Below are 52,760 nucleotides of genomic sequence, written 5' to 3' on the forward strand. Positions count from 1 at the left end.
CGCCAGGACACGGCCCGGCGCGTCGCGGCCGGCGGCGCCGCGCATGCGGCCTCGCCGGACGTGCGCCGCACGCCCTACCTCTCCGAAGAAAAGCGCATCGCCGCGCAACGCATCGCGCACGACCTGCGCGAACGCATCGGCACGCTGCAGCGCCTCGGCCTCGGCTACCTGTCGCTCGAGCGCAGCACGCCGACGCTGTCGCCCGGCGAGCTGCAGCGGCTGCGCCTGGCCACGCAGATCCGCTCCAACCTGTTCGGTGTCGTCTACGTGCTCGACGAGCCGTCGGCCGGCTTGCATCCCGCCGACGGCGAAGCACTGCTCGACGCGCTCGACCAGCTCAAGCGCGCTGGCAACTCGCTGTTCGTCGTCGAGCACGACCTGGAGATGATGCGGCGCGCCGACTGGCTGGTCGACGTCGGCCCCGAGGCCGGCGAGCGCGGCGGCCAGGTGCTGTACAGCGGCCCGCCGGACGGATTGCGCCGGATCGGCGCCTCGCAGACCGCGCGCCACCTGTTCGCCACCGCGCCGGCCTCGCCGCGCCAGCCGCGCCCACCGGCCGGCTGGCTCGAACTGCGCGGCATCACGCGCAACAACCTGAAGGACGTCGACGTGCGCTTTCCGCTCGGCGCCTTCACCGCGGTGAGCGGCGTCTCGGGCTCCGGCAAGTCGAGCCTGGTCAGCCAGGCGCTGGTCGAGCTGGTGGCCGCGCAGCTGGGCCACGAACCCGAGCGCGACGAGGACGACGGCGACGCGCTGCAGGCCGGGGCCGACGCGCCGACCGCCGGCCGGCTGCACGCCGGCATGGACGCGATCAAGCGGCTGGTGCGCGTCGACCAGAAGCCGATCGGCCGCACGCCGCGCTCCAACCTCGCCACCTACACCGGCCTGTTCGACGCGGTGCGCAAGCTGTTCGCGGCGACGCCCGCGGCACGCAGCCGCCGCTACGATGCCGGCCGCTTCTCGTTCAACATCGCCAGGGGCCGCTGCGACACCTGCGAAGGCGAAGGCTTCGTCAGCGTCGAGCTGCTGTTCATGCCCAGCGTCTACGCGCCCTGCCCCACCTGCCACGGCGCGCGCTACAACGAGGCCACGCTGAAGGTGACCTGGAACGGCCGCAGCATCGCCGACGTGCTGCGCCTGACGGTCGACGAGGCCTGCGAGGTGTTCGCCGCCGAACCCGCGGTGGCCAAGCCGCTGGCGTTGCTGCGGGCGATCGGCCTGGGCTACCTGCGCCTGGGCCAGCCGGCCACCGAGCTGTCGGGCGGCGAGGCGCAGCGCATCAAGCTCGCGACCGAACTGCAGCGCATGCAGCGCGGCGACACGCTGTACGTGCTGGACGAACCCACCACCGGCCTGCACCCCGCCGACGTCGACAAGCTGATGGCGCAGTTGCAAGGCCTGGTGGACGCCGGCAACACGGTGATCGTGGTCGAGCACGAGATGCGCGTGGTGGCCGCGAGCGACTGGGTCATCGACGTCGGGCCCGGGGCCGGCGAGCAAGGCGGGCGCATCATCGCGAGCGGCACGCCGCAGGCCGTCGCCGCAGCGGCCGGAAGCCGCACCGCCCCCTACCTCGCGAAGCTGCTCACTCCGGCAGCAGCCGGTATCCCACGCCCGTCTCGGTGAGGATGTGCTTCGGCTGCGCCGAGTCGTCCTCCAGCTTCTGCCGCAGGTTGCCCATGTAGACCCGCAGGTAGTGCGTGCTCTGCGAATGGCTCGGCCCCCACACCGCACGCAGCAGGTGCGGGTGCGTCATCACGCGGCCGGCGTTCTCGATCAGCACGCCCAGCAGCCGGTACTCGATCGGCGTCAGGTGCACCTCGGTGCCGGCCTTGCGCACGATGCGCGCCGCCAGGTCGACGTCGACGTCGCCGAAGCGGAACACCGCATCCGGCGTCGCCCGACCGGCGCGCACGCGGCGCAGGTTGGCGCGCGTGCGCGCCAGCAACTCGGCCACGCCGAAGGGCTTGGTGATGTAGTCGTCGGCACCGGCATCCAGCGCCGCCACCTTCTCGGCCTCCTGCGTGCGCGCCGACAGCACGATGATCGGCACGCCCGACCAGGTGCGCACCTGGCGGATGAAGTCCACGCCGTCGCCGTCGGGCAGGCCGAGGTCGGCGATCACCAGGTCGGGCCGCCGCGTGCCGGCCTCGACCTGGCCCTGCTTCACCGTACCGGCCTCGAACACCTGCCAGCCCTCGGCCTCCAGCGCACTGCGCACGAACTGCAGGATCTCGCGCTCGTCCTCGAGCACCAGGGCGATCGGCGTGGGCATGGACATCAGGGCTCCGTGTGCGGAATGGCGGCCGGCACGTCATCGGCCAGGTCGAGCGCCGGCGGCGTGCCCAGCGGCAGGCTGAACGTGAAGGTGGCGCCGTGCGGCTGCGTGGCGCGCACCCAGATGCGCCCGCGGTGCGCCTCGACGATGGCCCGGCAGATCGCGAGGCCGAGGCCGACGCCGGGGGTCGACGATTCGGCATGGCCGCGCGTGAACTTCTCGAAGATGGCGTCTTCCTGGCCCGCGGGCACACCCGGCCCGTGGTCGCGCACGCTGACCAGCAGCTGCCCATCGGCCGCGCGGGCGAGAAGCTCGACCGGCGCATCCGGCGGCGTGTACTTGCCGGCGTTCTCGAGCAGGTTGACCAGCACCCGCTCGATCAGCACCGCATCGCATTCGACCAGCGCCACGCCGGGTTCGATGCGGATCGCGAGCGGTCGCTGGCCGATCGATCCCTGCGCCGCCTTCACCGCGCCGCCGAGGATCTCCTCGACCGACTGCCATTCGATGCGCAGCCGGATCTCGCCGCTCTGGATGCGCGCCATGTCGAGCAGGTTGGTCACCATGTCAGCCATGCGCATCGACCGGTCGGCCATGCCGGCCGCCATCTCGCGCTGCCGCCCGCTCAGCGGCGGCTGGCTGGCCGCCAGCATCTCGGCCGTGCCGACCAGCGCCGCCAGCGGCGTGCGCAGGTCGTGCGACAGCGCGGCGAGCAGCGAGTTGCGCAGCCGCTCGGATTCCATCTGCACCGTCGCGTTCTGCGCCACCTCGACGTAGTGCACGCGCTCCAGCGCCATCGCGGTCAGCGCGGCGAAGGTCTCCAGCTGCTGGCGCTGTTCGGGGATCAGCAGGAAGCGCGGCTCCTGCGGCTGCACCGCCAGCACGCCGCGCGAACGCATCGTCGCCTTCAGCGGCAGGTACAGCCAGGCGCTGCCGGCCAGCGTGTCGGTGCCCAGGCCGGCGGCCTGGCCGTGGTCCAGCGTCCATTGCGCGGTGCCCAGGTCCAGGCCCGCGGCGTCGCCGGCCGGCGGCTGCAGGCGCTCGTCCAGGCCGAGCACGTAGACCGCCACCTGGGCGCGGAACTCGCGGCCGATCACCGCCTGCGCCACCTCCACCGCGTGCGCGTGCGTCAGCGTGTTCGACAGGTCGCGCGCCGCCTCGAACAGCGCGCGCGAGCGCGCCTCGCGGTGCGTCGCCACGCGCGCCTGGAAGCGCAGGCCGGCCGTCAGCTGGCCGGTGACCAGGCCGACGATCAGCATCACCGCGAAGGTCAGCAGGTATTGCACATCGGAGACGGCAAACGACAGCCGCGGCACGACGAAGAAGAAGTCGAAGGCCGCGACGTTGACGAAGGCCGCCAGCACCGCCGGCCCGCGCCCCAGCCACACGGCGATGCACACCACCGACAGCAGGAACACCATCACGATGTTCGCGAGGTCGAAATACGGCACCAGCAGGTGGGTCAGCACGGTGGTCGCGGCGCAGGCCGCGGCAGCCAGCGCGTAGCGGCGCAGCGGCATGGCGATGCCGTCCTGCGGCTCGGCGGCGGAGCCACGCGCTGCCGGCGCGGCGCGCGCGCGTTGCGCCCGGCCGACCTCGATGCGGTCGACGTCGGGCGCCAGCCGCGCGATCGCATCGCCGAGCCGGCGACGCGGCCACCACGGCGACGCGTCGGCACGCCCCAGCACCAGCTTCGACAGGTTGTTCTCGCGCGCATGCGCCACCAGCGCCTGCGCGACGTCCTGGCCCGACAGCACCGCGCTGCGCGCCCCCAGGTCCTGCGCCAGCTTGACCGCCTGCAGGATGCCGTCGCGCCGCGCCACCGGCAGCCGCTGCAGCGCCGGCGTCTCGACATACACCGCATGCCAGGTCACCGCCAGCTGCTGCGCCAGCCGCGCGGTGCTGCGCACCACGTGCTCGGCCCCCTCGTGCGGGCCGATGCAGCACAGCAGCGCCCCCTCGGTCTTCCACACCTGCGCGATCGCGCGGTCGCTGCGGTAGGCCTGCACGTCGTCCTCGACGCGATCGGCCGTGCGCCGCAGCGCCAGCTCGCGCAGCGCCATCAGGTTGCCCTTGCGGAAGAAGTTCTTCGCCGCCCGCTCGGCCTGCGCCGGCAGGTACACCTTGCCGGCCTGCAGGCGGTCGATCAGCTCGTCGGCCGGCGTGTCGACCATCACCACCTCGTCCGCCCGGTCGAAGAAGGTGTCGGGCAGCGTCTCGTGCACCACGATGCCGGTGATGCCGCCGACCACGTCGTTCAGGCTCTCCAGGTGCTGCACGTTCAGCGTGCTGTAGACGTCGATGCCGGCGGCCAGCAGCTCCTCGACGTCCTGCCAGCGCTTCGGGTGGCGCGAGCCGGCCACGTTGGAATGCGCCAGTTCGTCGACCAGCACCAGCCCGGGCCGGCGCGCGAGCGCGCCGTCGAGGTCGAACTCGGCCAGGCGCCGGCCGCGGTACTCGATCTGCCGGGCCGGCAGCAGCGGCAGGCCTTCGAGCAGCGCCGCGGTCTCGCTGCGGCCGTGCGTCTCGACCACGCCGGCCACGACGTCCACGCCCTCGGCCAGCAGCTTGCGCGCAGCCACCAGCATCGCGTACGTCTTGCCGACGCCGGCCGACGAGCCGAAGTAGATGCGCAGCCGGCCGCGGCCCTCGCGCTGCGCGTCGGCGCGGATCTGCGCCAGCAAGGCGTCGGGGTCGGGGCGCTGGTCGTCAGTCATCGTGAAATGCCATTGTCACCGTCCGAAAGCCTAGGGTCCGGCGCATCAAATCGGTATAGAGATTCGGCGAACCCAGGAACACCCTGCCCGGAATTTAGGCGTTTACTAAACAACGACGGGTTTCTACACTGCGGCGACCGTGGCCTCCACTTCCTCCTCCGCCGCTTCAACCACCGCTGCCGATGGCTGCCGCCGCCTGCACTGGGCGCACGGCGAGGCCGAGTTGCATGCCTTCGGCGGCATGTTGGCGCCGGTGGTGTTCCGTGCCGCAGGCCACGCGGATTTCTCGCCGATGCAGGTGGCGCCCTGGGCCGACGACCCCGCCGCCCATCGCCAATGGCCCGGCCTGCTGGGGCACCTGCGCGGCGAGTGGCCCTGCGTGCCGTTCGGTCGCTGTGACCGGCCGGCTGGCTTGCCGGGCGGCTGGCAGGCGCTCGAGCCGGCCGACGGCTGGGGCCACGGCTACGCGTCCCACCACCGCTGGGAATGGCAGCCGGCCGACCCGCTCGCGCTCGCGCTGCGGATCGACCTGCCGCCGGACCAGCCGGTGCAGCGCCTGACCCGCAGCGTGCGCGCCGTCGCCGATGCGCCTGCGCTGGAGATCGAGCTGCGGATCGACGCCCGCCGGCCCTGCACGCTGCCGGTCGCGCTGCACCCGACGCTGCGGCTCGACCTCGGCCGGATGCAGCTCGACGCTCCGCACGACGGCCCCGCCTTCAGCTACCCGGTGCCGGCCGAGCCCGGCCGCTCGCGGCTCGCGCCGGATGCCCGCTTCGACCACTTGGCCGCCGCGCCGCTGGCCGGGGGCGGCAGCGGCGATTTCACGCGCTACCCGCAGCCGGCCGACGCTGAAGACCTGCTGCAGCTGACCGACCTGCGCGGCCCCGTCACCGCCCGTTTCGACGACGCCGGCTGGGCCCTGGCGCTGGACTGGGACCGCACGCTGCTGCCCGACCTGATGCTGTGGATCAGCCACCGCGGCCGCCTTGCGCCGCCATGGAACGGCCGGCACCTGGCGCTGGGCCTGGAACCGATGAACGGCGCCTGGGACCTGGGCCGCGTCGGCCAGCCGCCGGCCGGCCACCCGCTGGCGCAGCGCCGCGGCCTCGTCCTGGCGCCCGGCCAGCCGGCCGCGATCCGCTACCGGCTGGCCGCGCAGCCGCTGGAGGCCCCGGAGTGAGCAGCGGCGTGACGATCCGCGACATCGCCGAGGCGGCCGGCGTCTCGATCGGCACCGTCTCGCGTGCGCTGAAGAACCAGCGCGGCCTGTCCGACGACACACGGCGCCAGGTGCGCGAGGTCGCGCGCAGCCTGGGCTACGACGCCGGGCGGCTGCGATCGGCCAAGGCACGCCGGCTGGTCTTCATGGTGCACCGCCACCACAGCAGCTTCTCGCAGAACCCGTTCTTCTCGCAGGTGATGCACGGCGTCGAGGAGGCCTGCCGCGAGTTCGGCGTGGTGCCGACGGTGCTCAGCGCCGGCCCGGCCGATCCGGTGCGCCAGCTGCTGCGCCTGCACGAGCCGGACGCACTGATGGCCGCCGGCTATTTCGAGGCCGAGGTGGTGGAGCTGCTGCGCGCGATGGACCTGCCGCTGGCCCTGGTCGACTTCTGGATGCCCGGCTGCCGCGCGGTGAACCCCGACAACGCCCAGGGCGGCTACCTGGCGACGAGCCACCTGCTGCGGCTGGGCTACCGGCGCGTCGCCTACCTGGCCGGATCGCTGGCGCACTTCAGCATCCGCGAGCGCGAGCGCGGCTACCGGCGCGCGCTGTTCGAGGGCGGCGTGCTGGCCGACCCCGACCTGGAGGTGGTCTCGCCGCCGGGCCTGGACACCTCGGCCGGCGCCGAGGCCGCGATGCGCGAACTGCTGAAGCTGCGCCCGCGCCCGGACGCCGTGTTCGCCTACAACGACATGGCGGCGCTGGCCGCGATCCGCGTCTGCCAGGCGGCGGGGCTGCGGGTGCCGCAGGACATCGCCTTCGTCGGCTTCGACGACATCGCCGCCGCCGGCTACGGCGCGGTCGGGCTGACGACGATGCGCGTCGACAAGGAGGCGCTCGGCCGCACCGGCGTCGAGATGGTGATGCAGGGGGACGCGATGCCGCAGGACATCGTGCAGCCGGTCGAGCTGGTGGTGCGCGAAAGCTGCGGCGCGTAACCCAGGGACGATCCCCGGATTGGCATCCGGTCTGCTAAACACGGTTTGTTTCGCTCATTGCGCTGACTCTTGCGCGGGAATCCCCCGTCCGACGGCCGAACCCTGCCACTTATCCTGGAAGGCGTGACCTCGCCGTCACCAACACACAAGCAGGAGACAAACCCATGACCCAACGTCATCTCAAGACCCTGATCGTCGCCGCCTGCGGGCTGGCGCTGAGCAGCCTGGCCGCCGCGCAGCAGAGCGTGGAGGTGCTGCACTGGTGGACCTCGGGCGGCGAGGCCGCCGCGCTGAACGTGCTGAAGGGCAACCTCGAGAAGCAGGGCGTCAAGTGGAACGACATGCCGGTGGCCGGCGGCGGTGGCGAAGCCGCGATGACCGCGGTGCGCGCCCGCGTGACGGCCGGCAACCCGCCCACCGCCGTGCAGCTGCTCGGCTTCGACATCCAGGACTGGGCCAAGCAGGGCGTGCTGGCCGACCTGAACGCCGTCGCCGCGAAGGAGAACTGGGACAAGGTCGTGCCGGGCGCACTGCAGGCCTTCTCCAAGTACGACGGCAAGTGGATCGCCGCGCCGGTGAACGTGCACTCGACCAACTGGGTCTGGGCCAACAAGGCGGTGCTCGACAAGGCCGGCGTCACGACGCTGCCGACCAGCTTCGACGAGTTCATCGCCGCCGCCGAGAAGGTGCAGAAGGCCGGCTTCATCGCCCTCGCCCACGGCGGCCAGCCGTGGCAGGACGCGACGCTGTTCGACAGCGTCGTGCTCACCACCGGCGGCATCGACTTCTACAAGAAGGTGTTCATCCAGAAGGACAAGGCGGCGCTGGGCTCGCCGACCATGCTGAAGGCCTTCGACCGCATGGGCCAGCTGCGCAAGCTGGTCGACAAGGACTTCTCCAACCGCGACTGGAACCTCGCCTCGGCGATGGTGATCAGCGGCAAGGCCGGCTTCCAGATGATGGGCGACTGGGCCAAGGGCGAGTTCGTCAGCGCGAAGAAGAAGCCGGGGGTCGACTTCCTGTGCATGCGCTTCCCGGGCACGCAGGGCATGGTGTCGTTCAACTCCGACCAGTTCGCGATGTTCAAGGTGGGCGCCGACAAGTCGGCCGCGCAGGCCAAGATGGCCAGCGCCGTGATGGACCCGGTGTTCCAGTCGGCCTTCAACGTCGTCAAGGGCTCGGTGCCGGCCCGCACCGACGTGCCCGACACCGCGTTCGACGACTGCGGCAAGAAGGGCATCAAGGACCTGGCCGAAGCCAGCGGCAAGGGCGCGCTGGTGGGCTCGATGGCGCACGGGCACGCGGTGCCGGCCGGCATCAAGAACGCGTTCTACGACGTGATCACGCGCCACTTCAACGGGCAGATCGACAGCAAGACGGCCGTCAAGGAAATGGTCGCCGCCGTCGACAACTGACCTGCTGAATCGCCGATGAGAGCCCCGCTGGTCGCCAAGGCCGTCCTGTCGCCGAGCATCCTGCTGATCGGCGTCTGCGTCTACGGCTACATCGCGTTCACGGCCTGGCTGTCATTCACCGCATCGACGATGGTGCCGGTGATGACGCTGCACGGGCCCGAGGCCTACGTGCGGCTGGTGGGGCTGAACAACTGGGTGCTGTCGGTCAAGAACCTGGGCATCTTCGCGACGCTGTACATCGTCGGCTGCGGCGTGCTGGGCCTGGTGCTGGCGGTGCTGATCGACCAGAAGATCCGCGCCGAGGCGGCCTTCCGGTCGATCTTCCTGTACCCGATGGCCTTGTCCTTCATCGTCACCGGCACCGCGTGGAAGTGGCTGATGGACCCGGGCATCGGGCTGGAGCGCTCGATGCACGCGCTCGGCTGGAGCAGCTTCGCGTTCGGCTGGGTGAAGGACAGCGACCTGGCCATCTACTGCGTCGTCATCGCCGCGGTGTGGCAGACCTCGGGCTTCGTGATGGCGCTGTTCCTGGCCGGGCTGCGCGGCGTCGACACCGAGGTGGTCAACGCCGCGCGGCTGGACGGTGCACGCCCGTGGCGCATCTACCAGCGGGTGATCCTGCCGCAGCTGGGCGCGAGCTTCATCTCGGCCTTCGTGATCCTGGCCCACATGGCGATCAAGTCCTACGACCTGGTGATCGCGCTGACGAACGGCGGCCCCGGGCGGGCCAGCTGGTTGCCGTCGCTCTTCATGTACCAATACACCTTCACGCGCAACGAGATGGCGGTGGGCGCGGCCAGCGCGGTGCTGATGCTGATCGCGATCGGCATCGTCGTGATCCCGCACATCCTGCGCGAGACGCGCCAGGGAGGCACGCATGGCTGAGCGCAGCCTGAAGACCGCCGTGTCGCGTGCCGTGCCGCGCGTCGTGCTGTACGGCGTGCTCGGCTACTTTGCGCTGCTGTTCCTGATGCCGCTGTACGTGATGCTGGTCAATTCGGTCAAGCCGCTGGACGAGATCCGCAGCGGCGACCTGATGGCCTGGCCGCAGGCCTTCACGCTGCAGCCGTGGAACGACGCCTGGAGCCTGGCCCAGATCGGCGTGCAGGCCACCGGCCTGAAGCCGTACTTCGTCAACAGCTTCCTGATGACCGTGCCGGCGGTGCTGGTCTCCACCGGCATCGGCGCCTTCAACGGCTACGTGCTGACGCAGTTCCGCTTCCGCGGCGCGCACGTGGTGTTCGCGGCGCTGATGTTCTCGGTCTTCATCCCGTTCCAGATCGTGCTGATCCCCATGGCGCGCACGCTCGGGCTGCTGCACCTGGCCGGCAGCGTGCCGGGGCTGGTGCTGGTGCACGTGGTGTATGGCATCGGCTTCACCACCCTCTTCTTCCGCAACTACTACGCTGCCTTCCCGCCCGAGCTGGTGCGCTCGGCGCGCATGGACGGGGCACGCTTCTTCCGGCTGTTCTTCCGGTTGCTGCTGCCCAACAGCGTGCCCATCATCGTCGTCTCGATCATCTGGCAGTTCACCAACGTCTGGAACGACTTCCTGTTCGGTGCCTCGTTCAGCGACTACAGCAGCTTCCCGATCACGGTGGCGCTGAACAACCTGGTGAACTCGAGCACCGGCGTGAAGGAATACAACGTGCACTTCGCGGCGGCCTTCATCGCGGGCGCACCGACCTTGCTGGTCTACATCCTCTCCGGTCGCTACTTCGTCCGCGGCCTGATGGCCGGCTCCGTCAAAGGCTGACACCCAACATGGCAGACCTCGCCCTGCGCGGCATCCACAAGCTGTTCGGCAACACCCGCGTGCTGCACGAGATCGACATCCACCTGCCGGACGGCGAGTTCCTGGTGCTGGTCGGGCCCTCGGGTTGCGGCAAGAGCACGCTGATGAACCTGATCGCCGGCCTCGAGGAGCCGAGCGGCGGGCAGATCCTGCTGGGCGGACAGGACATCACCGGCGCCGGCCCGGCCGACCGCAACATCTCGATGGTGTTCCAGTCGTACGCGCTGTACCCGAACATGACCGTGGCGGCCAACATCGCCTTCCCGCTCGAGATGCGCGGCGTGCCGCAGGCCGAGCGCGACAAGACGGTGCAGGAGGTGGCCGCGATGCTGCAGATCGACCACCTGCTGACGCGCCGCCCGCGCCAGCTGTCGGGCGGGCAGCGCCAGCGCGTCGCGATCGGCCGTGCGCTGGCACGGCACCCGCAGCTGTTCCTGTTCGACGAGCCGCTGTCCAACCTGGACGCGAAGCTGCGCGTGGACATGYGTGCCGAGATCAAGCGCCTGCACATGCGCACCGGCGTGACGACGATCTACGTGACGCACGACCAGGTCGAGGCGATGACGCTGGGCTCGCGCATCGCGGTGCTGGACGCCGGGCGCATCCAGCAGCTGGCGACGCCGCTGGACATCTACACCCGGCCGGCCAACCGCTTCGTCGCCGAGTTCATCGGCTCGCCGTCGATCAACATGTTCGATGCGGTGCGCGACGCATCGGGTGCCCTGCGGTTGACCGATGGCACGGCGATCGGCGAGCTGCGCGACGCCCCCACCGGCCCGCTGGTCGTCGGCGTGCGCCCGGAAGACCTGAGCCTGCGCGACGACGGCCAGCTGGCCGGCCGCATCGCGCTGGTCGAGCCGACCGGGCCGGAGACCTATGCGCTGGTCGACGTGGGCCAGCGCGAGATCACGGTGCGCATGAGCGGCCTGCCGAACGTGGCGCCGGGAGCCGCGGTGCGGGTGCACGTGCCGCCGCATGCGCTGCACGTCTTCACGGCCGACGGCAGCAAGCGCCTCAACTGACCCAGGAGGATCAGCCCATGGAAGCCTGGATGAACGATGTGCCCGCCGCGGTGCTCGAATCGCAACGGCACCTGCGCCGCGACGTGAAGGACCTGCCGGGCCGCTTTGCGCGCCTGGACGACGCGCTGCAGGCGGAGGTGAGCGCGATCCGGGCCGAGCAGGCGCAGGGCGGCGCGGTGCCCGAGATCCGCTATGCCGACCTGGCCGCCGGTGCGGTGACGCCGGCGCAGGTGGCGCACATCAAGCGCCGCGGCTGCGTCGTGATCCGCGGCGTGTTCGACCCCGACGTGGTCGGCGCGTGGAACGAAGCCATCGTGCGCTACATCGACGAGGTGCACTACCTGCAGCGCATGCCGCAGAAGGCCGGGCTGGACAAGTACTTCAGCGCGCTCGGCTCGAGCCGGCCGCAGATCTTCAGCCTGTACTGGTCGCGCCCGCAGATGCAGGCGCGGCAGCATCCGGACATGGCCGCCGCGCGCGCCTGGCTGAACCGGCTGTGGACCTTCGAGAAGAACGGCACGCGCTACTTCGACCCGGACCGCCAGTTCAACTACGCCGACCGCATCCGCCGCCGCGAGCCGGGCGATTCGACACTGGGGCTGTCGCCGCACTCCGACGGCGGCTCGGTCGAGCGCTGGTGCGAGCCGAGCTTCCGCCACGTCTACCGCGAGGTGTTCGACGGCGACCCGCTGGCCTTCGATCCGTTCGATGCCGAGGGCCGCACGACCACGCGCGAGATCCCGTCTCCGGCGGTGTGCTCGGCCTTCCGCACCTTCCAGGGCTGGACGGCGCTGACGCGCCAGGGCCCGGGCGATGGCACGCTGAAGCTGGTGCCGATCGCGAAGACCACGCCCTGGATGCTGCTGCGCGCGCTGCAGCCCGACGTGCCCGAGGGCGATCTGTGCGGCGCGCAGCCCGGCCGTGCGCTGGGTGCGTCGCCGCAGTGGCATACGGCCTTGCTGGAAGGGCTGGTGTCGATCCCGCGCGTGGAGCCGGGCGACACGGTGTGGTGGCACTCGGACGTGATCCATGCGGTTGAGGACCAGCATGCCGGCAAGGGCTACAGCAACGTGATCTACATCGGCGCGGCGCCGTGGTGCGACAAGAACGCCGCGTTCGCGCAGCGTCAGGCGGCCGCCTTCACCGAGGGCCGCAGCAGCCCTGACTTTGCGCCCGAGAACTATGAACTGGGCTTCGAGGGCCGCGCGCGGGAGGAGAATCTGAGCCCGCTCGGCCGCATGCAAATGGGGCTGCGGCCCTGGAACTGAGACCTTTCCCTTCCCTTCTCCATGTCTTCTTCGATCCCCACCACGCCCGATTTCCGCAGCCCTGCATTCCTGCTCGGCCACATCCGCCACACGCTGTCGTTCTACGACGGCCGCTGCCGCGACGACAGCGGCGGCTTCTTCCACTTCTTCAAGGACGACGGCAGCGTCTACGACCGGCGCACGCGCCACCTGGTCAGCAGCACGCGCTTCATCTTCACGCATGCGATGGCCTTCCGCCGCTTCGGCGAGGCGCGCTACCAGGACGGCGTGCGCCATGGGCTGCGCTTCCTGCAGCAGGCGCACCGGCAGCCGAACGGCGGCTATGCGTGGCAGCTGGACTGGGACGGGCAGAAGGCGACGCTGCAGGATCCGACCAACCATTGCTACGGGCTGGCCTTCGTGGTGCTCGCGCATGCGCATGCCGTGATGGCGGGCGTGGATGAGGCACGGGCCGGGCTGGAAGAGAGCTTCCAGCTGATGGAGCAGCGCTTCTGGGAGCCGGCGCATGGCCTGTATGCCGACGAGGCCGATGCGGCCTGGCAGGTGGGCAGCTACCGCGGGCAGAACGCCAACATGCACGGCTGCGAAGCGATGATGGCCGCCTTCGACGCGACGAAGGACCCGAAGTACCTGCAGCGCGCGCTGACGCTGGCCGAATCGATCACGCAGCGCCAGGCGGCGCTGGCCGTCACGCAGGACGGGCCGCTGGTGTGGGAGCACTACCAGCGCGACTGGTCGGTCGACTGGGACTACAACAAGGACGACAAGACAAATATCTTTCGGCCGTGGGGCTTCCAGACCGGGCACCTGACGGAGTGGACCAAGCTGCTGCTGCAGTTGGAGACGCACCTGCCGGCCGACCAGCGGCCGGCCTGGCTGCTGCCGACGGCGCAGCGCTTCTTCGACACCGCGATGCGGCGCGGCTGGGATGCCGCCAACGGCGGGTTGGTGTACGGCTTCGGGCCGGACGGGCAGGTCTGCGACGGCGACAAGTATTTCTGGGTGCAGGCCGAGAGCCTGGCCGCCGCCGCGCTGCTGGCGCTGCGCACCGGCGACGCGGCCTCCTGGGGCTGGTACGACAAGCTGTGGGGCTACAGCTGGGCGCACATGGTCGACCATCGGTACGGGGCCTGGTACCGCATCCTCACGCAGGACAACCGTTCGTACTCCGACGAGAAGAGCCCGGCGGGCAAGGTGGATTACCACACGATGGGGGCGTGCTACGACGTGCTGAGGGGCTTGAGGGCCTGAGGGTCCCTGCGCCGCTTCGGCTCGGCGCCCGAGCCGCTGGCGATGCACAGGCAGCTGATCGGATTGCGGATCTCGTGCGAAATGCCGCCCGCGAGGAAGAGCAGCGCGAACAGGATCTTCCTCACCTCAACCCCCGCTTGACGGCCGCTCGGCCAGCAAGGCCTGGATCTTCTTCTCCGTCTCCCCATAGCGCCCCTCGCCGAAGTGCGAGTAGACGATGCGCCCCTGCTTGTCGATCAGGTAGATGGCCGGCCAGTACTGGTTGTTGAAGGCGCGCCAGGTGCCATAGCTGTTGTCCTGCGCGACCGCGTGCTTGATCTGCAGCCGCTTGATCGCCTCCTGCACGTTGGCGGTCGACTTCTCGTACGCGAACTCCGGCGTGTGCACGCCAACCACCACCAGCCCCTGGTCCTTGTACTTCTCGTGCCATTCCTTCACATACGGCAGGTGGTTCAGGCAGTTGATGCAGGTGTAGGTCCAGAAGTCGACCAGCACCACCTTGTCGCGCAGCTCGGAGAGCTTCAGCGGCTGCGAGTTGAGCCACTTGTCGATGTTCTGGAACTCGGGTGCGGCGCGCACGTCGCCGGCCGGCGTGTCGCCACCGCGCGGCGGCGTCGCGAACGACAGGGCGGCCACCGAGGCCACGACGGCGACGGCGAAGGGAAGCGCGATGGATCGGATGCTCATGCTGTTCAAGGCCTCGGGAGAATGGCGTTCCGGTGTGGAACGGGCGCATTCTTGGCCCGGCCTGCAAGGATCAGCCCGCCTTTCGTATGCCCGTGTATCGGCCACGGGAACGCCACACACTACATTTCATGCGGTCGCTTCGATGACCTCGGGCGGCCAGTGTCGAGAATTCAACAGGGACGGACATGGATCAAAAGAAGATTCGCATGCAGGTCGAGCGCATCCTCGACGAGAACACCGAACGGACGCTCAGCATCATTGTCCAGGGACGCACGGCCGGTTTGCGCGAAGCGATCACCCGGGCCGCGAGCATCGCGGTCGCCCGGCGTTCGATCACCAATGCAGCCGACCTGCTGCCGCCGCCTCACAAGAGGCAGGCGTCCCGGCACAGGCCATCCGGGCAGGCGACTGCGGCAGACGTCCGACGGTTGAGGCACAAGGGCACGGCCGCCATCCAACCGTTGGAGCAGGCAGGCTTTGTCCTGTCGAGCAAGCTCGCCCGAAGATCGGACGATCGGGGAAGGATGAGGCCGCTGCTCCTTTCCGGCGCGGCGGCGATGGAGATCGACCGGGATGACCTGGCGAACCTACCGGCGCAGTTGCCCCAGGCGCTGGCGGTCTTCTCGAATCGGCGCGTGCCGCTACCGCCTCACCTGAGGGCCAAGTCCGTCTCCGACGATGTCAGTGGTCGCAGCACTCACGCGTGGGGTGTCGAGTCTTGCGGCGCCCTGGCGGCCTGGGGCGCCTTCGATGCGAGGGGACAAGGCGTCAAGGTGGCCGTGCTGGACACGGGCGTCGAGGCCACCCATCCCGATCTCGTGGGCAAGGTGGCGAAGTTCGCCGAGTTCGATGCCAAGGGGCGCATCGTGACCGAAGGCGTCAAGCACGCCTGGGACGCGGACGGTCACGGCACCCATGTGTGCGGCACCATCGCCGGCGGCAGGGCCAGCGGGCGTTGGATCGGCGTGGCACCGCAGAGTCGATTGCTGGTGGCCAAGGTGCTCGGCAAATCCGGCGGCACGGACGAGCAGATCCTGCGCGGCATGGAATGGGCTGTCGACAACGGAGCCGAAGTCATCAACATGAGCCTGGGCGGCTTGTCGTTCGAGCCGGACGTGCTGGACACCTACACCTCGACCATCATTGCTGCTCGACAAGCAGGCATTCCGGTCATCGCCGCGATCGGCAACGACGGCGCACAGACCAGCGGCTCGCCGGGGAACGACTTCTTCGCCTTGGCTGTGGGAGCGATGGATGTCCACGACCGTGTTGCGGCCTTCAGCGCAGGTCGTACCCAGGTGGTCACCGACTCCGACTCGATCCCGAACAAGGATCTGCCGCTGGTCTACGCCAAGCCGGACCTGGCAGCACCTGGCGTCCAGGTGTATTCATGCATCGGCAAGTCTCGATGGGAATACCTGAGCGGCACGTCGATGGCGTCGCCGCACGTGGCCGGTGCGATCGCACTGCTCCTGAGTCGCAACACTGCCGCCAGGAAAGAAGCCGCCGCACTCTTGAACCTGAGCGGCTGGGAGCGTGCGGATGCCCTCCTGCAATTGCTGGTGGGCAGCGTGGTCGACCGCGGAGAAAATGGCCAGGATCACCGTTTCGGGCACGGAAAGCTGTGCGCCCTGCGGGCCTATTCCCAGGCTGTCGCGCTGGGCTACCTGCCTGGGGGTTGAACGAGCACCCATTGACGGATAATCTGCACGCCATGGCGACCTCGGCACACAAGTCTCTCAAAGGCAAGGACTTGCTCGAATTCACGAGCAAGCCGGACAGTGCCCGCACGTCGGTGATCATCGAGGCCCGGCGGCCGCCGTTGGGTTCTTGGGCCGTCCAGGCCGGCAAGCGCACCGTGGTCCCCGCCAAGCCGGCTGCATCCAAGCCTCGCGCTCAGTCCAAGCCGCAAATGAGCGAAGTCGAGACGGTGCTGAAGCGCATGGGGCTGACGGACAAGGCGAGACGCAACGACTTGGCTGGATCGTTCGTGGTGGAGGTGACGCCCCAACAGCTTGTCGAGTTGGCGGATTCGCCATCCGTTCAAGCCATCCGCCCCAACCGCTTTCACCGCCGGGTCGCCGCCTGAGGCCCCCCGGCAGTCACCCACGGCACAAGCACGCAGCCTGCGCTCCAGCCTCTCAGCGCACGGGTCCCGGCTTCTCGTTCGCCGCCTCGATCGTCCGCCGGCGCATCGGCGCAAGAACCAGCTTGGCGACGATGCCCGAACCGATCGAGACCGCGGCAGCCACCAGGAATACGCGCTCCCAGTGGCCGCCCGCGGCGAGTGCCGTGCCCAGCGGCACGAACAGGGACGCGGTGCCCTTGGCCGTGTACATGGCGCCGGCATTGCTGGCGGCATTCTTGACCCCGAAGGTGTCGGCCACCAGCGCCGGAAAGATCGAGTAGATCTCGCCCCAGAACAGGAACACGAGCGCCGCGAAAGTCATGAAGGCAACAGGTTGATGGCCATGCAACTTCAAGCCGAGCAGCGCCAGCCCTTCGCCAACGAAGACCAGCAGCATCGTGTTCTCGCGGCCGATCTTGTCCGAGAGAAGGCCGCACAGCGGCCGGGTGAAGCCGTTCGCCAGGTTGTCGATGGCCAGCGTCATGGTCAGCAACGGCATCGACAGGCCAAGGAAGTGCATCGGCAGCTTGTCGATGTGGTAGTCCTTCGCGATCGGGCCGATCTCCGCCGTCGCCATCAGTCCGCCGGCGGCCACCAGCACGAACAACAGGTAGGTGAGGTAGAAGACGGGCGTCTTCATCATCTGCGCAGGCGTGTAGTCGACCTGGGTCATGACCAGGCGGGTTTGCGCCGTCACGCCCTTTGGCGCAACGGGCTTCACCAGGAACATCGCCAACACGAAGATGCAGGCGCCCTGGACGATGCCGAAGTACAGGAAGGCGTGCTCGTAGCCCGAGCTCTGGATCATGTTGGCGATCGGGATCACGGTGAGCGCCGCGCCGGCACCGAAGCCGGCTGCCGTCAGCCCCGCGGCCAGGCCGCGCTTGTCGGGAAACCATTTCAGCGCGTTGCCGACGCAGGTGCCGTAGACGCAGCCGGCGCCGACGCCCGAGATCACCGCGGCCACATAGAGTTCGGCCAGCCCGTCGGCATAGGCGTTGATGATCCAGCCCAGCGCGGCGAGGATGGCGCCAGTGGCGATCACGGGACGCGGGCCGAAGCGATCGACGAGCCAGCCTTCGATGGGTACCAGCCAGGTCTCCACCACGACGAAAACCGAGAAGGCGATCTGGATCGCGGCCAGCCCCCAGTGATGCTTGGCTTCCATCGGGGCGACGAACAGGGTCCAGCCATATTGGACATTGGCGATCATCGCCATGCAGACGATGCCCAGCACGAGCTGGATCCAACGCAAGGAGTTGTCCGGGTCGGCAGCGATGGGGACCGTGACGGTCGTGTTGTTGACGGTGTTGTTGGCGGTGTGGATGGCCGCGTGCACAGGCGTGCCGCCCCTGGGGTTGGAGATCATGAAGAGCCGTCCCTTTTTGTCTCGTCGTCGAGCGCCTGTCGTCGTGGAAAGTGATCGAGTCCCCGCTGATGCAAAGGGGACGATCGATCCGAAACAGGATTCACTTTCCGGCCGACCTCAGGAAAAACTCTTGACCGCGGTCAAGTTGGGAGAGAGCCGCGTGCTTGCCGCACGTAAAGTAATCTTGCGGTCAGGCTTCGCCTCGGCAATGACACGCCGATACGCCTGGACCTCCAACCGGGTGTGCCCTGCCGGGCGCACCATGGAAAAAGGCCCCGCAGACAACGCCTGCAGGGCCTTCAAAATGTTGGTGGAGAGGAGGAGGATCGAACTCCCGACCTTCGCATTGCGAACGCGACGCTCTCCCAGCTGAGCTACCCCCCCAACAGAGCGGCAGTCTACCAAAAGAATCCGGCCGTTTTTTTTGCCCACGAGCGCGCTGGGGAAAGCCCCGCCCCCCTGCCAGCGCTTAAGCTGCGCGCCATGCCTGCCCCCGTCGAGATCCGCTTGGCCTTCCCCGAGGAAGCGGTGGCCATCGCCAGCTTGTCGCGCGAAGCCATCGAGCACGGCCTGCCCTGGCGCTGGACGCCGCAGCGCGTGCGCCGCAGCCTGCGCGACCGCAGCACCAACGTGGTCGTCGCGCACGAACAGGGCAACCTGCACGGCTTCGCGATCATGAAATACGACGACGAAGAAGCCCACCTGCTGCTGCTCGCCGTGGCCGCCGCGCAGCGCCACCGCCACATCGGCTCGACCCTGCTCGCCTGGCTGGACGCCACCACCCGCGCTGCCGGCATCGTCGTGATGCGCGTCGAGGCGCGCGCCAGCAACACCCAGGCCCGCTCGTTCTACCGCCACCACGGCTTCCGCGAGACCGGCATCGTCTCCGGCTACTACGACGACGTCGAGGACGCCGTGAGGATGCGCCGCGACCTGCGCACCCCGAAGGACGTTTGAGACTAAAGTGTCGCCGGCATCAAATTCCGGAGGCACCATGAAGAAGGTCGTATGGGGCGTGCTGAGCACCGCGAAGATCGGCACCCAGAAAGTCATCCCCGGCATGCAGAAGAGCGCCTGGTGCGACGTGCGCGGCATCGCGTCGCGCTCGCTGGCCCCGGCCCGCGAAGCCGCCGACAAACTCGGCCTCGCCAAGGCCTACGGCTCGTATGAAGAGATGCTGGCCGATCCCGAGATCGAAGCCGTCTACAACCCGCTGCCCAACCACCTGCATGTGCCCCTCACGCTGCAGGCCGCACGCGCCGGCAAGCACGTGCTGTGCGAGAAACCCGTCTCCATCACTGCACAAGAGGCCGCCGAGCTGCGCACCGTCGCCGACAAGGTGCTGGTCAGCGAGGCCTTCATGGTGCGCTACCACCCGCAGTGGCTGCGCGTGCGCGAGCTGATCCGCAGCGGCCGCATCGGCACCGTGCGCGCCGTGCAGGTGTTCTTCTCGTACTTCAACGACGACCCCACCAACATCCGCAACATGGCCGGCATCGGCGGCGGCGCGCTGTACGACATCGGCTGCTACGCCATCGTCGCCGGCCGCTTCATGTTCGAGGCCGACCCGAAGCGCGTGATCGGCCTGGTCGACCGCGACCCCGCCTTCAAGACCGACCGCACCTCCAGCGCGCTGGCCGACTTCGGCAGCGGCCGCCAGCTCGGCTTCACGGTGTCGACGCAGAGCGTGCCGTACCAGCGCGTGCAGGTGGTCGGCACGACCGGGCGCATCGAGATCCAGATCCCGTTCAACGCACCGCTGGGCGGCCAGACGAAGATCTTCATCGACAACGGCCGCGGCCTCGACGGCTCGGGCATCGAGACCGAGACGCTGCCCGCCGCCGACCAGTACGAGCTGCAGGGCGAGGCTTTCTCGCGCGCGGTGCGTGGCGAGATCGCGCTGCCCTACGGCGTCGACGACGCGATCACCAACATGCGGGTGATCGACGCGCTGTTCCGCTCCGAGCGCAGCGAGCGCTGGGAAGCCGTCTGACCCGCCGCCGCTGAGCGCACCTCAGCGGGCCGGCGCGTCAGCTTGCGGGCGCTCGGGCGGGCGTTCGCCAGCCCGCTCGTCCGCCCCCTTCGGCTGGGTCCGCAGGCGCAGCGACGGCATGCTCGCACTCTTGTCCGGCTGGGCGGCCGCCGCCGGTCGCTTGCCGCTCGCCGGCGCGCTGGCGGCCTTGTCGCGCTCCGCGTGACCGGCGGCGCTCATGCTGGGGGCGCTGGATTGGGCCTGCGCCAGCGAAACCACGCATGCCGCCATCACGGCGGCGACGGAACGGGCCACGAGAACGGTGCGGACCATCGATGTCTCCTTGAATGCGTCTTCATGGGGCAATCGGCGTGCACACCGGATCGGCAAACGCTACCGGTCAGCCGACCCCCCGGTCCCGCAGCTCCTGCACCGCCGCCCTCCACGCCTCGCCGTCCTCGCTCTCGTCCCACAGCTCGGCCAGCTCCGAGTTCTCCGCCACGATCATGCGAACGCCAGGATGTTCGCATGGCCCATCCCGCAATCCACGCCCCTGTTCTGGCAACTGGTCGCCCTGCCCTGCCCGCCGCGCCCCGGATCCGTAAGATCCGCCCATGCCCGCGCCCTTCCTTACCGCCGACCCCGGCAGCGACCGCCGCCTGTGGCTCGCCTATGCCGGTGCGTGCCTGCTGGCCTGGCTGCTCTACGTGCTGGCCGGTGCCGAGCTGCAGCGCGGCCCCTGGGAGGTCTGCGTGGCCGCCTACCAGGCCACGATGAGCCTGCTGGCGCCGATGCTGCTGGGCGCGGCCGTCTTCCCGTGGGTGCGCATGCTGCAGCGCATGGAGCTGGCACCGGCGTCGGCGCTCACGCTGCACGGCGTCGCCGGGCTGCTGTTCGGCATGCTGTGGCTGGTCGGCGAGGTGGTCTTCGCATGGCTGATGTTCGGGGCCGACCACGCCTCGGCCATGCTGCACCAGACCATCCTGTGGCGCATCATCTGGGGCGTCGTCGTCTATGCCGCCATCGCCACCGGCTTCACCGCGATCCTGCAGACGCGCCTGGCGCGCGCCGCTGCGCTGGCCGCGGCCCAGTCCGAATCCGCGCTCGCGCGCGCCGAGCTGGCCGCCATCAGCGGCAAGCTGAACCCGCACTTCCTGTTCAACACGCTGAACTCGCTGATCGCGCTGACGCGCAAGGACGCACAGGCCGCCGAGGCCGCGCTGCTGCGCTTCTCGAACATGCTGCGCTACGTGCTTGACAGCAAGCGCAGCGCCGCCGACCGCGTCCCGCTGGCCGACGAGATCGAGTTCGTGCGCGACTACCTCGCGCTCGAAAGCCTGCGCCTGGGCACGCGGCTGCGCGTCGACTGGCAGCTCGACCCGGCCACGCTGCAGGACGAGATCCCCCCGCTCAGCCTGCAGCCGCTGGTCGAGAACAGCGTGCAGCACGGCGCGGCACCGCGCGTGCAGGGCGCGAGCATCCGCATCCGCAGCGAACGCAACACGATGAACCAGGGCCTGGCCTTGATCATCGAGGACGACGGCCCCGGCTGCGACCCGGCCCGGCTGGACGACGCCGGCAGCCCCGGCGCGCGGCGCGGCATCGGCCTGGCGGCGCTGCGCCGCCGCTTCGCGCTCGATTACGACGGCCGCGCCCGTTTCAACGTGCACACCGCCCCCGGAGCCGGTTTCCGGGTCGACCTCTGGATCCCGCAGACACCATGACGACCACCCGCGTGCTGATCGCCGAAGACGAACCGCTGGCCGCCGAGGCGCTGGCCGCCTGGGTCGCGCAGATCCCGCAGCTGCAGCTGGTGGCCATCTGCGCCGACGGCGACAGCGCGCTGGCGCAGATCCGCGCGCTGCAGCCCGACCTGGTGCTGATGGACATCCACATGCCGGGGCGCACCGGGCTGCAGGTGGTCAAGGCGCTGGTGGCCGAAGGGTTGCGCCCGACGGTGATCTTCACCACCGCGTACGACGAGCACGCGCTGGCCGCCTTCGAGCTGCACGCGCTCGACTACCTGCTCAAGCCGTTCTCGTTCGAGCGCTTCTCCGAGGCCGTGGCGCATGCGCTGCAGGCCGGCGCGCCGTCGCTCGCCGAGACGGTCGACGCGCTGCAGCAGCGCGAGGCCGAGCCGCTGACGCGCGTGCTGGTGCGCGACCAGGGCAAGATCTTCCCGATCCAGGCCGAGGCCATCGAATACCTGCGCTCCGACACCAAGTACACCGCGCTGGTCAGCCGCGGGCGCAGCTTCCTGGTGCGGCTGCCGATCAGCAGCTTCGAGCAGCGGCTCGACCCGGCGCGCTTCCTGCGGCTGCACCGCAGCTGCATCGTCAACCTCGATTTCGTCGACGCGATGACGCCGGATGCCAGCTCGCAGCTGGTGGTGCAAATGCGGGACGGCACGCAGATCACCGCCAACCGCGAGGTGTCCAAGATGCTGCGGGACCGCGCGATATGAACCTGCTGCGCCGCGTCCTGCCCGCAGCGTTGCTGGCGCTGGCCGCCGCCTGCGCGCAGGCCCAGGCGACGCCCGACGGCACGCTGTATGCGCCCGGCGCCTTCGACGAGCTCGAGGTCGACGGCGCCGGCGAGATCCGCCTGAGCCAGGGCGAGCGCGACGAGGTGCTGGTCAGCGGCGACAGCGGTGCGCGCGAAGCCCTCGACCTGCGGCTGTCCGGCCGCAAGCTGCTGATCACCGTGCCGGGCAGCTGGAAGTTCTGGCGCAGCAACCGGCTGGTGATCGACGTGCGCATGCGCCAGGTGCGCGAGCTGACGCTGTCGGGCAAGACCGACCTGCACGCGCCCGGCCCGATCAAGGCCGACAGGATGGTGATCAACATCTGCGGCTCGGGCAACGTGCGCCTGGACGAGCTGACCGCGCAGCAACTCAGCTTCGACATCTCGGGCGCCGGCGAAGGCCAGCTCGCCGGCAAGGTCGAGCGCATGGGCATGGTGATCTCGGGCAAGGGCAAGCTGCGCGCCCACGGCCTGCGCACGACGCACGCCAACGTGTCGATCAGCGGCGTCGGCAATGCCGAGGTGTGGGCCACCGACGAGCTGCGCGTGGGCATCTCGGGCGCCGGCCGCGTCGACTACCGCGGCGAGCCGGCGCTGCGCCAGACGATCAGCGGGGTCGGATCCATCCGCCGCCAGGGCGAACCGCGCTGAGCCGCGGCGCCCCCTTGAAACCGCGCCGCGGGGCTCCCATATTTGTGGATGAGCCGGCGGAGAGCGGTTCTCCGGCCGGTGTTCACCGACCACAGGAGGACTCCGCATGTATGAATCGATGATGTCGTACCCCGACACGCTGTTCGGCCAGTTCGAGCGCCTGCGGCGCGAACTGGACGACGTGTTCGGCGTCTCCGGCGTGCCGGGCAGCATCCGCTCGGTCGCTCCCGGCACGGTGCCGGCGGTCAACGTCGGCCGCACGCCGACCAGCATCGAGGTCTACGCGTTCGCCCCCGGCCTGGACGCGTCGAAGATCGAGGTCACGCTGGACCGGGGCGTGCTGCAGATCGCCGGCGAGCGCGCACCGCGCATCCCCGACGGGGAGGCGCGCGTCAACGTCTATGCCCGCGAGCGCGGTTCCGGGCGCTTCACGCGCGCGATCTCGCTGCCCGACGACGTGGACCCGGGCAACGTGAAGGCCAGCTACCGCGACGGCGTGCTGCAGGTCAGCATCGCGCGCCGCGAATCGGCGCAACCCAAGCGCATTGCAGTGCAATGACGGCCCCCGCACGGAAAGGAGAAGACACCATGGCTGAACGCAAGGAACTGACCCAAGGCAATGCCCCGCAGGCGCAGCGGCAGCACGCGGTGCCGCCCGCCGTCGACGTGTTCGAGGATGCCGCCGGCATCACGCTGCTGGCCGACATGCCCGGCGTGCCGCGGGACCAGCTGGAACTGAAGGTGGAAGGCGACTCGCTGCTGATCGAAGGCGGCGTGCAGCCGCGCACGCCGGAGGCACTGGAACCGCTGTACGCCGAGGTGCGCGTGCCGCGCTACCGCCGCAGCTTCTCGCTGAGCCGGGAACTCGACACCAGCCGCATCGACGCCAACCTGAAGGATGGCGTGCTGACGCTGCGCATCCCGAAGCAGGCGCATGCGCAGCCGCGGCGCATCGAGGTGTCGGCCGGCTGACGCCGCCGTCGCCGCGCCTCAGCGGGCGTCCGAGGCCGCTTCGCGCTTCGGGCGCCCTGCCTTCAGGCTGGGCACGCCGGCCAGTGCCTCCAGGAAGGCCTTGTCGGACAGCGCATTCAGCACCGCGATGCCGGCGCGCAGCAGCTCGCTCTTCTTGGTGGGCTGCTTCAGTTGGGCGGCGCGGTGCTTCAGGCCCTCGAGCACCGCGTATTCAGGCTTCGGGATCGTGAAGCTGTCGCGCACCAGCTTGTGCTTGGGCTTGGCGGCGACGGGGGCCGGTGCTGCGGCGGGCTTCACCGGTGCGGCGGCCTTGGCGGCCACCTTCTTGGCCGGGGTCTTCTGGGTCGGTACTTTCTTGGCTGGTGCCGTCTTGGCAGCCGTGGTGGCCTTGGTGGCTGGGGCGGTCTTGCGGGGTGCTTTCGGTGTCGTGGTCATCGGCTTGACTTCAATGGTGTAAACGATATATATAGTTTATACCGGGAGAACACCATGGAGACAAGACGGCATCGCGGGCGCCATGAACCCACGCCGCTGGGCGCGTTGCTGATGGACACCCAGTTCCTGCGGCGCGCGGCCGCCGATTCGCCGGAAGAGTCGGATTCGCTGGACGAAGAGCCGCCGGGCTGGCGGGCGATCCTGCTGGCGCGCTGGCAGTGGCTGAAGGCGCGGCTGGCGAGGAACCCGTAGCCCGGATGCCAATCCGGGATCGCTCCGGCACGGCCGACCCGGATTGGCATCCGGGCTACCAGAAGCGGTCCCTGTTGCTCAGCGCAGCCAGCGCCTGGCAGCTGTCGGTCTCGGATTGATTCAACCGCGCCGTGAGCCAGCCCACCGCAAACCACGCCCGAGGATCCTCGCCGACGCCCGATCGATAGCGTTCCAGCGCCACGATGGCATCGTTGTGCGCCCCCAGCGCATCCTGCGCCGGCTCCAGCGCCGCCAGGTAGCGCTTCACCGCCTTGGCCTTGAAGCGCGGCGCGACGAACTCGCACAGGTAGCGCAGGCGCTTCAGGCGTTTGCGCACGCGGTGCTGCTCGTCGGCCGGCAGCCCGGCGAAGCGGCGGCCGTCCTTGCGCACCTGGCGGTGCAGCTTCTGCAGCCGGGCGGCGAGCAAGGCGTCGAGCCCCTCCCGCTGCGCCACCCCGGGCGGCGCCGACATCGTGAACTCCAGCAGGTGCAGCAGCGCCAGCTGCAACGGCGTCGCACGCACCAGCGCCGCCGGCGAGGCCTGCCGCGCCGGCGCTTTCGGCGGCACCGACAGCGGGGCACCCACCCGGCGCAGCTCGGGCGCGATCGTCTCTTCCAGCACGCCCTCGTCGCGCCACTGGCCCAGCGCACGAAACGCCTGCGCGAGCGGCGCTTCGCACGCTGCCAGCTCCGGTACCGCCTCGGCGAAGGCATGCAACGCGGTGCGCAGGCGCCGCAACCCGACGCGCAGCTGGTGCACGTGCTCGGGTGTCTCGCGGCCCGCGCCGACCTCGCTGGCATTCACCAGCACCTGCTGCAATGCGGCAGCGACCACGGCACGCAGCAGGCTGCGCTCGTCCTGCGCCTGTGCGATTTCCGCCGGGTCACCCGCACCGGCCTTCAACGGCGCCGCACCCGGCGACCCCGCCCCCAGGTGCGCACCGCGCTCGGCCTTCGAGCGGGTGTCCAGCCACAGCCCGTGGCGTTGCACCCAGCGGCGTGCCAGCGCGCACAGCTCGGCCGGCGAGCCGGCCTTCAGCTCGAACTCGATCTCCTTCAGGCGCTGCCGCTGGCCGACGGCGACGATCTCGCCATCGTCGAGCGCAATCTCGATGCGGCCCTGCGGCACCTTCAGCAGCCGGTGATGGCGCGTCACGCGCGTGCGGAACACCTCGGCCACCGCCGGCCGGTCCTCCCCCAGCGCCTTGTCGAGCGCGCGGCCGGCCGGCGTGTCGCGGTGCGCGGCCAGGTCGGGCAGCAAGGCCTCGCCGCGCGGCACCGCGGCATGCGGCACGTTGTCTTCCTTGCGGTGGGCGGGGCCGTCGCCCGGCGCCTTCACCGTCTGCACCCAGTCCCTGCCCTCCTTGCGCAGGCGCAGCGAGACCTTGGCACGGTCGAGCCGGCGGTCGGCGGTGTCGAAGTAGGCCGCCTCGAGGCGGATGCGCTGGCTGCCGCGGCTGGCGGCGGCTTCCACTTCGCGGAAACGATCCGGCGGGATCGCGAACTTCAATTCGGTTTCGAACACCCCAGGCCTCCTGAATCATGACTCGGCGCACCCGCTTGACGTCCGGCGCAGCCGCGTGCACCGTGGCGGGCCCCACAACACCCCCGACGAGGGACGGAGACACCCATGCACCACGACGAGCGAACAAGCACGTTTACCACACGCCGCCGGCTGCTGTCGGCCAGCGCTGCCACGACACTCGCCGCGCTGACCGGCCCGGCGCTGGCCCAGGCCTTCGACTTCAAGCCCAACCAGCGCTACCCCGACCCGGCGGTGCTGATCCTCGACCCGAGCTTCGCGAAGTACCGGCTGTACAGCAGCACGCTCGAGCAGTTGGCCAGCGGCATGCGCTGGGCCGAGGGGCCGGCGTACTTCCCGGACGACGGCGGCTACCTGCTGCTGAGCGACATCCCGAACAACCGGATCATGAAGTACAGCGAGCGCGACGGCAGCTTCAGCGTGTTCCGCAAGGCGGCCAATTTCCCGAACGGCAACGCGCGCGACCGGCAGGGCCGGCTGCTGACGCTGGAGCATTCGGTGACGCGGCGCCTGACGCGCACCGAGAAGGACGGCAAGCTCACCGTGCTGGCCGACCGCTTCGAGGGCAAGCGGCTGAACGCGCCGAACGACCTGGCGGTGAAGTCCGACGACAGCATCTGGTTCACCGACCCGCTGTTCGGCATCGGCGGCGAGTGGGAGGGCTTCCGCGCGCAGCCCGAGCAGGCGACGACCAACGTCTACCGCCTGGGCGCCGACGGCAAGCTCAGCGCGGTGATCACCGACCTGGTCAACCCGAACGGCATCGCGTTCTCGCCCGACGAGAAGCTGCTGTACGTGGTGGAGTGGAAGGGCACGCCCAACCGCAGCATCTGGCGCTACGACGTGAATGCCGACGGCACGGTGGGCAGCAAGAGCAAGCTGATCGACGCATCGGACTTCGCCGCGCTGGACGGCTTCAAGGTCGACCGCGACGGCAACCTGTGGTGCGGCTACGGCAGCAACGGTGCGCTGCAGGCCGAACCCGTCGAGACCGGCGGCCGCAAGGTCTACCCGCTGAAAGGCAGGTCGGAAGACCTGGACGGCGTGGCGATCTTCAACCCGCAAGGCAAGCCGATCGGCTTCATCCGGCTGCCCGAGCGCTGCGCCAACCTGTGCTTCGGCGGGCCGAAGAACAACCGGCTGTACATGGCGAGCTCGCACTCGCTGTACGCGCTGTACGTGGAGGCGCACGGCGCGGTGTAGGCCGGGCCGCCGCCCGGGCATCGAAGCCTGCAGTTCGTCGCACCGGCATTGCCGCCCAGGGCGATGGCACGCACAGTCGCGGCCATGCTCAACTCCTGGCCGCGAGGCCCTTGACGTGGCTGGACGGACTGACCCCATGGATGCGCCGGTACGCGGCGGCGAACGCGCTCTGGCTGTCGTAGCCCACCTGGGCCGCGGCCTGGTTGACGCTGGCGCCGAGCTCGAGAAGTTGGCGTCCGACCATCATGCGGGCCTGGCGCACCCAGGCGGGCCAGGTCAGGCCTGCGGCCTCCTTCGGGAACACGCGGCAGAAGGTGCGCACGCTCAGGTGGGCCACTTCTGCGCAGGCCTGCAGCGTCCACTCGGCGGCCAGCTCGTCGAGCTGGCGCGCGGCGACGCGCCGCAGCCCGGCATGGCGCGGTTGCGGCAGGCTCGGCAGCAGCACCGGTTCGGTCTTGCGGATCTCGTGCAAGGCCACTTGGCGCAGCGCGGCGCGGATGGCGTCATCCGCCGGCAGCGCATGCAGTTCGCCGATCACCGCAACGAGGAGCGCACTGACCGGTACCACGGTCGGCTCGGCCGGCAGCATTTCGGGCAATGGCAGCGGAAAGTGCAGCGGCCGCAATCGCACCGTGGCGCGCGAGCCGGCCTGCAGGCCGCTGGCCACGCCCGGTGGCAGCCAGATGGCCCGGCCCGGCAGCAGCGCCCACATGCGGTCTTCGGTGAACACCCGGTACTCGCCGGCCTCGGCGTGGATGAGCAGCGCCTCGTGCGGATGGACGTGCAGTTGTTCGTGGCTGCCGGCGGCGTAGTCGAAGGCCAGCACATCCACCGTGGACCCGGCATGCACGGGCATGAAGACGGGGATTGGCAAATTCACGGCGACGTTTGGCGGGGACGCGGGCGACGCGACGATTATCACGCGGGAGACTTCAAGCCATGAATGCACCCACCGACACCCTGCTCGCGGCCCGTGGCGCGCGCCAGGCCTGGGACTTCCCGGCCGGGCGGCAGCGCCTGCTCGATTCGTTCATCACCGGCTACCTGAGCGCCCGCGGGCAGACGGGCGCCACGGTGGCGATGACGGCGTACGGTGCCTGCGTGCGCTATGCACCGGGCATGGGCCGCGACGCGGAACACTTCGTGACCGAATCGGCCGCCAGCTTGAGGCTGGTGCCGGCGCGCGTGGGCGACTGGGTGACGCTGATGGGTCCGCCGCCCGAGGTGCGGGAGGTGCGCGGCCTGCCGCTGCGGGCCACGGCCAGCGAATTCTTCATGGCGGCCGAACTCGGTGCGCTGCGCGAGGTGCTGGAGGAGGCACTCGCACCGGAAGACGCCGAGCCGGCCATGCGCACGATCAGCCCCGGCGTGCGCGCGTTCTGGTACCCGGTGCACGGCGAGGCCGTGGCCAGCCTGCATTGCGCGAAGGGCCGGCACCAGGACGTCGTGATCGATCGCGTGCGCACCGATCCCGCGTGGCGCGGGCGCGGGCTGGCCCGCGGGTTGATGCATGCGGCCACCTGCCAGGTGCAGATGCTGGGCGCGACACGCATGCTGCTGATCGCCAGCCCCGAGGGCCACCGGCTGTACCGCCGGCTGGGTTTCGAGACCATCGTGCCGGTGCACGTGTGGGTGGTGGAAGAAGCCGCAGCGGCAGCCCTGTCCTGACGCACGCGCGTCAGACGATGTCCAGCGCCGGCAGGTCTGCCCGGCCATCGAGGCAGTGCCACAGGTAGCCCGCAAGGCCCGCGTCGCCGGTCCACAGCGTGCTGCGCGCTTGCCCGTGCTGCTGCCGCATCTGCGCATGCTGCGCGATCGCATGCATCGCGAAGGCGCGGGCACGATCCAGCCACTGCCGGTCACCGGTGCGCCGGTAGAGCTTGAGCAACGCGTAGCCATTGCCGGCGGTGCCGTGGCACAGGCCGTGGCCCTTGGCCAGCGGGCCGGCGCGCCAGAGGGCTTCTCCCGCGCCGGTCAGCATCGCGTCCATCGGCCCGGACAAGCGCGCCGGGAAATCCGCCAGCGCCGTCACGAAACCGGGCGCGCCGTGGCACCACTGCATCAGCAGCTTCGGCGGCGCAGGTTTCGACGTGCAGATGCCGACCGGCCAGTTGACCGCGCCGTCCTCGACGAGGGCCAGCGCCTGCACGGCCTGCACACAGCGTTCATGCAGCGCGTCGCGCCGCCCCGCGTCGAGCAGCGATGCGCCCTTCAGCAGCGGGTACACGTTGCCCGCGAAGCCGTGCCCGGCGCCGAAGTACTGCACGACCTGGCCATACAGGTCCTGCGTCCACAGGTGACACTGCGCCGCGTCGTCGAAGGTCCACGTCTGCCAGAGCTGGTCGACGTTCTCCAGGAACAGCTCGCGCCACCGCTCCTCGCGCGTCGCCTCCCACAGGTGCCAGGCGGCCACCATGGTGCCGGGCGCGGCCCACAGCGCCTCGTGGGTCGGGTTCGGGATGTTGGATCGGATGGTCGCGTGCAGGCGGTCGGCCACCGCGCGCGCGCCGGTGAGGCGCCATCGCACCAGCAGGATGCCGACCTCGCCCAGGTAGTACGACGGCACGACGCTGCCGGTGTCGGGATCGGCCAGCTAGGCGGCATCGGCCTGCTCGATGCCGGCCTGCGGGTCGATGCGCAAGGTGACGGCCCCCTCGCGCTGCAGCGTCCACAGCGCCCACAGCACGCCGGCGGATCCGAAGTAGAGGCCCTTGAAGCCGGTTCGCGGCACGTCGACATCGGCATCGAGCGGATGCACCGGCCAGTGGCCATCGGCACCGCGGTGGTCTTCGATGTCGCGCACGATGGCGCGGACCGCCTCGCGCACCGCGGTCTCGTCCCACGCGGTCGCGCGCAGCGGTTCGTGGCGGTCAGGGTCGAACAGCATGGGGCCCATCGTAAGCCGGGCGGGCTGCCCGGATGGGCATCCAGGCTACGAGCCTTGCCCGAACAAGGCCACCGCCCGTTCCCTCGCCCGCGCCGGCACGCTGCCCGCCAGCGCCACCGCCGCCGTACTCCCGAGCATCCGCCCGAACGCCTCGCGCACGTCCTGCGCCGTGGCCGCCTGCAAGCGCTCCAGCCACTCGCGCGAGTCGCGCAGCCGCCCGAACGTGAAGACGTCCTGCGCCGCCGCCTCCAGCCGGCGCGACGGCTGTTCCAGCGCACGCAGCGTGCGCACCGTGATCTGGTTGCGTGCGCGCTCCAGCCCGATCTCGTCGCCGCCCTCGGCCTGCTGCTGCAGCAGCTGCGACACCGCGTCCAGCAACTCGCCGGCCTGCGCCGCCCCGGTCGCCGCCTCGATGACGAACTGCCCGGCCGACGGCAGGATGTCGGCCGAGCACGAGGCGTAGTACGCCAGGCTGCGCCGCTCGCGGATCTCGTCCAGCAGCGGCGAGCTCATGCCCTCGCCCAGCAGCGCCGCCGCCAGCACCCACGGCACGTGCGCGTCGTCCGCCAGCGCCGGCGCCTCGAAGCCCAGCACCGTGTGGCACTGCGAGCTGCCGGCCATGCGGCGCAGCTTCACGCCGCCCAGCCAGGCCGGCGCCGCCACCGTGTTCGGCGCCCCGCCCGGCATCGCGCCGAAAGCCACCTCCACCGCACGCACGAAGGCATCCCAATCCACCGGCCCGGCCACCGCCACCGCCACGTTGGCCGCGCTGTACTGCCGCTGCACGTAGCCGAGCAGGTCGTCGCGCGTGAAGCGCTTCAGGTTGGCACGGTTGCCGATCAYCGGCTGCCCCGCCGGGTGCATGCCGTAGCAGGCGCGGTCGAACAGCTGGAAGGCCATGCCCGCCGGGTCTTCCTCGAACTCGGTGAACTCGTGCTCGATCACCTGGCGCTCGCGCTCCAGCTCGTCGGCCGGGAAGGTGCTGTTCAGCACGATGTCGGCCAGCAGGCTCACGAAGGCCGGCACGTCGCGCGGCAAGCCCTCGATGTGGAAGGCGGTGTGGTCCTTGTCGGTGTGCGCATTGACCTCGGCGCCCAGCCGCTCGGCATCGAGGTTGATGCGCTGGCAGTCGCGCGTCTGCGTGCCCTTGAAGGCCATGTGCTCGACGACGTGGCTGATGCCGTTCAGCGCCCGCGCTTCGTGCAGGCTGCCGGTGCGCACGAACACGCTCAGGCTGGCCGTGCGGCGCCACGGCATCGGGATGGCGACGGCGCGCAGGCCGTTGGCCAGGGTGGCCAGGCGGGGTTCGGAAAGGGATGGATCCACGGCGGCGCTGCCAGGCAGCAAAAGGGGAACAAGACCCCTAGTGTCGCAGCCTGACGACAGCCTCGCCGATCACCCCGGCATCGCGCAGGATCGTCTTGCGCTGCAGGATCATCGTCTCGGGATGGTCGCGCTCGCGCAGCGCCACCGGGCGCATCACGCACGCCGCCGCCTCGGCACCCACGCGGTCGTCGCGGCGCCAGCAGGCCAGGATCTCCACCAGCTGCGCCGGGTGCGGGTAGCCGGTGAAGAAACCGTCCGCACCGTAGGCCAGCTCCTCCAGGCAATGCACCCCGCCGCGCCCGCCGAAGATCCGCAGGCGTGCCCCCAGCGCGGCCCGCACCGCGGCCATCTTGGCGGGCGTGGGCGCCTCTTCCACCTTGATGCCGCAGACCTCGGGCACGCTGTCGGCCAGCGCCTGCACCAGGCTCACCGGCAACCGGCCGCCGAACGCCGGGTGGTCGAGCAGGATGATCGGCAACTGCAGCGCCCGCGCAATCGCGCCGACGTGGTCCAGCACCTGCTGCGCCTCGGCGCCCAGCGGCGGCTTGACCAGCAGGCCTGCGGCACCGCAATCGGCCGCGATGCGCGCCTGCACCAGCGCACGCCCGGTGCTGTCGTCCAGCACGCCGACGACGACCGGTGCGCGGCCGGCGGCTTGGCGCACGACGCGCTCGATCACCTGCCACCGCTCGGCCTCGTCGAGCAGGTCACCTTCGCCGGCGATGCTGGCCGGCACCAGCCCCGCCGCGCCGCCCGCCAGGTAGTGCTCGACCACCCGGTCCAGGCCCGCCAGGTCGAGGCGGGCATCCGCCGCCATCGGCGTCGGGATCACCGCGAACAAGCCCTGCAGCCACGCGGGCACTGCCTCCATCGCGACCTCCTCAGGCCGTGCCGGCTTCACGCAGCACCCCGTCGAAGAAGCGGCAGCGCGCATTCATCGCGACGCGGATCGCCTGCTCCACCGTCGCCTCGTCTCGCGGCGTGCGCAGCATCGGCATCAGGACCGATTCGAGCTGGTCGGCGTGCCCGTCGTCGACGTGGATGTGCACCTCGAAGAACATCAGCGCCTCGCGGTCGAAGGGTGCGGCCTGCAGCAGCCCCGCCTGGATCTGCGAGTACAGCACCCCGACGATGCCTTCCGACGCGTAGCACAGCGCCCCCAGGATGCCCAGCACGCCGTAGCGTTCGCTCAGGCCCGCGTAGGCATCGATCAGCGCCGAGGTCTCGGGCTGCGCAGGCGCCGCCGCCAGTTGCTCGTCGCTCAACCCCAGCGCCCGCGTGAACTGCCGGAAGAGCGCCGCATGGGCACGCTTCGGATCGCCCTCGCCGAGCTCCTCCCACAGGTTCTCGGCGATGACGATGCGCGCATCGTCGTGCGGGCAGGCCGCCAGCGCCAGCGCCAGGAAGCGCGGGAACTGGTGGCAGAACTTGTACATCTGGGTGCCCAGCACGCGCACCTGGGGCAGCGTGAGCCGGCCCTCCCGGCAGTGCTCGACGAAGGGATGGCGCCACAGCGCGTGGCCCTGGGCGATCTGCCTGAAACGCATCGCGGCGTCGGCGGTCAGCGGGACGTTTTCGGACTGCAGTGACTTCATGGCGTGATCCTCGAGGGGGTGGGGGTGATACAGCTCAAACGCGGGCGACCTTGACGGCCAGGTGCAGCGGCAGGTCGAACAGCGGGCCGAAGAAGGCCTCGTCCAGCGCCACCATCTCGCGCGTGACCGTCAGCTCGGTCACGCCCGGCATCGCCGAGAAGCCCGCATCGCGCAGGCCGGCGAAGTAGTCTTCCAGCGTCTTGTGCACCAGCTGCACGTCGAGCGCCGTGCCGTCGCGCTTCCAGATGCGGCCGCCGAACAGGCTGTCGCGGGCGCTGAAGTAGCCGGCGCCACCCACGTCGAAATAGAACGGCGGCGCGGCCTCGCGGCGCATGAACGCGAATGCCGGGTGCGGCACCGCGAACACGAAACTGCCGCCCGGGCGCAGCATGCGGTGCACGTTGGCCATCGTGCGCCGCATCTGCGCGACGTCGAGGTAGTTGAACAGGAACACCGCGACGACCAGGTCGACGCTGGCCTCGCCCAGGTCCACCGTCGCCGCATCGGCGGTGTCGTAGCGGATGCCCAGCGGCTGCGCCTGCTCGGCCGCGCGCGCCAGTTCGATCATGCGCGGCGACAGGTCGAGCCCCTGCACCCGGGCGCCGCGCTGGGCCAGCATGCGGCTGCAATAGCCTTCGCCGCAGCCGAGGTCGAGCACCGCCTTGCCGGCCAGCGGCTCGCACAGCGCCATCACGTGCGGCCGCGCGGTGTAGTCGGACAGGGAGCTGGGCTGCTGGCGCGACCAGTTGGTCGCGGTCTGGTCGTACAGCGCACGGGCATCGGTGGGCATGGTCATGTTCGCAGGTCCTCGGTGGCAATGGAGGCAGGGGAAGGAATCGCGCAGGCGTCGCCCGCGACGAGGAAGCGGGACAAGGTCCGCTTCAGCGCCGCCGGCTCGAACGGCTTGCCGAGCATCGCGTCGGCACCCGCCGCGGCCGCCCGCCCGTGGTCCGCGCCGAGCATGCTGGCGGTCCAGATGACGATGGGCAGGCGCGCGCCGCTGCCTTGCTGCGCGCGGATGGCTCGGCAGATGTCCAGGCCATCCATGTCCGGCAGGCGCATGTCGAGCATGGCCAGGTCATAGTGCTTTCGCGCCGCCGCCTCGATGGCCGCCAGGCCGTTGTCGACCAGGTCGACCGTGCAGCCCAGCGCCACCAGGTGCAGTTGCGCGACCAGCTGGTTCACCGGGTCGTCCTCGCAGACCAGCACATGCCCCTGGAAGCTGACGGGCGAGCTTGCCGGTTCCGGCCGCTGGACAGGAGACGCATCGCCCTTCTCCAGGCACACGGTGAACCAGAAGGTGCTGCCCCGGCCCATCTCGCTCGCCACGCCGACCTCGCCGCCCATCAGCGCGGTGAGCTTCTTGCAGATGGCCAGGCCGAGGCCGGTGCCCCGGTACTTGCGCGTGGTGGAGGCATCGGCCTGCGTGAACGGTTCGAACAGCCCCGACTGCTTGGCCGCATCGATGCCGATGCCGCTGTCCGTCACCTCGAGCCGGATCGTCGCGTGCGTCCCCGTCTCGGCCTGCAGCAGGGCGCGCACCGCCACCCGCCCCGAGAACGAGAACTTGATGGCGTTGCCCAGGTAGTTGACCAGCACCTGCCGGATGCGGGCCGGGTCGCCCCGCAAGGCATCGGGCACCTCGGCGGCGACGTCGACGTCGACCGCGATCGCCTTCTCGCCGGCCTGGTAGGACAGCAGCTCGACCGCGTCGCCCACCGCGCGGCGCAGGCAGAAATCGATGCTCTCCAGCTCGAGCTTGCCGGCCTCGACCTTGGAGAAGTCCAGGATGTCGTCGATGATGCCGAGCAGCGACTTGCCGCTCTTCGCGGCGGTCGCGGCGCAGTGGCGCTGCGACTGCGACAGCTCGCCGTCCAGCAGGTGATCCAGCATGCCCAGCACGCCGTTCATCGGCGTGCGGATCTCGTGGCTCATCATCGCCAGGAATTCGCTCTTGGTGCGGCTCGCCTGCTCGGCCACCTCGGTGGCCAGCATGGCGACCTTCAGGTCGTCCTTCTGCTCCTTCAGCCGGTGCGACAGTTCCTGCGCGTCGGCCAGGGCCTTGTTCTTCGTCTGCAGCAGGAACAGCAGGTCGACCGCGGGGTCGTGCACTGCGAAATCGCTGAGCGACAGCCCGATGCGGGCCACGTCGGTCATCGCCGTCACCCAGGGCGACCCCAGGAAGAACAGGATCCGGCCCTGGGCCACGATCTCGCCGCGCAGGAGCAGGCCGCCGTCGCGGTGGCGCAGCACGAACAGCGAGTTCCGCTGCGTCAGCAGCGCGTCGAAATCCATCGTCTGCAGGGCGGGCCGCTGGACGCTGAACTGCTCGGTCAGCACGCTGCCTTCGGTCAGTTGCGGACACAGGCGCGCCAGGACCGACCCGGTCTGCAGCACGCGAAGCCGATCGTCGAGGACGATGTGGAACGGGAACGCTGCAGCGAACTCCTGGGGGGTCAGGTTCAATGCAGGCGCGCCCATCATGACTGCGGCACGGCGCCCATGCCGACGCGGTCGATGCGGAACACGTCGTGATCGTCAAGCCCGCGGTGGGCGGTCTGGCGCACGGTGACGTCTTCGCCGAAGCGCCGCCCCAGGCCCTTCAGCAGGCCGATGACCATCGGCGCCAGTCCCATGCGCTCGCTGCGGTAGTGCAGCAGCAGGCTGCGGCCGCCGTCGACGCGCTCCACCTGGAACGACGGCGGGCGCAAGGCCGGGAAGGTCAGCCCGACGTGGCTGTGCATATTGTCGAGGTTGAGCAGGAACTCCTCGAGGCTGGACCCGAACATCGACAGCATCTGGCCGTAGCCTTCCTTCGCGTTGTAGAGCACCCAGTGCTCGCCGAAGGCCTCGAGGATCTGCGCGGCCTCCAGGCCCAGCACCTCGCTGGCGGCCCCGACGAGCTGGTACGTGACCTCGTCCGGGTAGCTGTCCATCGAGACGAACATCTCCAGGTTGACGCCGGCCTTGTCGCGGATGCGCTTCCAGGCCTCGTCGCCGAAGCCGCGCCTGACGAAGTCTTCAACCGCCTGGTTGACGAGACCGTACATGCCATGTCCTCTCGAAGCGCCGCGTGCTGCGGCTGGTGGGTGGACTGTGCGCGCGGCCGCTCGGGCCTGCCAGTCGGCGAAATGCCGAACGCTGTCGGTGGATTGACTACGCGGTCTGGCGCCGGATGAAGTCGGGCACGATCTGCAGCAGGCGCTCGAATTCGCTCGACTTGTGAAGAAAGTGGTCGGCGCCGTCGGCAAAGGCCTGCTCGCGCATCGACGGCTCGGCATGCGAGGTCAGCACGATCACCAGGCAGCGCGTGCCCTGCTCGCTCGCACGGATGGCGCGCAGCAGCTGGAAGCCGTTGAGCTCGGGCATCTCGATGTCGAGCACCACCCCATCGGGCGCGGTCTCGTGGAACAGGCGCAACGCCTGGGCGCCGTCGGTTGCCGGCCCCACCACGTCGGCGCCGCCCTCGCGCAGAAGCTCGGCGACCAGCCGGGCGATGGCGTTCACGTCATCGGCGACGAGGAACCTGGGCCGAGGGCGTGGGAACTTCATGGAAGGATCGTGCCACCGCAGCGGCGCGGTCCTTGTGCGCATTTGCACCGGCGCCCGTCAGCAAATTGCTGACACGACGCCCCCTCGCCCGGGGGGATGCGGGCAGGCCTCAGTCCACCAGGCCGTTCTTGAGGGCGTAGCGCGCGATCTCGACGTGGCTGGTGAGGCCGGTCTTCTCGCGGATGCGGGCCAGGTAGGTCGCGACCGTCTTGTCGCTCAGCCCGAGGTCGAAGCCGATCTCCTTGATCGCCCGGCCGAGCGCGATGCGCCGGAAGATGTCGAGCTCGCGTTCGGACAGGTCGTGGTGCAGCGACGCCGGCGCCTTGTGCCCCTGCAGCTCCTTGGCGATGGCGATCGCCGTGTCCGCGTGCAGGTAGGTGCCGCCGTCGGCGATGCGCCGCACCGCTTCCAGCAGGTCGTCGACCGCATGGTGCTTGTGGATCAGGCCGTTGGCGCCGGCCTTCATGGTCTCGACGACGTAGCCGGTCTCGTCGCTGGCCGTCAGCACCAGCACCGGCACGCCGGGGTTCAGCGCGCGGATGCCGCGCAGCAGCTCGAGGATGCCCGGCCCCGGCATCAGCACGTCGAGCAGGATCAGGTCCCAGGTGCGGGACGCCAGCATGGCGAGCACCGCGTGGCCGTCCGCCACCTCGTCCACCTGCACCCCGGCGAAGGCCTCGCGCAGCAGCTCGCGCAGGCCATGGCGCGTCACGGCATGGTCGTCAGCGATCAGGATGTGCTGCATGTCCGGTCCTCGCGTCTGGTGGATGCGGCACCCGCACCGTGGCGAGGGTGCCGCCGTCCGGGTGAGGTTCGACGCGGAACGCGCCGCCGATGGCCTCGGCGCGCTCCGTCATGCCCAGCAATCCGAGCGACGTCGCGCGCCGCGCCGTCTCGACCGGGATGCCGACTCCGTCGTCGCGCACGCGCAGGATCCACGCGCCCTGCTCGTCCGACAGCGCGATGTTCAACGACGACGCCTGCGCATGGCGGGCGATGTTCGTCAACAGCTCCTGCAGGATGCGGAACAGCGCCGTCGCCACCGCCGGCTCCGGCAGCGAGGATATGCCGGTCTCGACCGCCGTGACAACCCCGGTGCGCGCCTCGAAGCGGCGTGCCTCGTCGCGGATCGCGGCCGGCAGGCCCAGCGTGTCGAGCGCGCTCGGTCGCAGTTCGACGGCAATGCGCTGCACCGACGCCACCGTCTGGTCGACCAGGTCCTCGGCCTCGGCGAGCTTGGGCGCCAGGTCGTCCGGCGTGCCGCCGGACGCCAGCTTGCGGATCATCCAGCGCACGTCCATCTTGAGCCCGGTGAGCAGTTGCCCCAGCTCGTCATGCACCTGGCGCGAGATGCGGGTGCACTCTTCCTCGCGCAAGGTGCGCAGCCGTTCCGTCAGGTCACGCATCAGGGCTTCGCGCGCCGCCTGCTCGGCGAGCAGGCTTTGCAGCTCGGCGTCGCGCCGCTTCGACAGCGTGATGTCGCGCAGGATCGCGGAGAGCGCCATGGCCTGGCCCGAGGCGTCGCGGATCACGCCGGTGACCACCGACAGCGTGAGCGGGTGTCCCCGCTGGTGCAGGCGCACCACCTCTTCGGCGCCCCCGGCACCGTCGCCCCGGCGGACATGAAATATCCTGCGTTCGTCGGCCAGCGCCTGCGCATCCGCCTGCGGCGCCCGCAGCACCTCGCCGACCGGCTTGCCGATCACCTCGTCCGCGGCAAACCCGAAGGTGTGCTCGGCGCCCCGGTTCCAGCTGGTGATGATGCCGTCCACCGTGCTGCTGACGATGGCGTCGTCGGAGGCTTCGACGATGGCGGCGAGCCGCTGGCGTACTTCTTCCACCCGCTTGCGCTCGGTGATGTCGACGCTGAAGACGGCGACGCCTTCGGGCGCGGCCTGCACGTTCAGGTCGAACCAGGTCCGGGTGCCGTCGGGGAACGTGAATTCGATCTCGCTGTGCTGCGGGGTCCGCTGCTCCATGCAGCGGCGCAGCATCGCGAAGACCGGCGTGGCCTCGATGCCCGGGTACGCCTGCATGACGGTGCGGCCGACCAGCGGCTGCGACTGTCCGCGATGGTGGCGGACGGCGGCCGGGTTGAGATAGCGGTAGCGCCAGTCGAAGCCGATCAGCTGGCAGCCTTCGAGCATGCTCTCGAGGGTGTGCTGGTACAGCGTCGAGTTCTCGCGCAGCGCCGACTCGGCCGCCTTGCGCTCGGTGATGTCGAAGAAGGTGGACAGGAAATCGTCCCCGATGCCGATGCCCGACACCACCATGGTGCGCACGCTGCCGTCCTTGCACGCGACCTGGCGCTCGATCGGCTCGATGTGGGTGGCCGTGGCGTTGGCACGCGCCACGGCCGCATTCCAGCCCTCGATCACAGTCGCCCGGTACATCAGGTCGGGATAGGCGCGCCGCCACCATTCGGCCAGCGTCGGCACCTCGTCGAGGCCGTAGCCGAAGACCTGCACGAAGCGGGCATTCAGCCCGACCAGCACGCCGTCGCTGGCGATCAGGGCCTGCGGCAGCGGCCCCTCGTAGAAGAGACGGCGAAAGCGCTGTTCGCTCACCAGCAGCGTCGCTTCGGCGGTCTCGCGCCGTTGCGCCGCCTCGTCGAGCAGCCGCCGCGCGCTGGCGATCTCGGCGATGGCGGGCGGCTCGGCACGCGCAGCGGGCGCTTGCGCCAGCGAGGCCACCGAGCGCGCCAGCCGGCGGCCGGCCAGCGTGCCGCCGACGACCCCGGCCAGGGTTGCCACCAGGACAGCGAGCGCCAGCGTCGCGGCGGCTTCGAGCATCGGCGCCCGGTAGATGCCGCGCGGAATGTCGAGCTCGATCGACCAGGCCGAAGCGGCCGATCGGACCACGAAGCGTCCGCTGGCGTCGACGTCGGTGTCCCGGTTGAAGCCCGGCGGCGCGCGGTGCGCAATCGCGTCGCCCGCGCCGTCGCGCACGGCCAGCGACCAGCCGGCCGGCAAGGCCAGCGAATCCAGCAGGGCCTGGAACTGGCGCGCCTCGAACACCGTCAGCACGACGGCACCGGCCGTTCCCCCGTCGTGCAGCACGGGCACCGCCACGGCCACCATGCGCTCGTTGGCAATCGGCCCCAGGAACGCGTCACCCACCGCGGGGCGGCCGGTGGCGATCGCGATCGGCACCGCGGCCCGGCCTTTGGGCACGGGCAGCAGCGGCAGTGCCGTGCCGAAGGGCACGCGCGTGTTGAACCGCATGTGCATGCCCAGGTCGGCGAGGATCACCTGGCCGCCAAAGCTCTGGCGAAAACCCTGGGCCTCCTGGTAGAGCTCGGGCCAGCGCGCGGCATCATCCACCAACGGCGACTTCGCCAGCATCTTCAGCGCACCGATGCGGGCATTCAGGAACTGGTCGACATCCGAGGCCAGCGTGGCGGCGATGCCCCGGGCCTCGCGGTCGCGGCTGGCCTGCACGTCGAGCACGCGATCGATGGCCAGGTAGACCGCCAACACCCCCAACGGCCCCACGCACACCCAGATCAGCCGGGTGAGGAACGCATGGAGCGAAAGCGCCGCCGCAGGCCGGGCAGCAAGTCCGATGGGGGGTTGCGGCACGCCACCTTTATACGCCCATCGCGGGCCGGTGCCGCGGCATCCTCAAGAGTGAGGAAGGCCGTGGCGCGTCAGCGGCGGCGCCCGTCGCGTCCCTCGCGCCGCGGCGCTGCCGGGCCGGCCGGCCGGTCCTGGCGCGGCGGCGGGCGGTGCTCGCGGTGCTCGTTCCGGGGTGGCCGCTGCGCCGCCTCCTGGCGCGCGATCTCCAGCAGGCCGTCCAGTTCTTCGTCCGCCACCTGCTTCAGTACGCAGAAGTTGGCGCGCGTCAGCGTGGTGCGCTCCCAGTCGTGCAGCAGGCCGGCGCGGTTGCGCCGCTGCTGCTCTTCGAGTTCGCGGCGCGACTGCTCGACGTCGCGGCGCGATTGCTGGCTGACGCCGCGGCGGTTCAGCTCGTCGACGGCGATCTGGCGGTGCTCGTCGGTGATCTCGCCGGCCGGCTTGCCGTCCAGGTCGAAACGCTGGCGGCCCTTGGCCACCGCCATCAGGTACGAGGTGCTGCCGGTGTAGCGCCGGAAGAACGCGGTGAGCACCTGCTTGCTGAAGACGCCCGGGGCGCGCTCCTGGATGTCGACGTGGCTGCGCAGCTTCAGCGGCTTGGGCGGGCCGGCGAACAGGGCCGGCCAGCGTTGGCGCAGCTCTTGTGCGCAGGCCGCGGGGCTCATGGCGGGGGCCGCGGCAGCCGGCATCTCCGGCGGCGCAGCGGCCGCGGGCGTGTCTTGTTCCTCCGGCACGGCGGAAACGTCTGTCGGGGGGATCACGGGTTCGGTGGATGACATGAGCGGAAAGGGGAAAACGGCAAGCGCGGAAGGTGGGGATTGTGCCGCTGTGCGGCCAAGTCGGCTCAGGCGCGCCCGCGATGCCGAACCTGGGCCAGGGGGCGCTTGCCTTTCAGCTGGCGCTCGATGCCGTCGTTGAGCTGGCTGCGCAGCGCCACCACCTCGTCGACCTTGCCGTAGACGCCGGGGAAGCGCAGGTCCAGCCACAGCCACAGCGTGCACGAGCGCAGCGCCTGTTCCATGCGGTCGAGCCGGCTGTGGCCGTCCACGTCCTGCAGGAACCAGGGCGAGCCGGCGCGGCCGGTCAGCGCGTGGCTGCTGCTCCAGTCGAGGAACTCCTGCACCTGCGAGACGGTGCGCGTGTCGACCGGCGCCTGCGCGTAGATGAAGCGATCCTTCAGGCTCAGCTTGGCGGCGCTGCGGTCGAGCTGCTCGGCCAGCTCGAGCATCTGCTCCAGCTCGGCCACCGCGAAGTGCGCGTCGTCGAGCTTGAGCTGCTCCATGAAGACGCCCAGCACCTCGCGCAGCCGGGTCTTGTGCAGGCGCGACGAGATGGTGTCGACGTGCCAGCCGTTCGGCGCCACCGGCGCCTTGAAGTCGCGCGGCGCGCGCGGCGTGCGCGCCAGGCGCTCCTTCAGCATGCGCAGCGCGGGCGGCTCGGCTTCCTTCAGCACGCCGGCGAAGCCTTCCTCGTGCATGCCGAAGCGGCCGGCCCGTCCGGCGATCTGGTGCACCTCGGATTCATCCAGCGGCCGGTCGCCCTGGCCGTCGTACTTGGTCATGGTGCTGAACAGCACGCGGCGGATCGGCAGGTTCAGGCCCATGCCGATGGCATCGGTGGCCACCAGCACGTGCGATTCGCCCTGCGCGAAGCGCTCGGCCTCGCGCCGCCGCACCTCGGGCGGCAGCGCGCCGTAGATCACCGAGACGGGGTGGCCGCCGGCGGCGATCTGGTCGCGCAGCGCCAGCACGTCGCGCCGGCTGAAGGCGACCACCGCATCGCCCTTCTTCAGCGCCGAGACCGGCACCGGCGCGTTGAGCAGCTGCACGTGCTGCTTGCGCTCGAAGTGGCGCACGGTGCAGCGTTCGCCGCACAGGCCGAGCAGGTTCTCGATCGCCGGCACCGCGTAGGCCGAGCAGATGACGATCACCTCGTTGGCCGGCACCGCGACGATGGCCTGCGTCCAGGCCCAGCCGCGGTACGGGTCGAAGATCATCTGGGCTTCGTCGATCACCGCGACGTCGATGGCTTTGTTGGTGTTGACCATCTCGATGGTGCTGGACACGAGGCCGGCGCCCGGCGCGGGCACGTTCTCTTCGCCGGTGAGCAGCGAGCAGGCGACGCCGCGGCCGACCAGCCGGTCGCGGCCCTCGAGCGCGAGCAGGCGCAGCGGCGCGAGGTAGGCACCGTCGTGGGCCTGGGCCAGGCGCTCGAAGGCGGCGTGGGTCTTGCCGCTGTTGGGCGGGCCGACGTAGAGCGTGACGCTGCGCTGCAGCCGGCGCGCCTTGACGAAGGTGTCGGGGTAGCCCTGGAAGGCCAGCTCGCTGTTCAGGCCGGCCAGCGTGTCGAGTTCGGACACCTGGTGTTCCCAGCGTTCCTGGGCGCGGCTGCAGGCCGCCAGCAGTTCGGGCAGCGGCTGCGGCGTCGCGCATTCGGATTGCAGGCGCGGCAGCAGCGATTCGAGGTGGCGGGCGTTGTAGAGGCGGCTGCGCAGCACCAGCGCGTCGAGCGCGGCGCGCAGCGCGTCGGCCTGCGGGTAGGCGGGGACGGGGCCCAATGCGGCGAGCAGCGCGGCCTTGTCGCCGCTGCGGTGGAAGGCCCACACTGCCTCGGCCTGCACCGGCACGCGGAACAGCACCGGCACGCGCCATTCGGCCTCGGTGAGCTGCAGCGGGTAGCTGATCAGGCGCGTCCAGCCGCTGCCGTCGCGTGCCACGCCCAGCGCGTCCAGCGCGGCGCCGCGCTCCAGCATGACGGTGCGCACCTCGGGGCCGGTGCCGACCGCGTCGAGGTGCTGCAACGCGGCGTCGATGACGTCCGGCGCGATCCAGCGGCTCGGGCGGGCCCCGGCGACGGCCTTCTGCAGCAGCACCAGGCCCAGCTTGTCGAGGCGCTCGTCGAGGCCGCTCGCGTGTTCGTCGAAGTAGTCCGAGGGCTTGACCACCTGGGGCAGCGCATAGGCGGCTTGTCGGACGCGCGCGAGCTGTTCGGGGGAGATGTGCGCGGGGACACGCGCCGCGTGGCGCGGATTGGGAAGGGTCACGGTGGGCAGGGGCTCGCGGGCAAGGTGTGGACAGGGTACCGGGACGGACTGTAGCCCGGATGCCAATCCGGGTCGGCTGTGACGGGGGCGCTGGTTCGGCAAAGGCGCGGGCGGGGAGGCTGGGGCGCGCCGGATGGGGCGGTCGCCGCGCCTGGCGGCGCGTCGACTTCCCTGCGCTGACTGCTTTGAGGGCCCGTCGCCGAAACTCCCGCCGCTCGCTTCGCTCGCTGTGGTCAAACAGTCGGCGACAAGTCAGTTTTCACGAAGCGTGCTGGCGCACGCGGGCCCTCAAACCAGCCAGCTCCGACGCCCCATCCCGATTGGCGCGCCCCAGCCTCCCCGCCCGCGCCTTCGCTTCAGCAGCCACGTTTTGCGGGCATCCCGGACTGGCACAAGCTCGATGAAGCATTGCATGGCGCTCTCGACTCAAGGCAATTCGCGGCGCGGCCTGAGGATGAGGAGCCAGGGCCGCGATGGCGCCATGTCGAACGCCAGCCTGCCCTGCCCGTCCAGCTGCACCTGGTTCATCGCCACCGTCTGCTGCACGTTGCCACCGATGGCCTGCAGCCACCGCCGGTCGGCATCGACGGCCACCACGATGTCGCAGTGCAGCGGGTGCGACAGCTCGCCGTCGAGGATCTTCCAGATCTCGTCCGGCTTGAGTTGCGTGCGGCCGCGCGTCGCGCAGATGACGTCGCCCACCGACGGCTCGGCCGGCGTCGGCAGCACCTCGAACGCCGACGCGTAGCCGTCGCGCGCCGCGACGATGTAGCCCGCATGCGAGCGCGACGGCCAGAACTCGCTGGCACTGAATCCCGACTTGATCATCATCGCGCTGACGAACACCGCCGACCACGGGGGCGTGTTCTCCGGCATGCGGCTGTCGTCCGCCGGCCAGTGCACCGCACAGACGTCGACCATCCCGCAGCTGTGGCGCCGGTGCCCGGGCGGCACGGCCTGCCAGTACCTGTCGACCACCGGGCACAGCGCCTGCGCCTGCTCGTCGCCGCAGCCGTCGTCGACCTGCACGCAGTCGCCATCAGGCTGCAGCAGGCAGGCCGGATGGTCCGGCGTGACGAGCGACCGCCTGCTGCCCCAGCGGATCCATTCGTCGGTGGCATTCGCCACCAGGCGCTGCACCTGCTCCGGCGCCACCACCGTCGGCGCGACACGCACCCGCGGCGCCGGTGGAAGCAGCCCGCAACCCGCGAGCAGCGCGGCCAGCAGCAGGCCGCCTGCGCCGCGCAGCGCGAACTCAGCGCAGCGCATTCCCCATCACCGCCAGGGCATTCAGGCTGCGCACCGCGTCGTGCACGCTGGCGCAGGCGACCGCGATGGTCTCTGCATCCTCGCGCTGCACCGCCGGCCACAGCGCGAAGGCATCGGCCAGCGCCGGCGTCTGGCAGCGAACGCGCAAGGTGGGCCGTGGGTTGGCATGACGCCACGGCGTGTGCGCCGGCGTCAGCGCCTGCACCGCATCGCGCGCCGCGGCCTCGATCTGCGCACGCGATTCGGCCGGCGACAGCGACCGCCCGCTGCGCGCCCCCTCCGACCACTTGACGACGGCGCACGCGGTGCCGGGCAGCAGCGCCTCGACCTCCGCCGCCATCACGTCGCACCCGCTGGCCAGCAGCACCGGCACGCCGAACTCGCCGGCCAGCGCCGCATACAGCCCGACCTCGCCCACCTCGAGCTCGTCCAGCCACACCCGCGCGAACGCAAAGCTGTTCGACGTGTGYGCCAGCACGCCGCGCGTCTTGGCGCGCGAATGCCAGCCGATCATCAAGACCCCCGCCACGCCCTGGTCGACGCCGGCCATCATGCCCAGCTGGCGCGGCTTGCCCTGGATCAACTGCGCGCGCGGGTCCAGCTCGTCGGCCAGCAGGTTGCCGAAGTGGCCATGCGAATCGTTGACCAGCACCGCGCCGGCACCGCCCGCAAACGCACCGCGCACCGCGGCATCGGCCTCCTGCGTCATCCAGCGCCGCGCCCGTTCGTAGTCGCCGTTGCCGGCCTGCGTCTGCTCGGGGCGCCACACGCCCGCCACGCCTTCGATGTCCACGGCCACCAGGATCGTCGGTGTCTTCATCGTCGTCTTTCGGTTCACGCGTCGTTCAGGAGATGTCGAGCAGCGTCGGCCAGTCGGGCGCCAGCTCGGTGAGCGCCAGGCGGCGCCGGCCGTCGCGCCCGCTCACCGACGTGGCCGCGAACAGCGCATGCAGGATGGCCTGCTCGGTGGCCTCGGCCGCAGCCTGGAACAGGCCGTCGAGCGCGCTCTCGTGCAGCAGCGCGACAGCCGGCATCGGCTCGTCCGCCCCCTGCGGCACCCGGTACGCGGTCGAGAAGGCGAGCGCGATGTCGCCGCTGCCATGCCCGTAGTCGGAACCGGTGCGCGCCAACCCGGCCGCGGCGCGGCGCGCCACGCGCGCCAGCTGCCGCGCATCGAGCGGCGCATCGGTGGCCAGCAGCACGATGATCGATCCGCGCTCCGGCCCCGTCTCTGCCGCAAGCCGCGCCTGCAACTGCACACCGATGCGCCGACCGGCGATCGTCAGCGCCTCGGGCCGCCCCTGGTTGGCCAGCACCAGCGCGCCCAGCACGTGCGGCCCGACGCGGCGCGACGCACTGCCGATGCCGCCCTTCAGCCCATGGCACGACATGCCGCGCCCGGCCCCCACGCTGCCCTGCGCGAAGCGGCCGTGCGGCGCAGCGCGCGCCGCGGCCAGCGCCTGCGCCACGTGCGACTCCTGCAGCACCATCGCGCGCGCATCGTTCAGCCAGCCGTCGTTGCACTCGAACACCAGCGGGTTCAGCGTCGGCAGGCCGCGCGCCAGCTCGGCGTTCTGCGCCATCGCATCGCGCACCAGCGCGCTCGCCGCCGCGCCCACCGCCAGCGTGCTGACCAGCGCGATCGGCGACTCGAGCGTGCCCAGTTCCTGCAGCTGCATCAGCCCGGCGCTCTTGCCGAAGCCGTTGATCACCGCCAGCCCCGCCGGCAGCTTGTGCAGGAACAGGTTGCCCGGCTGCGGCAGCAGCACGGTGGCGCCGGTCTGCGTGGCGCCGTCGTCCAGCGTGCAATGCCCCACGGCCAGCCCCGGCACGTCGGTGATCGCGTCCAGCGCGGCCGAAGGCAGCATGCCGACGCGCGGGGCACCGAGCGCGGTCCCAGGCATCAGTACTTGTCCAGCTTGGGATCCAGCGCGTCGCGCAAGCCGTCGCCGAGCAGGTTGAAGGCAAGCACGGTGACGAAGATCGCCAGGCTCGGGAACAGCGCCACGTGCGGCGCGTTCAGCATGTCGGCGCGCGCCTCGTTCAGCATCGCGCCCCATTCGGGTGTCGGCGGCTGCGCGCCCAGGCCAAGGAAGGACAGGCTGGCCGCCGTGATGATGGACGTGCCGATGCGCATCGTCAGGTACACCACCACCGAGGCCACCGTGCCCGGCAGCAGGTGGCGCAGCATGATCACCGCATCGGACGCGCCGATCGAGCGCACCGCCTCGATGTAGGTCTGGTGCTTCAGCGACAGCACGTTGCCGCGCACCAGCCGCGCGAACGCCGGCACGCTGAACACTGCCACCGCGAGGATCACGTTGACCATGCCGTTGCCGAGGATCGCGACGATGCCGATCGCCAGCAGGATGCCGGGGAAGGCGAACAGCACGTCGGCCATGCGCATCACGATGCGGTCCCACCAGCCCTGGTAGTAGCCGGCCAGCAGGCCCAGCAGCGTGCCCACCACGGCGCCCACCGCCACCGAGACGAAGCCGGCGGCCAGCGAGATGCGCGCGCCCATCAGGATGCGGCTGAAGATGTCGCGCCCGAGCGAATCGACGCCGAACCAGTGCTTGGCCGACGGCGGCGAGTTCAGCGCGTCGTAGTCGAAGAAGTTCTCGGCGTCGAAGGGCACCAGCCAGGGCGCGAACACCGCCAGCGCCACCAGCAGCAGCACGAAGCCGCCGGCGATCAGCGCGACGCGCTGGCGCTTGAACTTGCGCCAGAACTCCGCCGCGGGCGTGCGCACGGCAGTGGGGGGCGTGACGGGAGGGGTGGCGGTGTTCAATGGAATCGGATCGTCGGGTTGATGACGGCGTACAACACGTCGACCACCAGGTTGATGAGGATGAATTCGAGCGAGAACAGCAGCACCAGCGCCTGGATGATCGGGTAGTCGCGCATCTCCACCGCATCGACCAGCAGCCGTCCCATGCCGGGCCAGTTGAACACCACCTCGACGACGATCGAGCCGCCGAGCAGGAAGCCGAACTGCAGCCCCATCATCGTGACCACCGGGATCAGCGCGTTGCGCAGCCCGTGCTTGAAGATCACCGACGGTTCGTCCAGCCCCTTGGCGCGCGCCGTGCGCACGTAGTCTTCCTTCAGGATGTCGATGAACGAGCTGCGCGTGAAGCGCGCCATCACCGCGGCCACGCCGGCGCCGAGCGTCAGCGACGGCAGGATGTAGTGGCGCCAGCTGTCGGCGCCCACCGTCGGCAGCCAGCCCAGCTGCACCGAGAACAGCTGCATCAGCACCATGCCGAGCGCGAACGACGGGAACGAGATGCCCGACACCGCGAGCGACATGCCGACCCGGTCGGGCCAGCGGTTGCGCCACACCGCCGAGACGATGCCCAGCACCAGCCCGAGCAGCACCGACCAGGCCATCGCCGCGAGGGTCAGCCACAAGGTCGGACCGAAGCGCTCGGCGATCTCGGCCGACACCGGCCGCTTGCTGCGGATCGACAGCCCGAAGTCGCCCTGCAGCGCATGGCTGAAGAAGCGCACGAACTGCTGCGGCAGCGGCAGGTCGAGGCCGAGGTCGCGCCGCACCAGCTCGACCGTCTCGGCGTCGGCATCGACGCCCGCCGCCAGCCGCGCCGGATCGCCCGGCAGCAGGTGCACGAAGGCGAACACCAGCACCGCGACGATCAGCAGCGTCGGCAGCAGCCCCAGCAGCCGCTTGAGAAGATAGACAGCCATTCAAGCAGCCCGGATGGAAATCCGGGACCTCACTTCAACTCGACTTCATCGAAGTTGAAGCTGCCGTCCGGAATCACGTAGAACCCGGCCAGGTTGCGCGCCCGCACCGACACCAGCCGCTCCGTCACCAGGAAGGCCCAGGGCGCATCCTTCCAGATCTGCTTCTGCGCCTCGGTGTACAGCTTGGCCTTCTCGGCCTTGTCGGTCGTCACCAGCGACTTGGCGATCGCGTTGTCGACGACGGCGCTCTTGTAGTACGCGGTGTTGAACAGCTTGGGCGGGAAGGATTCGGATGCCAGCAGCGGCCGCATCGCCCAGTCGGCCTCGCCGGTCGACGACGACCAGCCGACGTAGTACATGCGCACCGGCGCGGTGGCCGGATCCTGCGCGCTCTCGACGCGCTCGACGCGTTGGCCGGCCTCCAGCGCCTGCACCTGCAGCTTGATGCCTACCTGGCCCAGCTGCTGCTGCACGAACTGGATCACCTTCTGCGCCGTCGTGTGGTTGTAGGCCGACCACAGCGTCGTCTCGAAACCGTTCGGGTAGCCGGCTTCCTTCAGCAGCTCGCGCGCCTTGGCCGGGTCGTAGGGCCACGGGCCCAGCTTGACGGCGTACTCCACGCCGTGCGGCAGCGGGCCTTCGGCCGGGATCGCGTAGCCCGAGAAGGCCACCTTGATCAGCGCATCCTTGTTGATCGCGTAGTTGATGGCCTCGCGCACCTTCGGGTTGTCGAAGGGCTTCTGCTGCGTGTTCATCGACARGTAGCGCTGGATGATCGACGGCGCGGCGGTGATCTCGAGGCTGGGCTTCTTCGACAGCGTGTCGACCGCTTCCGGCGGCACCGGGAACGCGAAGTGCGCTTCATTCGTCTGCATCACCGCGGCGCGGGTGTTGTTGTCGACCACCGGGCGCCAGGTGATGCTGTCGACCTTCGGGTAGCCCTTGCGCCAGTAGCCGTCGAACTTCTCGACCTTCAGGTAGTCGGTGGCCTTCCACTCGACGAACTTGAACGGGCCGGTGCCCACCGGGTGCTGCGCGATGCCCTTGCTGCCGTACTGCGCCAGCGCGGCCGGCGAGATGATCACGCCCGACGGGTGGGCCAGCGTGTTGATGAAGGGCGAGAACGGCTCCTTCAGCGTGAAGCGCACCGTGCTCGCGTCCAGCGCCTCGGTCTTGGCGATGTTCTTGTAGAGGTTGTAGCGCTTGAGCTTGTTGTCGGGGTTGGTCACGCGGTCGAAGGTGGCCTTCACCGCCTCGGCGTTGAACGGCGTGCCGTCGTGGAACTTGATGCCGGTCTTCAGCTTGACGGTGTAGACCAGGCCGTCCTTGCTGGCGGTGTGGCTCTCGGCCAGCACCGGCACCATCTTCATGTCCTTGTCGAAGCCGTACAGGCCCTGGTAGAACGACTTGGCGACCGCCTGCGACAGCGTGTCGTTGGCATCGTAGGGGTCGGTGGTCGTGAAGGTGGAGGCGACCGCGATGGTGATGTCCTTGGCGGCGTGGGCCGAGAAGGCGGCCCCGGTGACCGCGAGGGCGGCGGCCACGCGAGCGAGGCGAGAGATGCGTTGTCGGTTCATTGAAGTTCTCCTGGCTTGAGTCTCTGGGAACAAGGAAGATCAGTACGCACCGCCGACCGGATGGCGGGCCACGAAGTGCCCGGGCGCCACCTGGTGCAGCGGCGCCACCTCGGGCGAATCGCCGACCGCGCGCACCGGGCTCGCGATCTCGTCGGACAGCAGCTCGCGCTTGCGCCGGCGCGTCGGGTCGGCCACCGGCACGGCCGACATCAGCCGCCGCGTGTACGCATGCTGCGGATTCTCGAACACCGCGCGGCGCGGGCCGATCTCGACGATCTGGCCCAGGTACATCACCGCCACGCGGTGGCTGATGCGCTCGACCACGGCCATGTCGTGCGAGATGAACAGGTAGGCCATGCCGAACTCCTGCTGCAGGTCGAGCAGCAGGTTGATGATCTGCGCGCGGATCGACACGTCGAGCGCCGACACGGCCTCGTCGGCGATCACCACCTTCGGGTTCAGCGCCAGCGCGCGCGCGATCGCGATGCGCTGCCGCTGCCCGCCCGAGAACTCGTGCGGGTAGCGGTGCGCCGCCTCGGCCGGCAGCCCCACCTTCTCGAGCAGCCAGCGCACGCGCTCCTCGGCATCCCGCGGCGGCATCAGCTTGTGGATCAGCAGCGGCTCCATCACGCCGTAGCCCACCGTGAGGCGCGGGTCGAGCGACGCGTACGGGTCCTGGAAGACGAACTGGATGTCGCGGCGCAGCGCCTGCAATGCGGCGCCGTGCAAGGGCGCGATGTCGCGGCCGGCCACCTCGACGCGGCCGGCCAGCGGCGCGACCAGGCGCGCGAGCGAGCGGCCGGTGGTCGACTTGCCGCAGCCCGATTCGCCGACCAGCGCCAGCGTCTCGCCGGCCTTCAGCTCGAAGCTGATCTGCTCGACCGCATGCACCTGGCGTCGCACGCGGCCGAACACGCCGCTGCGCAGCGGGAAGCGGGTGACCAGGCCCTGCACCGTCAGCACCGGCGGCTGGTCGGCGCGCACGCTGTCGGGCATCGTGGTGGCGCCTTCCCGTGCCGTGCCCGCGTCGCCCGGCAACGCGAAACGCGCCGGCAGGTCCTGCCCCTGCATCGCGCCCAGCTGCGGCACGGCAGCCAGCAGCGCCTGCGTGTACGGCTCGCGCGGCTGGGCGAACAGCGCGCGGCACTCGCCCTCCTCGATCTTGTCGCCGCGGCGCATCACCAGCACGCGGTCGGCGATCTCGGCCACCACGCCCATGTCGTGGGTGATGAAGATCACACCCATCGCCAGCTCGTGCTGCAGCTGCTGGATCAGCGCCAGGATCTGCGCCTGGATGGTGACGTCGAGCGCGGTGGTCGGCTCGTCGGCGATCAGCAGCGTGGGCCGGCAGGCCAGCGCCATCGCGATCATCACGCGCTGGCGCATGCCGCCCGACAGCTGGTGCGGGTGGCGGCCCAGCACTTCGCGCGCCTCGGGGATGCGCACCAGGTCGAACAGGCGCAGCGCCTCGGCCATCGCCTGGCCTTGCGTGGCGCCCTGGTGCAGCTTGATCGACTCGGCCACCTGCTGCCCGACGGTGAAGACGGGGTTCAGCGAGGTCATCGGCTCCTGGAACACCATCGCCAGGTCGGCGCCGCGCAGCGAGCGCATGCGGCGTGCATCGGCCCGCGCCAGGTCGACGCGCTCGCCGTCGCGGCGCGTGAGCCACATCTCGCCGCTGTCGATGCGGCCGCCGCCGTGCTCGACCAGGCGCATCAGCGCCAGCGACGAGACCGACTTGCCCGAACCCGATTCGCCGACGATGGCCAGCGTCTCGCCGGCGTCGACGTGGAAATCGAGCGCACGCACCGCCTGCAGCCGGCCGGCCTCGACGCGGAAGCTGACGCTGAGGTCGCGCACCTCGAGCACGCGGCGCAGGGTGGAAGGCGGGATGGCTGTCATGGGGCGTCGGGGCCGGGTTCGTCGGCGTAGATGGCGGACACCGGCGCCTGGCCGACGCGGGCCCAGCCGCGGTACATGCCCTCGGTGTTGAAGGGCAGCGTGACGTTGCCGTGCGCGTCGACCGCGATCAGCCCGCCGCGGCCGCCCAGCGGCGGCAGCGTGTCCATCACGACGCGGCGTGCCGCCTGCTTCAGCGGCAGGCCGGCATAGGCCATCAGCGCCGACACGTCGTGGGCGGCGAGCGCGCGCATGAAGGCCTCGCCGACGCCGGTGCACGACACCGCGGCGGTGCGGTCGTTGGCATAGCAGCCGGCGCCCACCAGCGGCGAATCGCCGACGCGGCCGGGGCGCTTGTTGGTCATGCCGCCGGTGGAGGTGGCGGCGGCGAGGTGACCCTGGGCATCGAGCGCGACCGCACCGACGGTGCCGAACTTGGCGCGCTCGTCGAGCGGCGCAGCGGCGGTGGCGGCCGCGGCAGCATCGTGGTCGAGCGCGACGCCGCTGGCCGCCTGCATCGCGTGCAGCTGCGCCAGCCGCCCGGGCGTGTCGAACCATTCGGGGGCGACCGTCGCGCAGCCGTGGTCGGCGGCGAAGCGCTCGGCGCCCGGCCCGATCAGCAGCACCGGGCCGGCGGCCTCGAGCACCGCGCGCGCGGCCAGCACCGGGTTGCGCAGCGTGCGCACGC

At 70.4% G+C, this 52,760-nt stretch carries 52 protein-coding genes and 1 tRNA gene; 21 read left to right on the top strand and 32 right to left on the bottom strand.

The window, feature by feature from the left end; all coding sequences use genetic code 11:
* The coding region (locus AC1DYN_RS14110; RefSeq protein WP_477960494.1) for an excinuclease ABC subunit UvrA at positions 1-1,626 on the top strand (1,626 nt) is incomplete at its 5' end.
* Here the strand turns inward: AC1DYN_RS14110 and kdpE are convergent.
* Both kdpE and kdpD read right to left on the bottom strand, forming a co-directional pair.
* Positions 1,586-2,275 (bottom strand): two-component system response regulator KdpE, encoded by a 690-nt coding sequence (gene kdpE, locus AC1DYN_RS14115; RefSeq protein WP_477960595.1) that lies wholly within the window; start codon positions 2,273-2,275, stop codon positions 1,586-1,588. The genes AC1DYN_RS14110 and kdpE overlap by 41 nt on opposite strands.
* 5 nt (positions 2,276-2,280) lie before the next feature.
* Positions 2,281-4,995 carry a two-component system sensor histidine kinase KdpD gene (gene kdpD / locus AC1DYN_RS14120; RefSeq protein ID WP_477960495.1) on the bottom strand — a complete coding sequence of 905 codons (2,715 nt, stop codon included), beginning with the start codon at positions 4,993-4,995 and terminating at the stop codon, positions 2,281-2,283.
* Between the two features lie 139 nt (positions 4,996-5,134).
* Here kdpD and AC1DYN_RS14125 point away from each other — a divergent pair, with 139 nt between their 5' ends.
* The 8 genes from AC1DYN_RS14125 (at position 5,135) to AC1DYN_RS14160 (ending at position 13,906) form a co-directional block, all read left to right on the top strand.
* Complete coding sequence (locus AC1DYN_RS14125; protein ID WP_477960497.1) at positions 5,135-6,175, top strand: aldose epimerase family protein; 1,041 nt, start codon at positions 5,135-5,137, stop codon at positions 6,173-6,175.
* Positions 6,172-7,155: a LacI family DNA-binding transcriptional regulator gene (locus tag AC1DYN_RS14130; protein WP_477960499.1), complete on the top strand. Its 984-nt coding sequence runs from the start codon at positions 6,172-6,174 to the stop codon at positions 7,153-7,155. Before AC1DYN_RS14125 ends, AC1DYN_RS14130 begins: the two co-directional genes overlap by 4 nt.
* A 164-nt stretch (positions 7,156-7,319) precedes the next feature.
* Complete coding sequence (locus AC1DYN_RS14135) at positions 7,320-8,570, top strand: ABC transporter substrate-binding protein (RefSeq protein WP_477960501.1); 1,251 nt, start codon at positions 7,320-7,322, stop codon at positions 8,568-8,570.
* Between the two features lie 15 nt (positions 8,571-8,585).
* Positions 8,586-9,455 carry a carbohydrate ABC transporter permease gene (locus AC1DYN_RS14140; protein ID WP_477960503.1) on the top strand — a complete coding sequence of 290 codons (870 nt, stop codon included), beginning with the start codon at positions 8,586-8,588 and terminating at the stop codon, positions 9,453-9,455.
* Positions 9,448-10,326: a carbohydrate ABC transporter permease gene (locus AC1DYN_RS14145; protein WP_477960505.1), complete on the top strand. Its 879-nt coding sequence runs from the start codon at positions 9,448-9,450 to the stop codon at positions 10,324-10,326. Before AC1DYN_RS14140 ends, AC1DYN_RS14145 begins: the two co-directional genes overlap by 8 nt.
* 8 nt (positions 10,327-10,334) lie before the next feature.
* The gene (locus AC1DYN_RS14150; protein WP_477960507.1) at positions 10,335-11,387 is read left to right on the top strand and encodes an ABC transporter ATP-binding protein; all 1,053 of its coding nucleotides are present in this window, start codon (positions 10,335-10,337) and stop codon (positions 11,385-11,387) included.
* Positions 11,388-11,404: 17 nt separating this feature from the next.
* A complete protein-coding gene (locus AC1DYN_RS14155) occupies positions 11,405-12,655 on the top strand; it encodes a YbiU family protein (protein ID WP_477960509.1) in 1,251 nt (416 codons plus the stop codon).
* Positions 12,656-12,676: 21 nt separating this feature from the next.
* The gene (locus tag AC1DYN_RS14160) at positions 12,677-13,906 is read left to right on the top strand and encodes an AGE family epimerase/isomerase (protein ID WP_477960511.1); all 1,230 of its coding nucleotides are present in this window, start codon (positions 12,677-12,679) and stop codon (positions 13,904-13,906) included.
* Here the strand turns inward: AC1DYN_RS14160 and AC1DYN_RS14165 are convergent.
* Together AC1DYN_RS14165 and AC1DYN_RS14170 are read right to left on the bottom strand one after the other, a co-directional pair.
* Complete coding sequence (locus AC1DYN_RS14165; RefSeq protein WP_477960513.1) at positions 13,876-14,031, bottom strand: hypothetical protein; 156 nt, start codon at positions 14,029-14,031, stop codon at positions 13,876-13,878. The genes AC1DYN_RS14160 and AC1DYN_RS14165 overlap by 31 nt on opposite strands.
* Before the next feature lies 1 nt (position 14,032).
* A complete protein-coding gene (locus AC1DYN_RS14170; protein ID WP_477960515.1) occupies positions 14,033-14,593 on the bottom strand; it encodes a thioredoxin family protein in 561 nt (186 codons plus the stop codon).
* 185 nt (positions 14,594-14,778) lie between these two features.
* Here AC1DYN_RS14170 and AC1DYN_RS14175 point away from each other — a divergent pair, with 185 nt between their 5' ends.
* Entirely contained in the window at positions 14,779-16,275 is a 1,497-nt protein-coding gene (locus tag AC1DYN_RS14175) for a S8 family serine peptidase (protein ID WP_477960517.1), read from the top strand.
* An 11-nt stretch (positions 16,276-16,286) separates the two neighbouring features.
* Complete coding sequence (locus AC1DYN_RS14180; protein ID WP_477960520.1) at positions 16,287-16,682, top strand: hypothetical protein; 396 nt, start codon at positions 16,287-16,289, stop codon at positions 16,680-16,682.
* 52 nt (positions 16,683-16,734) lie between these two features.
* Here the strand turns inward: AC1DYN_RS14180 and oxlT are convergent, their stop codons facing one another.
* Together oxlT and AC1DYN_RS14190 are read right to left on the bottom strand one after the other, a co-directional pair.
* Positions 16,735-18,090: an oxalate/formate MFS antiporter gene (oxlT, locus tag AC1DYN_RS14185; RefSeq protein WP_477960522.1), complete on the bottom strand. Its 1,356-nt coding sequence runs from the start codon at positions 18,088-18,090 to the stop codon at positions 16,735-16,737.
* A gap of 308 nt (positions 18,091-18,398) precedes the next feature.
* Positions 18,399-18,474 (bottom strand) — tRNA-Ala (locus AC1DYN_RS14190).
* Between the two features lie 99 nt (positions 18,475-18,573).
* On the opposite strand from AC1DYN_RS14190, the gene rimI reads away from it, so the two are divergent.
* Both rimI and AC1DYN_RS14200 read left to right on the top strand, forming a co-directional pair.
* Positions 18,574-19,047, top strand: coding sequence for a ribosomal protein S18-alanine N-acetyltransferase (rimI, locus tag AC1DYN_RS14195; protein ID WP_477960524.1), 474 nt, complete (start codon positions 18,574-18,576; stop codon positions 19,045-19,047).
* 37 nt (positions 19,048-19,084) lie between these two features.
* Positions 19,085-20,083, top strand: a complete 999-nt coding sequence (locus AC1DYN_RS14200; protein ID WP_477960526.1) for a Gfo/Idh/MocA family protein — start codon at positions 19,085-19,087, stop codon at positions 20,081-20,083.
* A 21-nt stretch (positions 20,084-20,104) separates the two neighbouring features.
* On the opposite strand, the gene AC1DYN_RS14205 is transcribed toward AC1DYN_RS14200, so the two are convergent.
* Entirely contained in the window at positions 20,105-20,395 is a 291-nt protein-coding gene (locus AC1DYN_RS14205) for a hypothetical protein (protein WP_477960528.1), read from the bottom strand.
* Between the two features lie 67 nt (positions 20,396-20,462).
* Complete coding sequence (locus tag AC1DYN_RS14210) at positions 20,463-20,564, bottom strand: hypothetical protein (RefSeq protein WP_477960530.1); 102 nt, start codon at positions 20,562-20,564, stop codon at positions 20,463-20,465.
* Positions 20,565-20,676: 112 nt separating this feature from the next.
* On the opposite strand from AC1DYN_RS14210, the gene AC1DYN_RS14215 reads away from it, so the two are divergent.
* From AC1DYN_RS14215 to AC1DYN_RS14235, 5 genes are all read left to right on the top strand, one after another.
* Positions 20,677-21,786 carry a sensor histidine kinase gene (locus tag AC1DYN_RS14215; protein ID WP_477960532.1) on the top strand — a complete coding sequence of 370 codons (1,110 nt, stop codon included), beginning with the start codon at positions 20,677-20,679 and terminating at the stop codon, positions 21,784-21,786.
* Positions 21,783-22,526, top strand: coding sequence for a LytR/AlgR family response regulator transcription factor (locus tag AC1DYN_RS14220; protein ID WP_477960534.1), 744 nt, complete (start codon positions 21,783-21,785; stop codon positions 22,524-22,526). Before AC1DYN_RS14215 ends, AC1DYN_RS14220 begins: the two co-directional genes overlap by 4 nt.
* Positions 22,523-23,236, top strand: coding sequence for a head GIN domain-containing protein (locus AC1DYN_RS14225; protein WP_477960536.1), 714 nt, complete (start codon positions 22,523-22,525; stop codon positions 23,234-23,236). The genes AC1DYN_RS14220 and AC1DYN_RS14225 overlap by 4 nt, the downstream gene beginning before the upstream one ends.
* Before the next feature lie 106 nt (positions 23,237-23,342).
* Positions 23,343-23,795: an Hsp20/alpha crystallin family protein gene (locus AC1DYN_RS14230; RefSeq protein ID WP_477960538.1), complete on the top strand. Its 453-nt coding sequence runs from the start codon at positions 23,343-23,345 to the stop codon at positions 23,793-23,795.
* Positions 23,796-23,824: 29 nt separating this feature from the next.
* Entirely contained in the window at positions 23,825-24,208 is a 384-nt protein-coding gene (locus tag AC1DYN_RS14235) for an Hsp20/alpha crystallin family protein (protein WP_477960540.1), read from the top strand.
* Between the two features lie 18 nt (positions 24,209-24,226).
* Here the strand turns inward: AC1DYN_RS14235 and AC1DYN_RS14240 are convergent, their stop codons facing one another.
* Positions 24,227-24,643, bottom strand: a complete 417-nt coding sequence (locus AC1DYN_RS14240; protein WP_477960542.1) for a hypothetical protein — start codon at positions 24,641-24,643, stop codon at positions 24,227-24,229.
* Between the two features lie 54 nt (positions 24,644-24,697).
* On the opposite strand from AC1DYN_RS14240, the gene AC1DYN_RS14245 reads away from it, so the two are divergent.
* The gene (locus tag AC1DYN_RS14245) at positions 24,698-24,895 is read left to right on the top strand and encodes a hypothetical protein (RefSeq protein ID WP_477960544.1); all 198 of its coding nucleotides are present in this window, start codon (positions 24,698-24,700) and stop codon (positions 24,893-24,895) included.
* Between the two features lie 55 nt (positions 24,896-24,950).
* Here the strand turns inward: AC1DYN_RS14245 and AC1DYN_RS14250 are convergent, their stop codons facing one another.
* Entirely contained in the window at positions 24,951-26,420 is a 1,470-nt protein-coding gene (locus AC1DYN_RS14250; RefSeq protein WP_477960546.1) for a CYTH and CHAD domain-containing protein, read from the bottom strand.
* 105 nt (positions 26,421-26,525) lie between these two features.
* Between AC1DYN_RS14250 and AC1DYN_RS14255 the strand changes: the two genes are divergently transcribed.
* Positions 26,526-27,641: an SMP-30/gluconolactonase/LRE family protein gene (locus AC1DYN_RS14255; protein WP_477960548.1), complete on the top strand. Its 1,116-nt coding sequence runs from the start codon at positions 26,526-26,528 to the stop codon at positions 27,639-27,641.
* Between the two features lie 88 nt (positions 27,642-27,729).
* Here the strand turns inward: AC1DYN_RS14255 and AC1DYN_RS14260 are convergent, their stop codons facing one another.
* Positions 27,730-28,497 (bottom strand): helix-turn-helix transcriptional regulator, encoded by a 768-nt coding sequence (locus tag AC1DYN_RS14260; protein ID WP_477960550.1) that lies wholly within the window; start codon positions 28,495-28,497, stop codon positions 27,730-27,732.
* Between the two features lie 83 nt (positions 28,498-28,580).
* On the opposite strand from AC1DYN_RS14260, the gene AC1DYN_RS14265 reads away from it, so the two are divergent.
* Positions 28,581-29,309, top strand: a complete 729-nt coding sequence (locus tag AC1DYN_RS14265) for a GNAT family N-acetyltransferase (protein ID WP_477960553.1) — start codon at positions 28,581-28,583, stop codon at positions 29,307-29,309.
* A gap of 10 nt (positions 29,310-29,319) precedes the next feature.
* Here AC1DYN_RS14265 and AC1DYN_RS14270 read toward each other — a convergent pair whose 3' ends face one another.
* The 21 genes from AC1DYN_RS14270 to AC1DYN_RS14370 form a co-directional block, all read right to left on the bottom strand.
* Positions 29,320-30,207 (bottom strand): lanthionine synthetase C family protein, encoded by an 888-nt coding sequence (locus AC1DYN_RS14270; protein WP_477960555.1) that lies wholly within the window; start codon positions 30,205-30,207, stop codon positions 29,320-29,322.
* A gap of 27 nt (positions 30,208-30,234) precedes the next feature.
* A complete protein-coding gene (locus AC1DYN_RS14275; protein ID WP_477960557.1) occupies positions 30,235-30,528 on the bottom strand; it encodes a hypothetical protein in 294 nt (97 codons plus the stop codon).
* 45 nt (positions 30,529-30,573) lie between these two features.
* Positions 30,574-31,854: a M16 family metallopeptidase gene (locus AC1DYN_RS14280; protein WP_477960559.1), complete on the bottom strand. Its 1,281-nt coding sequence runs from the start codon at positions 31,852-31,854 to the stop codon at positions 30,574-30,576.
* Positions 31,855-31,891: 37 nt separating this feature from the next.
* Positions 31,892-32,725, bottom strand: a complete 834-nt coding sequence (locus AC1DYN_RS14285; protein ID WP_477960561.1) for a dihydrodipicolinate synthase family protein — start codon at positions 32,723-32,725, stop codon at positions 31,892-31,894.
* 10 nt (positions 32,726-32,735) lie between these two features.
* Positions 32,736-33,449, bottom strand: coding sequence for an iron-containing redox enzyme family protein (locus tag AC1DYN_RS14290; RefSeq protein ID WP_477960563.1), 714 nt, complete (start codon positions 33,447-33,449; stop codon positions 32,736-32,738).
* A gap of 34 nt (positions 33,450-33,483) precedes the next feature.
* Entirely contained in the window at positions 33,484-34,245 is a 762-nt protein-coding gene (locus tag AC1DYN_RS14295; protein ID WP_477960565.1) for a class I SAM-dependent methyltransferase, read from the bottom strand.
* Positions 34,242-35,915 (bottom strand): ATP-binding protein, encoded by a 1,674-nt coding sequence (locus tag AC1DYN_RS14300; RefSeq protein WP_477960567.1) that lies wholly within the window; start codon positions 35,913-35,915, stop codon positions 34,242-34,244. Before AC1DYN_RS14300 ends, AC1DYN_RS14295 begins: the two co-directional genes overlap by 4 nt.
* A 14-nt stretch (positions 35,916-35,929) precedes the next feature.
* Positions 35,930-36,499, bottom strand: a complete 570-nt coding sequence (locus AC1DYN_RS14305) for a heme NO-binding domain-containing protein (protein WP_477960569.1) — start codon at positions 36,497-36,499, stop codon at positions 35,930-35,932.
* Positions 36,500-36,605: 106 nt separating this feature from the next.
* Complete coding sequence (locus AC1DYN_RS14310) at positions 36,606-37,001, bottom strand: response regulator (RefSeq protein WP_477960571.1); 396 nt, start codon at positions 36,999-37,001, stop codon at positions 36,606-36,608.
* A 109-nt stretch (positions 37,002-37,110) separates the two neighbouring features.
* The gene (locus AC1DYN_RS14315) at positions 37,111-37,746 is read right to left on the bottom strand and encodes a response regulator (RefSeq protein WP_477960573.1); all 636 of its coding nucleotides are present in this window, start codon (positions 37,744-37,746) and stop codon (positions 37,111-37,113) included.
* Positions 37,724-40,582 (bottom strand): sensor histidine kinase, encoded by a 2,859-nt coding sequence (locus AC1DYN_RS14320; protein ID WP_477960576.1) that lies wholly within the window; start codon positions 40,580-40,582, stop codon positions 37,724-37,726. Before AC1DYN_RS14320 ends, AC1DYN_RS14315 begins: the two co-directional genes overlap by 23 nt.
* Positions 40,583-40,650: 68 nt before the next feature.
* On the bottom strand, positions 40,651-41,241 hold the full coding sequence (locus tag AC1DYN_RS14325; RefSeq protein WP_477960578.1) for a ProQ/FINO family protein: 591 nt from the start codon (positions 41,239-41,241) through the stop codon (positions 40,651-40,653).
* Positions 41,242-41,420: 179 nt separating this feature from the next.
* The gene (locus tag AC1DYN_RS14330; RefSeq protein WP_477960580.1) at positions 41,421-43,619 is read right to left on the bottom strand and encodes a helicase-related protein; all 2,199 of its coding nucleotides are present in this window, start codon (positions 43,617-43,619) and stop codon (positions 41,421-41,423) included.
* A 426-nt stretch (positions 43,620-44,045) separates the two neighbouring features.
* The gene (locus AC1DYN_RS14335; protein WP_477960581.1) at positions 44,046-44,888 is read right to left on the bottom strand and encodes a DUF2272 domain-containing protein; all 843 of its coding nucleotides are present in this window, start codon (positions 44,886-44,888) and stop codon (positions 44,046-44,048) included.
* A complete protein-coding gene (locus AC1DYN_RS14340) occupies positions 44,875-45,708 on the bottom strand; it encodes a M55 family metallopeptidase (protein ID WP_477960583.1) in 834 nt (277 codons plus the stop codon). Before AC1DYN_RS14340 ends, AC1DYN_RS14335 begins: the two co-directional genes overlap by 14 nt.
* A 25-nt stretch (positions 45,709-45,733) precedes the next feature.
* Positions 45,734-46,792 (bottom strand): P1 family peptidase, encoded by a 1,059-nt coding sequence (locus AC1DYN_RS14345; RefSeq protein WP_477960585.1) that lies wholly within the window; start codon positions 46,790-46,792, stop codon positions 45,734-45,736.
* Positions 46,792-47,685, bottom strand: a complete 894-nt coding sequence (gene gsiD / locus AC1DYN_RS14350) for a glutathione ABC transporter permease GsiD (protein WP_477960597.1) — start codon at positions 47,683-47,685, stop codon at positions 46,792-46,794. Before gsiD ends, AC1DYN_RS14345 begins: the two co-directional genes overlap by 1 nt.
* Positions 47,676-48,596, bottom strand: coding sequence for a glutathione ABC transporter permease GsiC (gene gsiC, locus AC1DYN_RS14355; RefSeq protein ID WP_477960587.1), 921 nt, complete (start codon positions 48,594-48,596; stop codon positions 47,676-47,678). The genes gsiD and gsiC overlap by 10 nt, the downstream gene beginning before the upstream one ends.
* Before the next feature lie 29 nt (positions 48,597-48,625).
* Positions 48,626-50,173 carry a glutathione ABC transporter substrate-binding protein GsiB gene (gene gsiB, locus AC1DYN_RS14360; RefSeq protein WP_477960589.1) on the bottom strand — a complete coding sequence of 516 codons (1,548 nt, stop codon included), beginning with the start codon at positions 50,171-50,173 and terminating at the stop codon, positions 48,626-48,628.
* 39 nt (positions 50,174-50,212) lie between these two features.
* On the bottom strand, positions 50,213-52,075 hold the full coding sequence (locus tag AC1DYN_RS14365) for a dipeptide ABC transporter ATP-binding protein (protein WP_477960591.1): 1,863 nt from the start codon (positions 52,073-52,075) through the stop codon (positions 50,213-50,215).
* The coding region (locus AC1DYN_RS14370) for an isoaspartyl peptidase/L-asparaginase family protein (protein ID WP_477960593.1) at positions 52,072-52,760 on the bottom strand (689 nt) is incomplete at its 5' end. The genes AC1DYN_RS14370 and AC1DYN_RS14365, both read right to left, overlap by 4 nt.

The sequence above is a fragment of the Rhizobacter sp. P2_D12 genome, from assembly GCF_056404395.1.

Coding starts and splice junctions, on each gene's coding strand:
- kdpE (WP_477960595.1), bottom strand. CDS start 2,275: ATGCCCACGCCGATCGCCCTGGTGCTCGAGGACGAGCGCGAGATCCTG.
- kdpD (WP_477960495.1), bottom strand. CDS start 4,995: ATGACTGACGACCAGCGCCCCGACCCCGACGCCTTGCTGGCGCAGATC.
- AC1DYN_RS14135 (WP_477960501.1), top strand. CDS start 7,320: ATGACCCAACGTCATCTCAAGACCCTGATCGTCGCCGCCTGCGGGCTG.
- AC1DYN_RS14140 (WP_477960503.1), top strand. CDS start 8,586: ATGAGAGCCCCGCTGGTCGCCAAGGCCGTCCTGTCGCCGAGCATCCTG.
- AC1DYN_RS14145 (WP_477960505.1), top strand. CDS start 9,448: ATGGCTGAGCGCAGCCTGAAGACCGCCGTGTCGCGTGCCGTGCCGCGC.
- AC1DYN_RS14155 (WP_477960509.1), top strand. CDS start 11,405: ATGGAAGCCTGGATGAACGATGTGCCCGCCGCGGTGCTCGAATCGCAA.
- AC1DYN_RS14160 (WP_477960511.1), top strand. CDS start 12,677: ATGTCTTCTTCGATCCCCACCACGCCCGATTTCCGCAGCCCTGCATTC.
- AC1DYN_RS14170 (WP_477960515.1), bottom strand. CDS start 14,593: ATGAGCATCCGATCCATCGCGCTTCCCTTCGCCGTCGCCGTCGTGGCC.
- AC1DYN_RS14175 (WP_477960517.1), top strand. CDS start 14,779: ATGGATCAAAAGAAGATTCGCATGCAGGTCGAGCGCATCCTCGACGAG.
- oxlT (WP_477960522.1), bottom strand. CDS start 18,090: ATGATCTCCAACCCCAGGGGCGGCACGCCTGTGCACGCGGCCATCCAC.
- rimI (WP_477960524.1), top strand. CDS start 18,574: ATGCCTGCCCCCGTCGAGATCCGCTTGGCCTTCCCCGAGGAAGCGGTG.
- AC1DYN_RS14200 (WP_477960526.1), top strand. CDS start 19,085: ATGAAGAAGGTCGTATGGGGCGTGCTGAGCACCGCGAAGATCGGCACC.
- AC1DYN_RS14205 (WP_477960528.1), bottom strand. CDS start 20,395: ATGGTCCGCACCGTTCTCGTGGCCCGTTCCGTCGCCGCCGTGATGGCG.
- AC1DYN_RS14215 (WP_477960532.1), top strand. CDS start 20,677: ATGCCCGCGCCCTTCCTTACCGCCGACCCCGGCAGCGACCGCCGCCTG.
- AC1DYN_RS14220 (WP_477960534.1), top strand. CDS start 21,783: ATGACGACCACCCGCGTGCTGATCGCCGAAGACGAACCGCTGGCCGCC.
- AC1DYN_RS14225 (WP_477960536.1), top strand. CDS start 22,523: ATGAACCTGCTGCGCCGCGTCCTGCCCGCAGCGTTGCTGGCGCTGGCC.
- AC1DYN_RS14230 (WP_477960538.1), top strand. CDS start 23,343: ATGTATGAATCGATGATGTCGTACCCCGACACGCTGTTCGGCCAGTTC.
- AC1DYN_RS14235 (WP_477960540.1), top strand. CDS start 23,825: ATGGCTGAACGCAAGGAACTGACCCAAGGCAATGCCCCGCAGGCGCAG.
- AC1DYN_RS14240 (WP_477960542.1), bottom strand. CDS start 24,643: ATGACCACGACACCGAAAGCACCCCGCAAGACCGCCCCAGCCACCAAG.
- AC1DYN_RS14245 (WP_477960544.1), top strand. CDS start 24,698: ATGGAGACAAGACGGCATCGCGGGCGCCATGAACCCACGCCGCTGGGC.
- AC1DYN_RS14255 (WP_477960548.1), top strand. CDS start 26,526: ATGCACCACGACGAGCGAACAAGCACGTTTACCACACGCCGCCGGCTG.
- AC1DYN_RS14260 (WP_477960550.1), bottom strand. CDS start 28,497: ATGCCCGTGCATGCCGGGTCCACGGTGGATGTGCTGGCCTTCGACTAC.
- AC1DYN_RS14265 (WP_477960553.1), top strand. CDS start 28,581: ATGAATGCACCCACCGACACCCTGCTCGCGGCCCGTGGCGCGCGCCAG.
- AC1DYN_RS14275 (WP_477960557.1), bottom strand. CDS start 30,528: ATGCTGTTCGACCCTGACCGCCACGAACCGCTGCGCGCGACCGCGTGG.
- AC1DYN_RS14285 (WP_477960561.1), bottom strand. CDS start 32,725: ATGGAGGCAGTGCCCGCGTGGCTGCAGGGCTTGTTCGCGGTGATCCCG.
- AC1DYN_RS14290 (WP_477960563.1), bottom strand. CDS start 33,449: ATGAAGTCACTGCAGTCCGAAAACGTCCCGCTGACCGCCGACGCCGCG.
- AC1DYN_RS14295 (WP_477960565.1), bottom strand. CDS start 34,245: ATGACCATGCCCACCGATGCCCGTGCGCTGTACGACCAGACCGCGACC.
- AC1DYN_RS14305 (WP_477960569.1), bottom strand. CDS start 36,499: ATGTACGGTCTCGTCAACCAGGCGGTTGAAGACTTCGTCAGGCGCGGC.
- AC1DYN_RS14310 (WP_477960571.1), bottom strand. CDS start 37,001: ATGAAGTTCCCACGCCCTCGGCCCAGGTTCCTCGTCGCCGATGACGTG.
- AC1DYN_RS14315 (WP_477960573.1), bottom strand. CDS start 37,746: ATGCAGCACATCCTGATCGCTGACGACCATGCCGTGACGCGCCATGGC.
- AC1DYN_RS14325 (WP_477960578.1), bottom strand. CDS start 41,241: ATGAGCCCCGCGGCCTGCGCACAAGAGCTGCGCCAACGCTGGCCGGCC.
- AC1DYN_RS14335 (WP_477960581.1), bottom strand. CDS start 44,888: ATGCGCTGCGCTGAGTTCGCGCTGCGCGGCGCAGGCGGCCTGCTGCTG.
- AC1DYN_RS14345 (WP_477960585.1), bottom strand. CDS start 46,792: ATGCCTGGGACCGCGCTCGGTGCCCCGCGCGTCGGCATGCTGCCTTCG.
- gsiC (WP_477960587.1), bottom strand. CDS start 48,596: ATGGCTGTCTATCTTCTCAAGCGGCTGCTGGGGCTGCTGCCGACGCTG.
- AC1DYN_RS14365 (WP_477960591.1), bottom strand. CDS start 52,075: ATGACAGCCATCCCGCCTTCCACCCTGCGCCGCGTGCTCGAGGTGCGC.